The organism is Vreelandella maris (assembly GCF_013371085.1).
In the GTDB taxonomy this organism is placed as follows: domain Bacteria; phylum Pseudomonadota; class Gammaproteobacteria; order Pseudomonadales; family Halomonadaceae; genus Vreelandella; species Vreelandella maris.
On the sequence record NZ_JABWCV010000019.1, the window covers coordinates 1 to 57,671 of the forward strand.

General features: G+C 55.4%; 51 protein-coding genes and 2 tRNA genes (1 of these 53 running past the window's edge). 23 read left to right on the forward strand and 30 right to left on the reverse strand.

Features of this window, described 5'->3' with window-relative positions; all coding sequences use genetic code 11:
- Positions 1-306: 306 nt before the first annotated feature.
- Positions 307-1,506: a tyrosine--tRNA ligase gene (tyrS, locus tag HUO07_RS15320; RefSeq protein ID WP_176304280.1), complete on the reverse strand. Its 1,200-nt coding sequence runs from the start codon at positions 1,504-1,506 to the stop codon at positions 307-309.
- 117 nt (positions 1,507-1,623) lie between these two features.
- On the opposite strand from tyrS, the gene HUO07_RS15325 reads away from it, so the two are divergent.
- Positions 1,624-2,760, forward strand: coding sequence for an anhydro-N-acetylmuramic acid kinase (locus HUO07_RS15325; protein ID WP_176304281.1), 1,137 nt, complete (start codon positions 1,624-1,626; stop codon positions 2,758-2,760).
- Positions 2,761-2,810: 50 nt separating this feature from the next.
- Here HUO07_RS15325 and HUO07_RS15330 read toward each other — a convergent pair whose 3' ends face one another.
- Positions 2,811-3,971 carry a PilT/PilU family type 4a pilus ATPase gene (locus HUO07_RS15330; protein WP_176304282.1) on the reverse strand — a complete coding sequence of 387 codons (1,161 nt, stop codon included), beginning with the start codon at positions 3,969-3,971 and terminating at the stop codon, positions 2,811-2,813.
- A 7-nt stretch (positions 3,972-3,978) separates the two neighbouring features.
- Positions 3,979-5,022: a type IV pilus twitching motility protein PilT gene (locus HUO07_RS15335; protein ID WP_176304283.1), complete on the reverse strand. Its 1,044-nt coding sequence runs from the start codon at positions 5,020-5,022 to the stop codon at positions 3,979-3,981.
- 32 nt (positions 5,023-5,054) lie between these two features.
- Between HUO07_RS15335 and HUO07_RS15340 the strand changes: the two genes are divergently transcribed.
- From HUO07_RS15340 to HUO07_RS15365, 6 genes are all read left to right on the forward strand, one after another.
- On the forward strand, positions 5,055-5,771 hold the full coding sequence (locus tag HUO07_RS15340; protein WP_176304284.1) for a YggS family pyridoxal phosphate-dependent enzyme: 717 nt from the start codon (positions 5,055-5,057) through the stop codon (positions 5,769-5,771).
- Between the two features lie 54 nt (positions 5,772-5,825).
- Entirely contained in the window at positions 5,826-6,650 is an 825-nt protein-coding gene (gene proC / locus HUO07_RS15345) for a pyrroline-5-carboxylate reductase (protein WP_176304285.1), read from the forward strand.
- Positions 6,651-6,719: 69 nt separating this feature from the next.
- Positions 6,720-7,313, forward strand: a complete 594-nt coding sequence (locus HUO07_RS15350; protein ID WP_176304286.1) for a YggT family protein — start codon at positions 6,720-6,722, stop codon at positions 7,311-7,313.
- A gap of 66 nt (positions 7,314-7,379) precedes the next feature.
- Positions 7,380-8,576, forward strand: coding sequence for a homoserine O-succinyltransferase MetX (metX, locus tag HUO07_RS15355; protein ID WP_176304287.1), 1,197 nt, complete (start codon positions 7,380-7,382; stop codon positions 8,574-8,576).
- On the forward strand, positions 8,576-9,169 hold the full coding sequence (gene metW / locus HUO07_RS15360) for a methionine biosynthesis protein MetW (RefSeq protein WP_101145727.1): 594 nt from the start codon (positions 8,576-8,578) through the stop codon (positions 9,167-9,169). The genes metX and metW overlap by 1 nt, the downstream gene beginning before the upstream one ends.
- A gap of 51 nt (positions 9,170-9,220) precedes the next feature.
- Complete coding sequence (locus HUO07_RS15365) at positions 9,221-9,670, forward strand: DUF4426 domain-containing protein (RefSeq protein WP_176304288.1); 450 nt, start codon at positions 9,221-9,223, stop codon at positions 9,668-9,670.
- Between the two features lie 25 nt (positions 9,671-9,695).
- Here HUO07_RS15365 and sfsA read toward each other — a convergent pair whose 3' ends face one another.
- Together sfsA and HUO07_RS15375 are read right to left on the reverse strand one after the other, a co-directional pair.
- The gene (sfsA, locus tag HUO07_RS15370; protein ID WP_176304289.1) at positions 9,696-10,424 is read right to left on the reverse strand and encodes a DNA/RNA nuclease SfsA; all 729 of its coding nucleotides are present in this window, start codon (positions 10,422-10,424) and stop codon (positions 9,696-9,698) included.
- On the reverse strand, positions 10,424-11,584 hold the full coding sequence (locus HUO07_RS15375; protein WP_176304290.1) for an aminotransferase class I/II-fold pyridoxal phosphate-dependent enzyme: 1,161 nt from the start codon (positions 11,582-11,584) through the stop codon (positions 10,424-10,426). The genes sfsA and HUO07_RS15375 overlap by 1 nt, the downstream gene beginning before the upstream one ends.
- A gap of 215 nt (positions 11,585-11,799) precedes the next feature.
- Here HUO07_RS15375 and dksA point away from each other — a divergent pair, with 215 nt between their 5' ends.
- The 11 genes from dksA (at position 11,800) to HUO07_RS15430 (ending at position 24,173) form a co-directional block, all read left to right on the forward strand.
- Positions 11,800-12,237 (forward strand): RNA polymerase-binding protein DksA, encoded by a 438-nt coding sequence (gene dksA, locus HUO07_RS15380; RefSeq protein WP_008958813.1) that lies wholly within the window; start codon positions 11,800-11,802, stop codon positions 12,235-12,237.
- A 99-nt stretch (positions 12,238-12,336) separates the two neighbouring features.
- The gene (gene gluQRS / locus HUO07_RS15385) at positions 12,337-13,248 is read left to right on the forward strand and encodes a tRNA glutamyl-Q(34) synthetase GluQRS (RefSeq protein ID WP_176304291.1); all 912 of its coding nucleotides are present in this window, start codon (positions 12,337-12,339) and stop codon (positions 13,246-13,248) included.
- Between the two features lies 1 nt (position 13,249).
- Complete coding sequence (locus HUO07_RS15390; protein ID WP_175540387.1) at positions 13,250-13,426, forward strand: hypothetical protein; 177 nt, start codon at positions 13,250-13,252, stop codon at positions 13,424-13,426.
- 1 nt (position 13,427) lies between these two features.
- Entirely contained in the window at positions 13,428-16,376 is a 2,949-nt protein-coding gene (locus tag HUO07_RS15395; RefSeq protein ID WP_176304329.1) for an ATP-binding protein, read from the forward strand.
- Positions 16,354-17,742, forward strand: a complete 1,389-nt coding sequence (locus HUO07_RS15400) for a sigma-54-dependent transcriptional regulator (protein WP_176304292.1) — start codon at positions 16,354-16,356, stop codon at positions 17,740-17,742. The genes HUO07_RS15395 and HUO07_RS15400 overlap by 23 nt, the downstream gene beginning before the upstream one ends.
- 874 nt (positions 17,743-18,616) lie before the next feature.
- Positions 18,617-19,999, forward strand: a complete 1,383-nt coding sequence (pcnB, locus tag HUO07_RS15405) for a polynucleotide adenylyltransferase PcnB (RefSeq protein WP_176304293.1) — start codon at positions 18,617-18,619, stop codon at positions 19,997-19,999.
- Between the two features lie 11 nt (positions 20,000-20,010).
- Positions 20,011-20,505, forward strand: coding sequence for a 2-amino-4-hydroxy-6-hydroxymethyldihydropteridine diphosphokinase (gene folK / locus HUO07_RS15410; protein ID WP_176304294.1), 495 nt, complete (start codon positions 20,011-20,013; stop codon positions 20,503-20,505).
- 153 nt (positions 20,506-20,658) lie between these two features.
- Positions 20,659-21,450, forward strand: a complete 792-nt coding sequence (gene panB, locus HUO07_RS15415; RefSeq protein WP_176304295.1) for a 3-methyl-2-oxobutanoate hydroxymethyltransferase — start codon at positions 20,659-20,661, stop codon at positions 21,448-21,450.
- Between the two features lie 56 nt (positions 21,451-21,506).
- Complete coding sequence (panC, locus tag HUO07_RS15420) at positions 21,507-22,379, forward strand: pantoate--beta-alanine ligase (RefSeq protein WP_176304296.1); 873 nt, start codon at positions 21,507-21,509, stop codon at positions 22,377-22,379.
- Positions 22,380-22,407: 28 nt separating this feature from the next.
- Positions 22,408-22,788 carry an aspartate 1-decarboxylase gene (gene panD, locus HUO07_RS15425; protein ID WP_176304297.1) on the forward strand — a complete coding sequence of 127 codons (381 nt, stop codon included), beginning with the start codon at positions 22,408-22,410 and terminating at the stop codon, positions 22,786-22,788.
- Between the two features lie 206 nt (positions 22,789-22,994).
- Positions 22,995-24,173 carry an acetyl-CoA C-acetyltransferase gene (locus HUO07_RS15430; RefSeq protein WP_176304298.1) on the forward strand — a complete coding sequence of 393 codons (1,179 nt, stop codon included), beginning with the start codon at positions 22,995-22,997 and terminating at the stop codon, positions 24,171-24,173.
- A 77-nt stretch (positions 24,174-24,250) separates the two neighbouring features.
- On the opposite strand, the gene HUO07_RS15435 is transcribed toward HUO07_RS15430, so the two are convergent.
- The 16 genes from HUO07_RS15435 to rlmE form a co-directional block, all read right to left on the reverse strand.
- Complete coding sequence (locus HUO07_RS15435; RefSeq protein ID WP_176304299.1) at positions 24,251-25,420, reverse strand: MFS transporter; 1,170 nt, start codon at positions 25,418-25,420, stop codon at positions 24,251-24,253.
- Between the two features lie 187 nt (positions 25,421-25,607).
- A complete protein-coding gene (gene pnp / locus HUO07_RS15440; RefSeq protein ID WP_176304300.1) occupies positions 25,608-27,776 on the reverse strand; it encodes a polyribonucleotide nucleotidyltransferase in 2,169 nt (722 codons plus the stop codon).
- A 163-nt stretch (positions 27,777-27,939) separates the two neighbouring features.
- Entirely contained in the window at positions 27,940-28,209 is a 270-nt protein-coding gene (rpsO, locus tag HUO07_RS15445; RefSeq protein ID WP_007111823.1) for a 30S ribosomal protein S15, read from the reverse strand.
- 129 nt (positions 28,210-28,338) lie between these two features.
- Positions 28,339-29,259 carry a tRNA pseudouridine(55) synthase TruB gene (gene truB, locus HUO07_RS15450; RefSeq protein ID WP_176304301.1) on the reverse strand — a complete coding sequence of 307 codons (921 nt, stop codon included), beginning with the start codon at positions 29,257-29,259 and terminating at the stop codon, positions 28,339-28,341.
- On the reverse strand, positions 29,259-29,669 hold the full coding sequence (gene rbfA, locus HUO07_RS15455) for a 30S ribosome-binding factor RbfA (RefSeq protein WP_176304302.1): 411 nt from the start codon (positions 29,667-29,669) through the stop codon (positions 29,259-29,261). The genes truB and rbfA overlap by 1 nt, the downstream gene beginning before the upstream one ends.
- An 18-nt stretch (positions 29,670-29,687) precedes the next feature.
- Complete coding sequence (infB, locus tag HUO07_RS15460) at positions 29,688-32,267, reverse strand: translation initiation factor IF-2 (protein WP_176304303.1); 2,580 nt, start codon at positions 32,265-32,267, stop codon at positions 29,688-29,690.
- 27 nt (positions 32,268-32,294) lie between these two features.
- Entirely contained in the window at positions 32,295-33,809 is a 1,515-nt protein-coding gene (gene nusA, locus HUO07_RS15465) for a transcription termination factor NusA (RefSeq protein ID WP_176304304.1), read from the reverse strand.
- 72 nt (positions 33,810-33,881) lie between these two features.
- Positions 33,882-34,343 carry a ribosome maturation factor RimP gene (gene rimP / locus HUO07_RS15470; RefSeq protein ID WP_008958796.1) on the reverse strand — a complete coding sequence of 154 codons (462 nt, stop codon included), beginning with the start codon at positions 34,341-34,343 and terminating at the stop codon, positions 33,882-33,884.
- Between the two features lie 333 nt (positions 34,344-34,676).
- Positions 34,677-34,753: transfer RNA gene (locus HUO07_RS15475), tRNA-Met, on the reverse strand.
- Between the two features lie 168 nt (positions 34,754-34,921).
- A tRNA-Leu gene (locus HUO07_RS15480) sits at positions 34,922-35,008 on the reverse strand.
- Between the two features lie 48 nt (positions 35,009-35,056).
- The gene (gene secG / locus HUO07_RS15485; RefSeq protein WP_022520708.1) at positions 35,057-35,416 is read right to left on the reverse strand and encodes a preprotein translocase subunit SecG; all 360 of its coding nucleotides are present in this window, start codon (positions 35,414-35,416) and stop codon (positions 35,057-35,059) included.
- A 4-nt stretch (positions 35,417-35,420) separates the two neighbouring features.
- Positions 35,421-36,170 carry a triose-phosphate isomerase gene (gene tpiA / locus HUO07_RS15490; protein ID WP_176304305.1) on the reverse strand — a complete coding sequence of 250 codons (750 nt, stop codon included), beginning with the start codon at positions 36,168-36,170 and terminating at the stop codon, positions 35,421-35,423.
- A 155-nt stretch (positions 36,171-36,325) separates the two neighbouring features.
- Positions 36,326-37,675: a phosphoglucosamine mutase gene (gene glmM, locus HUO07_RS15495; RefSeq protein WP_176304306.1), complete on the reverse strand. Its 1,350-nt coding sequence runs from the start codon at positions 37,673-37,675 to the stop codon at positions 36,326-36,328.
- Positions 37,672-38,586: a dihydropteroate synthase gene (folP, locus tag HUO07_RS15500; protein ID WP_176304307.1), complete on the reverse strand. Its 915-nt coding sequence runs from the start codon at positions 38,584-38,586 to the stop codon at positions 37,672-37,674. The genes glmM and folP overlap by 4 nt, the downstream gene beginning before the upstream one ends.
- Before the next feature lie 114 nt (positions 38,587-38,700).
- Positions 38,701-40,704 (reverse strand): ATP-dependent zinc metalloprotease FtsH, encoded by a 2,004-nt coding sequence (ftsH, locus tag HUO07_RS15505; protein ID WP_176304308.1) that lies wholly within the window; start codon positions 40,702-40,704, stop codon positions 38,701-38,703.
- Positions 40,705-40,978: 274 nt separating this feature from the next.
- The gene (gene rlmE, locus HUO07_RS15510; protein ID WP_101145700.1) at positions 40,979-41,626 is read right to left on the reverse strand and encodes a 23S rRNA (uridine(2552)-2'-O)-methyltransferase RlmE; all 648 of its coding nucleotides are present in this window, start codon (positions 41,624-41,626) and stop codon (positions 40,979-40,981) included.
- Positions 41,627-41,740: 114 nt separating this feature from the next.
- Here rlmE and yhbY point away from each other — a divergent pair, with 114 nt between their 5' ends.
- Positions 41,741-42,067 (forward strand): ribosome assembly RNA-binding protein YhbY, encoded by a 327-nt coding sequence (gene yhbY / locus HUO07_RS15515; protein WP_008958789.1) that lies wholly within the window; start codon positions 41,741-41,743, stop codon positions 42,065-42,067.
- A gap of 94 nt (positions 42,068-42,161) precedes the next feature.
- Here yhbY and greA read toward each other — a convergent pair whose 3' ends face one another.
- The 5 genes from greA to HUO07_RS15540 form a co-directional block, all read right to left on the reverse strand.
- The gene (gene greA, locus HUO07_RS15520) at positions 42,162-42,638 is read right to left on the reverse strand and encodes a transcription elongation factor GreA (protein WP_101145701.1); all 477 of its coding nucleotides are present in this window, start codon (positions 42,636-42,638) and stop codon (positions 42,162-42,164) included.
- Positions 42,635-45,865 (reverse strand): carbamoyl-phosphate synthase large subunit, encoded by a 3,231-nt coding sequence (gene carB, locus HUO07_RS15525; protein ID WP_176304309.1) that lies wholly within the window; start codon positions 45,863-45,865, stop codon positions 42,635-42,637. Before carB ends, greA begins: the two co-directional genes overlap by 4 nt.
- Positions 45,866-45,933: 68 nt before the next feature.
- Positions 45,934-47,079 carry a glutamine-hydrolyzing carbamoyl-phosphate synthase small subunit gene (gene carA / locus HUO07_RS15530; protein ID WP_176304330.1) on the reverse strand — a complete coding sequence of 382 codons (1,146 nt, stop codon included), beginning with the start codon at positions 47,077-47,079 and terminating at the stop codon, positions 45,934-45,936.
- Between the two features lie 366 nt (positions 47,080-47,445).
- Complete coding sequence (gene dapB, locus HUO07_RS15535; RefSeq protein WP_176304310.1) at positions 47,446-48,252, reverse strand: 4-hydroxy-tetrahydrodipicolinate reductase; 807 nt, start codon at positions 48,250-48,252, stop codon at positions 47,446-47,448.
- Positions 48,253-48,369: 117 nt separating this feature from the next.
- On the reverse strand, positions 48,370-48,651 hold the full coding sequence (locus HUO07_RS15540; RefSeq protein ID WP_176304311.1) for a DUF2218 domain-containing protein: 282 nt from the start codon (positions 48,649-48,651) through the stop codon (positions 48,370-48,372).
- Between the two features lie 263 nt (positions 48,652-48,914).
- On the opposite strand from HUO07_RS15540, the gene HUO07_RS15545 reads away from it, so the two are divergent.
- From HUO07_RS15545 to HUO07_RS15555, 3 genes are read left to right on the forward strand one after another with little or no spacing between them, the layout of a single operon-like run.
- Positions 48,915-50,048: an ABC transporter substrate-binding protein gene (locus tag HUO07_RS15545; protein WP_176304312.1), complete on the forward strand. Its 1,134-nt coding sequence runs from the start codon at positions 48,915-48,917 to the stop codon at positions 50,046-50,048.
- Positions 50,038-51,123, forward strand: coding sequence for a FecCD family ABC transporter permease (locus tag HUO07_RS15550; protein WP_217908925.1), 1,086 nt, complete (start codon positions 50,038-50,040; stop codon positions 51,121-51,123). Before HUO07_RS15545 ends, HUO07_RS15550 begins: the two co-directional genes overlap by 11 nt.
- Positions 51,117-51,866 (forward strand): ABC transporter ATP-binding protein, encoded by a 750-nt coding sequence (locus tag HUO07_RS15555; RefSeq protein WP_176304313.1) that lies wholly within the window; start codon positions 51,117-51,119, stop codon positions 51,864-51,866. Before HUO07_RS15550 ends, HUO07_RS15555 begins: the two co-directional genes overlap by 7 nt.
- Here the strand turns inward: HUO07_RS15555 and HUO07_RS15560 are convergent.
- The gene (locus tag HUO07_RS15560) at positions 51,844-52,746 is read right to left on the reverse strand and encodes a DMT family transporter (protein WP_176304314.1); all 903 of its coding nucleotides are present in this window, start codon (positions 52,744-52,746) and stop codon (positions 51,844-51,846) included. The genes HUO07_RS15555 and HUO07_RS15560 overlap by 23 nt on opposite strands.
- A 190-nt stretch (positions 52,747-52,936) precedes the next feature.
- On the opposite strand from HUO07_RS15560, the gene HUO07_RS15565 reads away from it, so the two are divergent.
- The gene (locus HUO07_RS15565; RefSeq protein WP_176304315.1) at positions 52,937-53,884 is read left to right on the forward strand and encodes an HNH endonuclease; all 948 of its coding nucleotides are present in this window, start codon (positions 52,937-52,939) and stop codon (positions 53,882-53,884) included.
- 71 nt (positions 53,885-53,955) lie between these two features.
- On the opposite strand, the gene dnaJ is transcribed toward HUO07_RS15565, so the two are convergent.
- From dnaJ to grpE, 3 genes are all read right to left on the reverse strand, one after another.
- A complete protein-coding gene (gene dnaJ, locus HUO07_RS15570; RefSeq protein WP_176304316.1) occupies positions 53,956-55,098 on the reverse strand; it encodes a molecular chaperone DnaJ in 1,143 nt (380 codons plus the stop codon).
- Between the two features lie 149 nt (positions 55,099-55,247).
- On the reverse strand, positions 55,248-57,182 hold the full coding sequence (gene dnaK, locus HUO07_RS15575) for a molecular chaperone DnaK (RefSeq protein ID WP_176304317.1): 1,935 nt from the start codon (positions 57,180-57,182) through the stop codon (positions 55,248-55,250).
- A 158-nt stretch (positions 57,183-57,340) separates the two neighbouring features.
- Positions 57,341-57,671, reverse strand: partial view of a nucleotide exchange factor GrpE gene (gene grpE, locus HUO07_RS15580; protein ID WP_176304318.1) — the 3' portion only. 311 nt of this gene lie beyond the right edge of the window; 331 of the gene's 642 nt are visible here — the last part of the coding sequence; its start codon lies off the right edge, out of view; the stop codon is at positions 57,341-57,343.

Below are 57,671 nucleotides of genomic sequence, written 5' to 3' on the forward strand. Positions count from 1 at the left end.
GAATTACCTGATCAAATTGTTAAAGAGCTGTTTCGCTGTCCTGGTTACTGTGAAAGCAACCTGGCGAGCCGTTGACTTGGCTTGCCGCAGCGAGGAAGGCGTATTCTACGCATTTCCTGGTAGTTGTCAACCGCTGTATTTAGCGAGTGAAGCGAGCGATGAAACTTGCGCTAACTTCCTGACAAACCAAGGCTTTTACACCTTATGCACCGCTGGTAACGCTTGGCGTCCCCGGCAGCGGATGCGTACTATACGACCTCACTGACGGGTTGGCAATGGGGTTGTTGAAAAATAAGCACAGAAAGTTCAAATAAGTGTCACACGGGCGTAACGTTTCTTACCCGCCTGAATCACATAGGCGTTACCAGTGGCCAGCATGGCGTCTTGAGCAACGACCTCACCATCCACTTTGACACTGCCGTTTTTCAGCATGTCTTTCGCTTGCGCGCTGTTTTTGGTCAGCCCTGAGCGGTTGAGCACGGCTGCAATCGGCGCCTGCTCGTTGCCCTCGAAGTCGACGTCGACTTCCGGCAGGTCTTCCGGCAACTCACCATCGGCCAGCTGATTACCCGCAGACTTGTGCGCATTGGCCGCTGCTTCATCGCCGTGGTAACGAGCAATCAGCTCCCGCGCCAGCTCCATTTTTATATCCCGCGGGTTCGCGCCCTGCTCAACGCTCTGCTTAAGCGCGTCGATCTCTTCGTTCGATTTCAAAGAGAGCAACTCAAAGTAACGCCACATTAAGCTATCCGGCATGGAGACCAGTTTGTTGAACATCGAACCCGGCGCTTCATCGACACCAATGTAGTTGCCCAAGGACTTCGACATTTTCTGCACGCCGTCTAACCCTTCCAGCAGCGGCATGGTAATAACCACCTGGGGCTCCTGGCCGAAGTGCTTTTGAATCTCACGCCCCATTAGCAGGTTGAACTTCTGGTCGGTGCCGCCCAACTCCACGTCCGCCTCAAGCGCTACCGAGTCGTAGCCTTGTACCAGCGGGTAGAGAAATTCGTGGATTGCAATGGACTGATTGGCTTTATAACGCTTTTCAAAGTCGTCCCGTTCCAGCATACGGGCAACGGTGCTTTGAGCAGCCAGCTCAATCATTTTGGCGGCGGAGAGCTCGCTAAACCACTCGGCGTTAAAACGTACCTCGGTCTTTTCAGGGTCGAGGATTTTAAACACCTGCTCTTTATAGGTTTCGGCGTTGGCTTTCACATCCTCTTCGGTGAGCGGTTTGCGCGTCACGTTCTTACCGGTGGGGTCACCAATACGACCGGTGAAATCGCCGATCAAAAAGATAACCGTGTGCCCCAAGTCCTGGAACTGGCGCATTTTGGTTAATAACACGCTGTGCCCCAGGTGCAAGTCAGGGGCCGTGGGATCAAAACCCGCTTTAATACGCAGTTTGCGGCCTGAAGCCAGCTTCTTTTTTAACTCATCCTCTACCAGGATTTCATGCGTACCGCGCGATAACAGCGCTAAAGCCTGATCCACCTCACTCATTGCCTCTCTCCACTATAAAGAACCGCCCATACCGGGCTCAGGTGATAAATAACCGACGATGTTACCATGCTCGCTCGCCTTGGTTGAGCCTCAGCCCCGCTTTGTACGAGTTCATTTATGAAAACACCTAACGCTTCGCCGCTTTACTATATTGGCCTAATGTCCGGCACTAGTCTGGACGGTATTGATGCGGCACTTATCGCCATCGAAAATGACTCTCCGCCGCGCCTATTGGCCACTCATGCCGAACCCATGCCAGATGACCTGCATCGCCAGCTGCTCACACTGTGCCATGCAGAACAGGTGAGCTTTGCCCAACTCGCAGCAGCGGAGCACGCGTTTTGCCAATGCCAAGCCCGCGCCGTACAACGCCTATTAGCCCCCCTTTCAGTGGGCGTAGAACAGATCAGCGCCATCGGTAGCCACGGCCAAACCATTGAGCACGCCCCCACAGGCCACAACGGCGGCCCGGCGTATACGCTTCAGTTGGATAATCCAAGCCTGCTGGCAGAACTCACCGGCTGCACAGTAGTGGCCGACTTCCGTCGTCGCGACCTTGCTGCAGGCGGCCAGGCCGCCCCGCTGGCACCAGCGTTTCATCAGGCCCTGTTTGGGCGAGCGGACGCGCATCAGTTGGTGCTTAATTTAGGCGGCTTTGCCAATCTCACTTGGCTTTCTAGCCAGCCGACCGATCCAGTGATTGGTTTTGATACCGGGCCTGCGAATGTGTTGCTGGATGGCTGGTTTGCCTTGCACCAAGGCGGACGTTTTGACCAGAACGGCGATTGGGCCGCGAGCGGAGAAGTGGATCAGGCGCTGTTAGCTCGATTGTTATCCGAACCGTTTTTCCAGCAGCCACCGCCAAGAAGTACGGGACGAGAGCTATTCCATATGGATTGGCTACAAAAATACCTTAGCGGCCAGGAAGCCGCCGATGTGCAGGCAACGCTGGCCGAACTCACCGCCGTCAGTGTCGCCCAGGGGATTGACCAACTGCGGATCAACGACGGCCCGCTCACGCTGATCACCGCTGGCGGCGGCGCTCACAACGGCTACTTAATGCAGCGCCTTGCTCATCACCTGCCTGGCGCCACGCTGACTTCGCCAGCGGCTTACGGCTGGCCTGAAGACTGGATAGAAGCCGGCGCCTTTGCCTGGCTGGCTCACCAGCGATTGAATCATCTGCCTGGCAACTTGCCTTCGGTCACCGGTGCGCAGGGCCTAAGAGTGCTGGGCGGTATTTATGCTGCATAGCTTTTGCTGAATTGCTTATGCTGCATAGCTTTTTGCTGCGTTGCTAACGCTTAGTAATCATCGCCATCGCGCAGGCTTAAATGACTCGGCACCTGTTCATCTAGCGAGAGGTTACGTCCCTTGGCGTCACTAACGTTGAGCAGCATGCGCAGGTCGTTAGCCGAGTCGGCGTGTGCCATAGCCACCTCTCTGCTGATATGCCCCGCTTGATGCAGATCATGCAGCGCCTGATCGAAGGTCTGCATGCCGGCATCGTGAGACTTGGCCATCGCTGCTTTAATCTCGGCGACCTCCCCTTTACGGATCAAGTCGGCAATGCGCGGCGACTGCAGCATGATCTCAATAGCCGCACAGCGTCCACCCGCAAGCGTGGGCAGCAGTTGCTGGGCGATGACCGCACGCAGATTCAGCGACAAATCCATCCATATCTGCTCATGACGCTCATGAGGAAAGAAGTGAATGATACGCTCTAGCGCCTGATTGGCGTTATTGGCATGTAGCGTTGCCAAGCAGAGATGGCCGGTTTCAGCAAAGGTCAGCGCGTGTTCCATGGTTTCCCGGGTGCGGATTTCACCAATCAGAATCACATCCGGCGCCTGGCGCAGGGTATTTTTGAGCGCCACCTCAAATGATTCGGTATCGATCCCCACCTCACGCTGATTGACGATAGCGCGCTTGTGCGGGTGCAGGTACTCAATGGGGTCTTCGATGCTGATGATATGGCCGCCAACGGTTTCGTTGCGCTGCTGAATCATCGCCGCCAGTGTCGTCGACTTCCCCGTTCCGGTACCGCCCACCACTAGCACCAGCCCGCGCTTGGCCTGGGCCAATGCGGCCAATTGCGTGGGCACCCCCAGCGTTTCCAGCTTAGGGATGTCTATAGCAATACTGCGCACCACCATGGCCATTTGATTGCGCTGCTGAAACGCACTAACCCGAAAACGCCCTTTGCCCTCGCGACTCAGCGCAAAGTTAGCCTCATGCTCGCTGGCAAACCGCTCACGCAACCCTTCCGGCAAGGCATGGGTAACCAGTTCATTGACCTGATGAGCGGTTAAGCGCTGCTGACCCAACGGCACCAGCCCATCCGACATTTTCAGGCTGGGCGGCGCGCCCACTGAAATCAGCAGGTCAGAGGCGTTTTGCTCGACCATGATATCAAGCAGTTGATGCAACCATTGCGTGGGCGAAAGCTGGTCATCTTGGCTCATCGGCTGCTTACTCCTCCTTTAGCGCCAGCGTTCCCTTGGCACTCAACTGCGCCTCTTCCAAGCTGACCACGCCTTCTTTGACTAGACGCGAGAGCGCTGCGTCCAGCGTCTGCATGCCCAGGCTGCCACCGGTTTGAATGGACGAATACATCTGCGCCACCTTGTCTTCACGAATCAAGTTGCGTACTGCCGAAGTGGCGATGAGGATTTCATGCGCCGCCACACGTCCGCCTCCCTGACGTTTAAGCAGTGATTGCGACACCACCGCCTGGAGCGATTCGGACAGCATTGAACGCACCATGGCTTTCTCTTCGCCGGGAAAGACATCAATGATGCGGTCAACGGTTTTAGCGGCCGACGTGGTGTGTAGCGTGCCCAGTACCAAGTGCCCCGTCTCGGCGGCGGTCAGTGCCAGGCGGATAGTTTCAAGATCACGCAGCTCACCGACTAGAATGACATCCGGGTCTTCACGCAGCGCGCTACGCAGCGCATCGGCAAAGCTATGGGTATCGCGGTGCACTTCGCGCTGATTGATCAAACAACGCTTGCTGGCATGCACAAACTCCACGGGGTCTTCGATGGTCAGAATATGCTCGTAACGATGATCGTTTATATAATCGATCATCGCAGCCAGGGTGGTGCTTTTGCCCGAGCCCGTTGGCCCCGTCACCAGTACCAAGCCCCGCGGCAACATCGCCAAACGCTCAAATACTTCACCTAGCCCCAGGGTTTGCATGGAGAGTACTTGGTTGGGAATGGTGCGAAAGACCGCTCCCGCCCCGCGCGCTTGGGTAAAAACGTTGACGCGAAAACGCGCCACGCCTGGCAGCTCAAAGGAAAAATCAATTTCCAGGTGCTCTTCGTAGTCGCGTCGCTGGCGATCATTCATGATGTCGTAGATGAGTTTACGTACATCATTATTATCAATGGCGGGCACATTGAGCCGACGAATATCGCCATCAACACGTATCATGGGCGGCAAACCGGCCGAAAGGTGCAAGTCAGAGGCATTCTGCTTTGCCGAGAATGCTAGCAGTTCGGTAATATCCATCTCTCTTCCCAGCTGCGGTAAGGTGCTTGAGTATGACAGACATCGCGCTTAACGAGTCACTTGACTATTCATACGGTCAGGCACGTGAACGCCTGCGTAAAGCGCTAGAGAATGCAGGGCGCACTCAGGATGACGCCAAACTACTGGCAGTCAGCAAAACCAAACCAGCGGCAATGATTCGCCAAGTTTGGCAGTTAGGCCAGCGTGAATTTGGTGAAAACTATTTGCAAGAAGCGCTAGGGAAGCAGGCTGAGCTTGCTGATCTTGACGACATTGTATGGCATTTCATTGGGCCGCTGCAGTCCAACAAGACCCGCGCGGTCGCCGAGCACTTTGATTGGGTGCACAGCGTTGATCGTCTAAAAATTGCCAAGCGCCTCAGCGAACAGCGGCCCACGCACCTTGCACCGCTGAATATCTGCCTGCAGGTTAATATCAGCCGCGAAGAGAGCAAAGCCGGTGTGCTGCCGGAAGAACTAGAGGAGTTGGCCAAAGAAGTCGCCACACTGCCCAACCTGCACTTGCGCGGCTTAATGGCGATTCCCGCCCCGGCGCAAGGCGTAGATGCTCAGCGCCAGCCATTGGCAGCGCTGCGCGAGGCGTTAGCCTCCCTACAGAGCAGCTTGCCGAATGCCCCCCTTGATACACTTTCAATGGGCATGAGCGACGATTTAGAAGCGGCGGTACTGGAAGGTGCCACGCTGGTAAGGTTAGGCACCGCGATTTTCGGCGCCCGCCAATCGGCCTAGGCGTTCAGTCGCCTACCTTTACACTGAACATATTTTTACTTAAGGACACCTGGTATGGCGAATAAAATTACCTTCATTGGGGCTGGCAATATGGCCAGCGCCATTATCGGCGGCCTCATCGACAGCGGCGTCGCGCCTTCTACTATTACCGCCACCGCGCCGAATGACAGTGAACTGGCATCGATTAAACAACGCTTGGGCATCAATACCGACACCGACAACAATGCGGCGGTGGCTGAGGCCGATGTGGTGGTACTGGCGGTGAAGCCACAAATCATGCGCACCGTATGCGAAGCGCTGCGTGACAGCGTTCAGCGCCAGCGGCCATTGGTTATCTCGATTGCTGCTGGCCTGGATGCCAGCACTATTGACCAGTGGCTAGGTGGCAATAACGCTATGGTTCGCTGCATGCCCAATACGCCTTCGCTGGTTGGCTACGGCGCCAGCGGCCTCTACGCCAATGCGAAAGTAAGCGATGAGCAGCGCGATGTGGCCACCCAGCTAATGGAAGCGGTCGGCATTGTCGAATGGGTGGAAGAGGAAGCCCTGTTAGATGCGGTGACCGCCGTTTCCGGCAGTGCTCCGGCCTATTTCTTTCTGATGTTTGAAGCCATGGAAGAAGCCGCAGTTAAACTCGGCCTGCCTGCCGCCACCGCGCGTCGCCTCGCTATTCAAACCGCACTGGGTGCCGCTACGATGGCGCAACAGAGTGATAAAGACCCGGCCACGCTGAAACAGAATGTAATGTCGCCGGGCGGCACCACTGAACGTGCCATTCAACACATGGAAGAGGCACAATTGCGCACCACGATTGCCGACGCTATGCAGGCATGTTCCGATCGCGCCCAGGCAATGGCTAAGGAACTGAGCGGAGAGTGACATAACAGTACTGAAATAACGGTTCAGTAACGCCAACGCTTCGCAACGAATCATCAAGGAGACATAATAATGGGCAATGAATTGGGCAGTGCAGGGTTAATGCTGGTAAATACCCTCATCAATATTTACCTTTTTTTACTGATGCTGCGCTTTCTGCTGCAAGCGTCGCGGGCGGATTACTACAACCCGTTAAGCCAGTCGGTAGTCAAAATCACCCAGCCGGTAGTAGGTCTGTTTCAGGGCTTTTTAGGTCCCGTTGCTGGTCGTTTTGATCTCGCCACGTTGGCGGCAGGCTTTGTCTTGAAAGTCGTCAGCATTGTCGCCATTTTCATGGTCATAGGCGTTGGCATGCCGCCGATTCCTGGCCTGCTGATCGCGGGCGTGGCGGCCTTGGCGAATGCGATTTTAAAAATCTACTTCTTCGCCATGATTGTCATGATCATCTTGAGCTGGGTAGCGCCTAACGCCAGCCATCCAGGTGCGCTGCTGGTAATGCAACTGGTAGAGCCGATTATGGCCCCGGTGCGCAAAGTGGTTCCATCGCTGGGCATGATCGATCTTTCGCCTATCGTGGTGTTTATTGCCATTAACCTGATTGATGGTTTGGTGGTCGGCTCAATGATTCGTGCGGCGGGCATTTCCGGCGCGCTGGTTGGGTTGTGATGGCAGCCAGTGCCTATTTAGCAAGATTCATTCAGTCGCAAACCTTCAGCAGGACTAGCGCCTTCAATGCCTGATTCAGACACTCTTGCCTTTGCAGACCGGCCGACGACATCCGTCGGCCTCGTCACTCCACACGTAGCACGCTTCGACACGCCCCTCGCACTTGCGTGTGGCAAAGTACTGCCTGCCTATGAGCTGATTTACGAAACTTACGGCACGCTGAACGCTGAGCGAAGCAACGCCGTGCTGATTTGCCACGCACTTTCCGGCCACCACCACGCGGCGGGCTACCATAGCGAGGACGATCGCAAGCCCGGCTGGTGGGATGCCCATATTGGCCCCGGTAAAGCGATCGATACCAACCGCTTTTTTGTGGTCTCGCTGAATAACCTCGGTGGCTGCCACGGCAGCACCGGGCCGGTCAGCCACAATCCCGAGACCGGTCGCCAGTGGGGGCCGGAATTCCCCATGGTGACAGTGAGCGATTGGGTAGCCAGCCAAGCGCGGCTTGCCGATCAACTGGGCATTGAGCGCTGGGCTGCAGCCGTCGGTGGCAGCCTTGGCGGCATGCAAGTCATGCAGTGGGCTATGACCTATCCGGAGCGGGTCGCCAACGCGGTGGTGATTGCCGCAACGCCCAGGCTCTCAGCACAGAATATCGCCTTTAACGAAGTGGCTCGTCAGGCAATTCGCTCAGATCCAGAGTTTTTTGACGGCTGGTACGCTGAGCACGACACCGTACCTAAACGGGGACTGAAACTAGCGCGCATGGTGGGGCATATCACCTACCTGTCAGAAGACGCCATGGGCAGCAAGTTTGGCCGCGACCTGCGCAGCGACGACCTTAATTTTGGCTTCGATGTGGAGTTTCAAGTGGAGTCCTATCTGCGTTATCAGGGCGACACATTTTCCACCGCCTTCGATGCCAATACCTACCTGCTGATGACCAAGGCACTGGACTACTTTGACCCAGCGGCCACTCAGGGCGGCGACCTTGCCCAGGCGCTGGCGCCAGCCCAGTGTCCATTTTTAATTGTTAGCTTTACCACCGACTGGCGCTTTCCACCCTCACGCTCGCGAGAGCTGGTCGATGCCCTCACCCGTGCAGGCAAGTCGGTGAGCTACGCAAACATTGAGTCGCCCCACGGGCACGATGCTTTCTTACTCTCAGAGCCACGCTACGACGCTATCGTCAGCGCCTTTATGAACCGCGCAGCCCGCGAGCTCAATCTACCTGAAACGGGCCCAGAGGAGACGCCATGATGCGCGCCGATCTTGAACTGATTTATGACTGGGTGCCTAAAGGGGCGCACGTGCTCGATCTTGCCTGCGGCGATGGGGAGCTGCTGGAGTCCCTGGCACGCAATAAAGGCGTGACAGGCTATGGCCTGGAGATCGACCATGACGGTATTAATGCCTGCGTGGAACGTGGTGTGAGTGTGATTGAGCATAACCTGGACGACGGCTTAAGCAGCTTTTGCGACAACAGCTATGATCAAGTGATCATGACCCAGGCACTACAGGCGCTGCGCCGCCCCGATAAGATGCTGGATGAAATGCTACGGGTCGCCGAAGAGGGCATTATCACCTTCCCCAACTTCGCCTACTGGCGCCACCGTGTTCATTTAGGTCTGCGCGGCTATATGCCGGTCTCCAAGTCGCTGCCTCACGCCTGGTACGACACGCCCAACATTCATCTCTCGACCTTCAACGACTTTGAACATCTGTGCCGCGAGAAGGGTTTAATGATTGTTGATCGCGCCGTGGGCGTGGGAGATCATCAAGGCCACTGGAAATCGCGGCTATGGCCCAATCTATTTGGTGAAATTGCCATTTTCCGCGTTCGCCGGCGTTAGACGTCAACGTTGCCCCACGCTTATGACGATCCGATCAATGGAGATACGCCCATGTTACGCCGCTTAATGATTAGCGCTGCCCTTATCGGCACGCTCTTCACCACTGCGACGGCTTATGCCGAACAGTTCAGCCAAATTGGCGACTATGAGATTCACTATAGCGCAGTGAACAGCAGTTTTTTGACCCCCGAAGTGGCCCAGGCCAATAATATCCAGCGCAGCGTTAGCCGGGGCTTGGTCAATGTAAGTGTTCGCGAGCGGCAGGAGGATGGCAGCACCCGCCCTGTTAATGCCAGCGTTCAGGGTCACGTGAGCGGCTTGACGGGCACCCAGGAGTCGCTGAGCTTTCGTACCGTGCATGATGGGGATGCCACCTATCATCTAGCGCCGTTTACCATGCGCGAAGATGAAAGCATGCGCTTCGAGTTAAGCGTGCGCTACGACCGCAACGCCGCTCCTGAACCGGTGAACTTTATTCAGCGTTTTTATATTGATCGTTAAGCACTATCTACAGCCAGATAGGCAGCTACAACCGTACAGGCAAATGACGGGCTAACCGTACACCCGTAGGGGTTCCCTGCTCTCGCTCCACGTCAATGCCATAGGCCAGCACTTCCACACCGCTGGCCGCGGCCTCCGCCAGAGCCGCTGCGTACGTCGCATCAATATGCGCAGCGGCGGCGACGTCAGCAATGCCTTCATGGGCAACACAAAATAGCAATACCGCCCGTTCACCCTGCTCCGCCAGTAAACGCAGCGAATGCAAATGCTTGGTGCCGCGCACGCTTACCGAGTCCGGAAAGTAGCCGTGGCCATCCTCCTCTTTCAGGGTGACCTGCTTCACCTCAATATACGCCCGCCCCCGTTCTGGATCCTCTAGCATAAAATCGAGGCGGGCACCGGCTACTTTCACTTCCCGGCGCAAGGTGGCATAGCCTGCTAACGGCGCCAAAGCCCCCGCCTCCAGCGCCGCTTCAACAATGCGATTGGCCCGGCCGGTATGCACCGAGGCGAGCGCCACCTGCCCATCAGCTTGCGGGAGTTCGATAAACTCCCAGGTCCAGGCCAACTTACGCTTAGGGTTATCGCTAGGTGACAGCCACACTCGGCATCCTGGCACGTTCACTGCTTTCATCGAACCGGTATTGGGGCAGTGAGCGACCACCTCACGGCCATCATCTAACAGGATATCGGCAAGAAATCGTTTATAGCGCTTGAGCAGTATGCCCGGTACAAGCGCTGGATAGCCCAGCATCACAGCCTGCCCACAAAGCGGGCAATCCGCGCCACCGCCTCTTCCAGGCGGGCCACATCATTGGTGAAGGCAATGCGCACATGGTGTTCGCCGCCACGCACGGCAAAATCAATACCCGGGGTAATCGCCACGTTCTCTTCCAGCAGCAGGCGTTCACAGAAAGATTGGCTATCGCGGCTGTAGCGGGAGATATCCAGCCATAAATAGAACGCCCCTTGGGGAGGTAGATCCGGCGCCAGCCCTAAGCTAGCCAAGCCCCTCAATAGCACCTGACGGCGCTCTTTCAGAGTTTCACGGCGCTGTTCGAGAATCCCGCGGCATTCCGGTGTAAATGCTGCCAGCGCGGCATGCTGAGAAGGCGTTGGCGCGGCAAGGAACATATTCTGCGCCAGTCGGGTTAATGGCTCTACCGCATGCTCGGGCGCCACCAACCAGCCCAGGCGCCAACCGGTCATGCCGAAATATTTTGAGAAGCTATTCACCACAAAAGCACTGTCTGAGAGCGAAGTCGCCGAGAGCGGCGCATCGTCGTAGTTAAGGCCCTGATAAATCTCATCGACGATGACCTCGCCTTCGCGCTCGGCGACGGCCGCCAGAACTGCCGAAAGCTGTGGCGCGCTCAACGTATGGCCGGTGGGGTTAGAGGGCGATGCCAGCATCGCCAGGCTCGTCTTCTCACGCCAATGCTGCGCCACCAAGGCGGCATCCAATTGCCAGCCACTATCACGCCCCACGGATACCGCATAGATTTCAGCGCCAGCTAACGCCATAAAGTGACGGTTGCAGGGATAGTTAGGGTCGGCCATCAGCACCCGCGAGCCCGTTTCAACTAATAGCTGGCTCGCCAGCAGCAATGCGCCTGACGCACCGGGTGTTACCAAAATACGCGCTGGATCTACCGTGGCATTAAAGTGCTCAGCGTAGTGCCCGGCAATTGCTTCACGCAGTGCGGGTATCCCTGCCGCGGGGGTATAACGAGTATGACCACTGGCCAGCGCCTGCTGCCCGGCGGCTATAATCGGCTCTGGGGTAGCAAAATCCGGCTCACCGACTTCTAAATGAATCACATCGTGGCCGGCGGCTTCCCGCGCCTGGGCCATTTCCAGCAAATGCATGACCCGAAAAGGGGCAACGTGATCGACACGTGAATTCCAGGCCATAACGGCTCCTTCATGTAATCATTTTTGAAACTGAACAAATATTGAAAAGCTAACTAAAACATGGTGCTAGTCATATTCAAGGTCAAACAATCGCAGAAAGCTCACCATTATGCTTGCAAACCAGCCATTTTTCAGCTAAACAAGCATCCCTTTGGCGTGAGATCGTGACATACGCTCATGGTCGATCAGTAGTCACATATGTAAGGGGCAGTCCCATGCCAGTAGCAGAAAAGAAAACGGAAGCGTCCAAGTCCTTCACTCCGTATGAGCCAGCGCCGGGTGAAGAGTATATGAACGAGCAGCAGCTAGCGCACTTCCGTCAGCTGCTGCTGGATTGGAAACAGGATCTCATGGAAGAGGTGGATCGTACCGTACGCCACCTGCAGGAAGATGCGAATAATTACGCCGACCCCGCCGACCGCGCTACCCAGGAAGAGGGCTTTAGTCTGGAACTGCGTACCCGGGATCGCGAGCGTAAGCTGCTCAAGAAAATTAATGAGACGTTGGATAACATCGATGATGACGATTACGGTTTCTGCGAAGCCTGCGGCGTGGAAATCGGTATCCGTCGTTTAGAAGCTCGTCCCACCGCTACGCTCTGCGTGGATTGCAAAACCTTGGCAGAACTGAAAGAAAAACAGCTTGGCGGCTGAGCGCTAAAAGAACGTTCTATTCGAACGCGGGCACCTTAGGGTGCCCGTTTTTGTTAATGACTTTTTTGCATGACGAAAGCTTCCTACAACGACGCTACTATGAATAATTCTGCTCGCTATCGTGGCCGCTTTGCGCCTACGCCCTCTGGCCCGCTGCACTTTGGCTCACTGGTTGCCGCCCTAGGCAGCTATCTAGATGCCCGCGCGGCCGATGGGCAGTGGCTGGTGCGTATTGAAGATATTGACCCACCCCGCTGCCCTGAAGGTGCAGCGAGCACCATTTTGCGCCAGCTGGAAACCTTTGGTCTGGAGTGGGACGCGGAGGTCATGTGGCAGCACACCCGTGGCGATGTGTATCAACACGCTTTAGATCGGCTGATACAGCTAGATCTTGCCTACCCTTGCAGTTGTTCGCGTAAGCAGTGGCAGGCGTTTGATATCTACCCTGGCTGGTGCCGTAATGGCGTTTGCGATGTGAATAAACCGGTGGCCTGGCGGCTGCGCAGCGACCTTGGCGAGCGCCCTATCCGCTGGCAAGACCGGCTGTTCGGCGAACAGCAGTTTGACCCCGCTGAACTGGGCGATGTGGTATTAAAGCGCAAAGATGGCCTATGGGCGTATCAGCTTGCCGTCGTAGTGGATGACGCCGAGCAGCAGATTACCGATGTGGTACGCGGGCTCGATTTGCTCGATAACACCCCTTGGCAGCGCCAACTACAGAACGCGCTTCAACTGCCGCAGCCGCGCTACCTACACTTACCGCTCATCGTCACTGCTGAAGGACAAAAGCTCTCAAAGCAAAACCTGGCCCCGCCCCTGGCAGAAGACGAGCAGGAAGTGCGCCAGCAGCTCTTTCAAGCGTTGGAAGCACTTGATCAAACGCCACCCCAGGAACTTGCCTCAGAGCCCCCGGCGACTCAGTTACACTGGGCGGTAGCGAACTGGTCATTGGCACGGCTACGGCCTACGGCACACCGCTTAACTCCCTCTTTACGTTCAGCAGGAGATTGATATGTATGTCTATCGCATCATGCTGTTTTTGGTGTTTGGCGGCTACCTGCTCTCGCCACTGCTGATGAATGGCTGGAGCGACCCTGAGTCTGCCTGGTACCGGCCATTTGCGATATGGGGCGGCTTGATTGCCCTCACCCTCTGGCTGGAGCAGAAGAGGAAGCTTGATGAACGTTGAGATGCCCGTTGAGATAGTCGGCGTCTTATTGCTTGGGCTGGGCTATCTGGCGCTGCTGTTTGGCTGCGGTTTTGCGGTAGAGCGTGGCTGGGTGCCAGTGCATATTACTCGCCACCCGGTTGTTTACACCCTTGCTCTGGGCGTTTATGCCAGCGCCTGGGCAATCTATGGCAGCGTGGAGATGGCTGCCAACGCGGGGTTTGGCTACCTTGCCTACTACCTGGGCGCGGCGGGTGCTTTTTTGCTGGCGCCCGTACTGCTGGTGCCGATCCAGCGCATCACCCGTACCTATCAATTAACATCGCTGGCAGACCTGTTTGCCTTTCGCTTTCGCTCGCGGTGGGCGGGCACGCTGGTCACTCTTGTTAGTCTACTGGCGGTGCTGCCGCTACTGGGTATTCAAGTAAAAACCCTGAGCGAAGCCGTCAATATCATTACCGCTAGCCAAGCGGGCAGCAGCGTGGCCCTACTTTTTTGCGCGGTTATTGCTGCCTTTGCGGTCATTTTCGGTGCGCGCCGTAGCCAGTCTCATGGGCGCCACGACACGCTGCTTAGCGCCATTGCGTTTGAATCTATCGTCAAGCTGCTGACCATGCTAGGACTCGGAGCGGTGGCACTATGGGTGGTATTTGACGGCCCTGGTGATCTTCAGCTGTGGTTGGAAGGCCCCGGCGCAGCGCTGCAACAGCAAACCCCTAAGTTTGACCCCGCCCAATGGCGCACCCTTCTGCTACTGTTCTTCGCCGCTGCGTTTATGATGCCGCACCTGTTTCATATCAGCTTTGCGGAAAGCCTGTCGCGGCATACTTTGCTACAAGCGAGTTGGGCGCTGCCGCTTTTTTTACTGCTAATGGCGCTGCCCGTGCCAGTGATCTGGTGGGCCGCTCAGTCAGTTAATCCTGACATACCCATCGCTGCCTATGCCGCTTACCTGATGACCGAACACTGGTGGGTGGGCGCGCTGGCATTTATCGGCGGACTAGCCGCTGCCAGTGGCACCATGATTATGATTGCGCTGGCGCTCTCCGGCATGGTGTTGAATCACATTGTACTGGTAGCAAGACCGCCTGAAGCACGTAGTGACCTCTATGGTTGGCTACTATGGTTACGCCGAGGCTTGGTCGTTGCTGTGATTATCGGTGGCTGGCTGTTTTACCAAGGGGTGGGCCGTCACCACAGCTTAATCGGCCTGGGGTTAGCGGCCTTTGTAGGTATGGCCCAGTGTCTGCCCGGTATGCTGGCGCTGCTCTATTGGCCGGGCGCTAACCGTAAAGGCATGATTGTGGGCTTGAGCGCAGGCGTTAGCGTATGGCTGTGGGGGCTATGGCTCCCCCTTATGCTCTCACTCCCAGCCCCGGCGCTCCCCTTTACACCACTCACTGCCGCCGATGCACCACTGTGGTACAACGTCACGCTGCTGTCGTTAGCCGTCAACATCTTGCTCTTGATTGTGATCTCACTGTTTACGCGCATCTCTGAAGGGGAGCAATCCGCCGCGGAGGCGTGCTCGGTCGATGCGGTGATTCGCTCCAAACGCTTCCCCTTAGAAGCCGCGACAGCCAGTGATTTTTCCACCCACTTAGCCCAGGCACTTGGCGATGAAGCCGCCAGCCGTGAAGTCGCCCGCGCCTTGAAAGCGCTCAACTTAACGCCCCAAGAGCGCCGCCCCTACGCGCTGCGCCGCTTACGTGACCGTATTCAGGCCAATCTTTCTGGGTTGATGGGGCCTTCTGTGGCGCGGGATATCGTTGACCGTTATCTGCCCTACCGTCACGACGACACTCCAGAAACCGACGACATTCACTTTGTCGAGAGCCGCTTGGAAGCTTACCGCTCACGGCTAACAGGGTTAGCCCGTGAACTCGACGGCTTGCGCCGCCACCACCGCCAGACGCTGGCCTATTTACCGGTGGGGCTGTGCGTACTGGGCGATGATGATGAGCTGCTGATGTGGAATCAGGCGCTCTCGCAGCTTTCAGGTATTAGCGGTGAAAGCGTGATCGGCTCACGCCGTGACAGCCTACCCGCCCCGTGGCCAAGTTTGCTGGGCAGCGTGCTAGATGCCACGTCAACGCCACTCTACAAACAGGCTGTCACGTTACACGGCAAGGACTACTTTCTGACCCTGCACAAAGCCATTCTCAGCGGCCATGATAGCCGTGGTGGCAGCGTCATTTTGATTGAAGACCATACCGAGATGAAGTGGCTGGAAGATGAGCTGGTGCATGCGGCGCGGCTCGCCTCGATTGGTCAATTAGCCGCTGGGGTCGCCCATGAAATCGGCAACCCAATTACCGGTATCTCATCACTGGCGCAGAACCTTCGCTACGACACCAATGATCCAGCCCTGCTGGAGACTGCCGATCAGATTCAGCAGCTGACCCAGCGGGTGACCAAAATCGTCAACTCGTTGGTCGGTTTTGCCCACGGCGGGCGTCAATCGGTGCCGCTCCCTACCTCGCCGGTCGCGCTCGCATCGATCAGCGACGATGCGTTGCACTTGATCCACCTCGCCCGCTCGGGAGAGGATGTTATTTTAACCAATGATACGCCCGACGACTTGGTGGTTCGCGGCGATGCTCAGCGATTAACCCAGGTCATGGTCAATCTACTCAGCAACGCCCGGGATGCCTGTGGCCAAGGCGGGCAAGTGCACATTGACGCCGGGTGCGATGACCAGCTCGCCTGGTGGCGGATTACGGACAACGGCCAGGGGATTGATCCTCGGGTGCGCGACCACTTATTTGAGCCCTTTACTACCACTAAGCCAGCTGGCGAAGGCACCGGCCTGGGTCTTTCGTTGGCTTATCAAATTATCAATGAGCATCAGGGTAAAATAGACGTGGCCTCGCCACCGCCCGGACAGCCTCGCGGCACTGCCATTACGTTATGGCTGCCGCTTTACCAACAGGATAATCAGCCAGCTCATGCCAAGGATTCTGATTGTTGAAGATGAAGCGATTATTCGCAGCGCGCTAAAGCGACTACTGGAACGCAACGACTATACGGTCAGCGAAGCAGGCAGTGCTGAGGAGGCCTGCCAGCTTGAACTCACAGGGTTTGATCTCATAATCAGCGACTTGCGCTTGCCGGGCGAGCCAGGCACTTCCTTGATTGCTGTTGCGGCGCCCGTGCCAGTACTGATCATGACCAGCTACGCCAGCATGCGCTCTGCAGTGGAGGCGCTCAAACTGGGCGCCGTGGACTACGTTGCTAAGCCGTTTGACCATGCCGAGCTGCTGGAAACTGTTGAGCGGATCCTGCATAAGCAGTCAAACCAGCAGAGTCCGCCGCCGGATATCACTGACGCAGGTGGTGGACGTCAAACCATGATCGGCAACTGCGTTGCCATGCAGCAGGTTTACACCCGCATTCGTAAAACCGCACCAGCAGATGTCACCGTCTTGATCCTAGGCGAGTCGGGCACCGGCAAAGAGCTCGTGGCACGTGCTATTCACCAACAAAGCAAGCGGGCCAAAGCGCCGCTCATCAGCGTGAACTGTGCGGCAATCCCCGAAACGCTGATTGAATCCGAGCTTTTCGGGCACGAAAAAGGCGCCTTTACCGGCGCCAGCGCGGCGCGCACCGGCCTGGTGGAAGCTGCCGATGGCGGCACACTGTTCCTTGATGAGATTGGCGAGCTACCGCTAGATGCTCAGGCGCGTCTGTTACGCGTGCTGCAAGAGGGTGAAATCCGTAAAATTGGCTCGGTAGAAACCCGCCACGTTAACGTCCGCTTGATTGCCGCTACCCACAGGGACCTGCGTGCACTGTCAAAAACCGGCGAGTTCCGCCTCGACCTTTACTACCGCTTGAACGTGATGCAAATCGAGCTGCCGCCGCTACGCGAGCGTGAAGATGACGTGCTGGAGATCGCCGATATTCTGCTCGATAAGGCGTGTAAGCGTCACGAACGCACAGGGCTGCGCCTATCCCGTGCAGCCCGCCAAGACCTGCGTGATTACCCATGGCCGGGCAATGTACGTGAGCTGGAGAACGCCTTGGAACGTGGGGTGATTCTTGCGGAAGGACACTTGATACACCCGGATGACTTGGGCCTGGCGCCCATTACGGCTCGCCCTCATGCGCCATCCACTAACGCCTCGGCTACCGGTGGCAGCCCAGACAAAATCACTGAAGAGAATGAAGATGACCTCTCCTTAGAGGATTATTTTCAGCATTTTGTGCTCGAACATCAGGATCAAATGAGTGAAACCGAGCTGGCCCAAAAACTTGGTATCAGCCGGAAAAACCTTTGGGAACGGCGCCAGCGGCTTGGTATACCGCGTAAAAAAACCGCTCGTCGCCCAGGCTAAAGGCTTAGGTAACGGCTTCAAACACCCACCTAAGACTATCGTCTAATGCACTGATTTAAATAAGAAATCATCTATTCGCGGCGACGCCGGTACTGTTACCTTCCCACACAACAATATGCACAAACGACCGCAAAAGGGGTAACACTTATCGAGCTGCAAAGTTTCTCTTTATTATAAAAAAACGCCAACCTTTTGAAATTTATAATTTATCCATTAGATGGCACACCGCCTGCAGTATTACTAGGTAAGAAAAACAAACTGGGCATAGCGGTAGGTCACCAACAAAAACAACACGACCTCGCCCTAACCTGAGCCAAAACAAAAACAACAGGGCTAGGTAGAGATAAAGGTACTAACAAGAATAATAGGCTTGAATCTCATTACTTGCTGGCGCAAGCAACACAGGCGCTGACAACAACAATAATGTAGTAAGTAGCCCGAAAGGACGCGACGTACACAACAATTTGCATCCTAACAACAACAAAAGCAGTCAGTGTGTACACCCCGGCGCCAATAATAATTCCCCGGGGGAGAATAGTTCGCGGTTGGATTATTGTTTTGAATACGAGGCGGTCGGAACTATCGTGATCCTTACGCCTACCGACTGCGGTGCGTATTCAGGGCGATGTGCCATCATGAAGAAAAACAGCAGCATGGACGCTGATTAATTGCTTAATAGGGGAGGCTCTCTTAGCCTCCCTTTTCCGTGTCTGAGTCTTGAGTTTACACACGTTAGCGTCAAGTGCTTTGCAAGCCACTCTTTGCAAGCCATCAAGGGTCGGCTACACTCAGCCACTAATTGTTTATGTTCAGTACTCGCTTGAAGTACTTACTAATGGCTATCTTTTCGTACCCTGCGAGTTGAAATTATCGCATGTTTAAAGGATTTACCCGTTTACTACACAGCCCGGGGGAGCAATTGAAAACCTTGCTCGATCCCCAAGAGAGCACCACCACCGTCCTCTCTCCACGTAATATCCCACGCTCCGAGCACCCTGTTTCTCGCCAGCATATTAGTGATGCCGCGTTAAAAGTGCTCTACCGCCTTAGCGGCGCAGGGTTCGATGCCTATTTGGTGGGCGGCTGCATTCGTGACGCGCTGCTGGGCAAGATGCCCAAGGATTTCGACGTTGCGACAAATGCCACTCCCGAGCAGGTTCGCGATTTATTTCGCAACTCGCGTCTGATCGGTCGCCGTTTTCGGATTGTCCACGTGCGCTTTGGCCGTGAGGTTATTGAGGTCACCACCTTTCGTGGCAAACCCCAAGACGAGCATGGCGATCATATTGCCCACCAGTCCGATGAAGGGCTACTGCTGCGCGACAACGTATGGGGCAACATCGAAGAGGATGCGCTGCGGCGCGACTTCACCGTTAACGCGCTCTACTACAATATCGCTGACTTCAGCATTACCGATTTTGCCAATGGTGCCCGGGATATCGAAACCCGCACCCTGCGCTTGATTGGCGACCCGGCGACGCGTTACCGCGAAGACCCGGTACGGATGCTACGCGCGGTGCGCTTTGCGGCTAAGCTCGATTTCACGCTAGACCCCGCCACCGAAGCGCCAATGTACGATCAGGCGCCGCTGCTGCTGCAAATTCCCCCGGCGCGGCTATTCGATGAAGTGCTCAAGCTGTTTATGTCGGGTCATGGCTTAGTCACGTTTCGTCTACTCAGCCACTACGGTCTGTTTGGGATGCTGTTCCCCGAAGCCGAAGAAGCCATGGCTGATGCCGCCTGGGCTGAAGAATTGATTGAGCAAGCGCTGACCAACACCGATAAGCGCATTGCCGAAGAGCGCCCCGTCACCCCGGCCTTCCTGCTGGCAGCATTCTTGTGGGCACCGGTCAAACAGCGCCAGGAAGTGCTAGAGCAAGAGGGCATGCCGCCGATACCCGCGCTTCAAGCAGCCGCTCAACAGGTGGTGTCCCGCCAGTTAGAGTTCACGTCGATACCTAAGCGCTTTGGCATTCCCATGCGGGAAATCTGGGAGTTACAGCAGCGACTGCCCCAGCGACGCGGTAAAAAAGCCTTTCAAACCCGTGAGCACCCACGCTTCCGAGCGGGCTACGACCTGCTCCTGTTGCGCGAACAGGCGGGTGAAATTCCGCGCGGTTTAGGAGACTGGTGGACCGCGTTTCAGCGTGGTGATGAACACGAACAGCGTCGCTTGCTGCAAAAAGTCGGCGGCGACCCGGCTAGCCAAGGTGATGGTCGGCGCAAACGGCGGCGTAAGCCGCGGGCAACAGAGTAGCGAGACTGCGCGTGAGTACCTCTCCTCAACTCGCCTATGTTGGCCTCGGCAGCAATCTTGAGTCGCCCGTAGAGCAGCTTCGCGAGGCGCTTAAAGAGCTGGCCACGCTGCCACTCAGCCGTTTGTTGGCGGCGTCATCACTGTATGCCAGCCGCCCCGTGGGGCCACAAGACCAGCCGGACTTTATCAATGCCGTGGCAGCGCTGGAAACATGCCTTTCTCCATTGGCCTTGCTCGACCAGCTGCAGGCGCTGGAACAACAGCATCGCCGCCGTCGCCAGCGCCACTGGGGGCCCCGCACGCTTGATCTTGACCTGCTGCTCTACGCCAACAACGCTATCGACGTGCCACGCTTACAAGTCCCCCACCCGCAAATGACCGCCCGAGCCTTTGTACTGCTACCGCTCGCAGAGATCGCGCCCTCACTCAACCTCTTCCAACAGCCGCTATCAGCATGGCTTAAACGCGTTGAAGACCAAGGTTTGGAACGACTCCCCGACGCCTAGCGTGCACTCAATGCTACCATCTGACACATATCTCGACACCGACACCCCATTCAGGTAACAATTGCCGGTTACGCCACTTCGCGCATGCAGGGATGCAGCGTCAATAATGGCCGCTGCCTATGTCGCAGTGGCCTTGTATAAAGAGAGCACTCCATGAAAACCGTCACTCTAAGCACGCTGCAGGCCTACAAGCAGGCTGGCGAGACGTTCAGTTGCCTGACCGCTTACGATGCTTCCTTTGCCCACGCGGCAAGCCAAGCAGGCATTGATGTACTGCTGGTCGGTGATTCGCTAGGCATGGTATTACAAGGCCATAACAGCACCTTACCTGTCACTATTGAGGACATCGTTTACCACACTCGCTGTGCAGCGCGCGGTAAAGGCCACAGCCTGTTGATGGTTGATTTGCCGTTTATGAGCAACGCCACTACTGAGCGTCTGCTGGAAGATGCAGCCGCCGTCATGCGTGCGGGTGCGGAATTGGTCAAACTGGAAGGCGAAGCCTGGATGGCCGATGGAATTCGTGAACTGACTCGCCGCGGCGTACCGGTCTGCGCCCACCTTGGCTTAACCCCACAAACCGTGCACCAGCTAGGCGGTTACAAAGTGCAGGGCCGCGATGCCGCTCACGCTGAGCGGATCATTAATGATGCCAAAGTCCTCGTTGAGGCAGGCGCCTCGGTGATTCTGCTTGAGTGCGTTCCCGCGAGTCTGGGCAAAGCGGTAACCGAAGCGCTGGATGTTCCAGTCATCGGTATTGGTGCAGGGCCCGATGCCGACGGTCAGATCCTGGTGATGCACGATGTACTCGGTGTTACCCATGGCCGCACACCGCGCTTCGTGAAAAACTTTATGGTTGACGCTGACAGTATTCAAACAGCCTTCCAGCATTACCACGAAGCGGTCAAATCGCGCACGTTCCCGGCCCCAGAGCACTGTTTTTAAATACCGTTTTTGAAGACCGTTTTTAAAAATCGCTTTTAGAAGAAGACACCTCGATTATGCGCACTTTGCGAGACATTGATCAGCTACGCAGTACGCTGCAGGAATACCGTCTGCACGGCCAGCGTATTGCCCTGGTGCCCACGATGGGCAACCTGCATGCGGGGCATTTAGCGCTGGTGGCCTGCGCGCGCCAGCACGCCGATATCGTGGTCTCAAGCCTGTTTGTCAACCCGATGCAGTTCGGCCCAGGGGAAGATTTAGACGGCTATCCGCGTACCTTTAACGCCGACCAGGCGCAGTTGGTTGAGGCTGGCTGTGACGTGCTGTTTGCACCTGCGGTGAGCTCACTTTATCCAAACGGCTTGGATGCTCAAACCCGTGTTCATGTACCCGTCGTCGGCGAGGGGTTGTGCGGTGGCTCGCGTCCTGGCCACTTCGACGGGGTTTCTACCGTCGTCAGCATGCTGTTCAACCTCGTCCAGCCAGACATTGCCTGCTTCGGCGAAAAGGATTACCAACAGCTTGCTGTCATTCGCAAGCTGGTGCGGGATCTGCACATGCCCATCGAGATTATCGGTGTGCCGATCGTGCGTGCCGAGGATGGTCTCGCACTGTCCTCACGCAATGGCTATTTAAGTAGAGAGGAGCGTGCGAAAGCGCCCGCGCTATATCACACGCTGTGCACGCTACGCGATAGCCTTGAACACGGCGCGGCTATCGAAACAGCCCTTAAACAAGGCAAAACCACGCTCTATGAAGCGGGCTTTACGCCGGACTATCTGGAACTACGTGAGACCACGCTCGCGCCAGTAAGTCCCACCACTCGCCAAGCGATACTGCTGGCCGCCGCCAAGCTAGGCCCAGCGCGATTGATCGACAACGTGACGGTACAACTCCCAGGCAGCACTACCAGCTCTGCCAGCCAATAAACTAACAACCGGTCATAGAGGAACTCCCATGCATACCATTATGCTCAAAGCCAAACTGCACATGGCACGCGTTACTCATGCAGTGCTCAATTATGAAGGCTCCTGTGCCATCGATGGCGATCTGCTGGATATGGCGGGCATTCGCGAAAACGAGCAGATTCAGATTTATAACGTCGAAAATGGCGAGCGTTTTACCACATATGCTATCCGCGGTGAGGAAGGCTCTCGGCTGATCTCGATCAATGGCGCCGCTGCTCACCTCGCCGCCCCTGGTCATCGCATTATTATCTGCAGCTACGCCCACTACTCAGAAACCGAACTGGAAAAACACCAGCCCGCGCTGGTGTATCTCCAGGAAGGTAACCACGTCAGCCACACCAGTAATATTATTCCGGTGCAGTTAGCGTAGAGGAAGAACACTTCACACTTTTCTAAAACGGGCCATTCTGTGGCCCGTTTTAATTTGCTTATAAAAGCGTATTGCCGCAATGCACACCCTTCCCCTATGCTGAAGAGACGGCTGACAGAGCACGTCTAAAAGAGTACGGCTGACAGAGTACGCCAACCGGGCATCTGGAATCAGACTGCCTGCATTTAACTCCAGGAGTCAATCTTATGAAAGAAGTAGTCATTGTTGCGGCGCGCCGCACCGCTGTTGGTGCCTTTGGTGGTTCACTGGCTGGCATCCCGGCAAGTGACCTTGGCGCTTTAGTCATTAAAGATATCCTCTCATCAACCGGCGTAGCCCCCGACCAAGTTGATGAAGTACTGCTAGGCCAGGTGTTGACCGCAGGCGTCGGACAAAATCCAGCTCGCCAAGCATCGATCAAAGGCGGCCTACCGGCCTCGGTCCCCGCCATGACCATCAACAAAGTATGTGGCTCGGGTCTGAAAGCGATTCACCTCGCCACGCAGGCAATTCGCTGCGGCGATGCCGACCTGATTCTGGCTGGCGGCCAGGAAAATATGTCAGCGTCTCCCCACGTCCTACCCAATTCCCGCAATGGCCAGCGTATGGGCGATTGGAAAGCCATCGATACCATGGTGCATGACGGCCTGTGGGACGCGTTCAACGACTACCACATGGGCATTACCGCTGAGAACTTAGCCGAGAAGTACGGTATTACCCGCGAAGAGATGGATAAATTTGCTGCTCAATCTCAGCAGAACGCTGCGAACGCTATTAAAGAGGGCAAATTCAAAAGCCAAATCGTGCCGGTAGAGATTCCTCAGCGTAAAGGCGACCCAATCGTCTTTGATACCGACGAAAACCCGCGCGAAGTCACCGTCGAAAAACTGGCGAGCATGAAGCCAGCATTTAAAAAAGATGGCACCGTTACTGCAGGTAACGCCTCCTCTTTAAATGATGGTGCGGCCGTGGTGATGATTTGTTCCGCTGAGAAAGCCAAAGAGCTTGGCCTGGAGCCGCTAGCGCGTATTGCCGCTTACGCCAACGCCGCTGTTGACCCGGCTATTATGGGGATCGGTCCTGCACCCGCTACCCGCCGCTGCCTAGAAAAAGCGGGCTGGAGCTTGGATGATCTCGATTTAGCAGAAGCCAACGAGGCGTTCGCCGCTCAAGCATTATCCGTCAATAAAGAGCTTGGCTGGGATGTCAGCAAGGTGAACGTTAATGGCGGCGCCATCGCCCTGGGTCACCCAATCGGTGCTTCAGGCTGTCGCGTGCTGGTATCACTGCTGCACGAAATGATCGCCCGTGATGCTAAGAAAGGTCTCGCGACGCTGTGTATCGGCGGTGGTCAGGGTGTAGCGCTGGCCATTGAGCGCCCTTAAATGACTCGCTGGTAATCGCTAATCCCTAATGTCATGCCCCCACCGCTGCTGGGGGCATTTTTTTGGCGCTTATAGGGTCAGCGCGATTTCACACCGACCACCCTGGCTGGCGTACGAATCACCAATAGTGCCCCCAGCAGGAATAGCCCCGAAGCCGCCCACATGGCAATGGGTAAGCTAGTACCATCGACAATACGCCCACCCAGCATGGCCCCAAGGCCAATGGACATATTGAAAGTGAAAGCCATCAAAGCCGTGGCAGCTTCGGTATTGGGCGCGGTGCGTAAAATCCAGGTCTGGATGCTGACCGATACGCTGCCAAATACCGCCCCCCACGCCATCAACAACATAACACCACTGCTCGGCTGCACACCCAGCATGGGGAACGCAGCCACAACAAGCAGCAACAGGCTGGGAATCGCCAGCACGGCGCGATAAGGGTGACGATCGGCAAACATGCCTGCCGCAATATTGCCCACAATGCCTGCCGCCCCATAAAGCAATAGCAAGCTCCCCACATGCCGTTGGGAAATACCGCTGATCTCTTGCAGAATGGGGCTAATAAAGGTGTAGGCAGCAAAGTGACCAACCACCACAAAGCCCGTGGTTAATACCGCCACTCGCACACCGCGATTGCTGAATTGCTGCGCCAGTACCCGCAGGCGCACCGGCTCCCTTGGTGGTAATGGCGGCAGCCAGCACCACAGCGCAATCGCCGTTAGTAGGCTAAAAACGCCCAGCGCGCCAAAGGCGACGCGCCAGTTGCTGAGATCTCCCAGTAGCGTGCCTAGTGGCACCCCCAGCACGGAGGCTGCCGCCACGCCCCCAAAAATCATCGTCATCGCTTTGGGTACCTGAGCTTGCGGCACAAGCCGTGGGGCAATGCTGCCTGCCACCGCCCAAAAACCCCCAATGCTAAGGCCGACCAATACGCGGGCGGCCAGCAGCAGGGAAAAGCTGCTCGCCAGGGCCGACAGCACACTCCCGGCGACCATGACCAGCATCAATACCGTTAACATAATGCGCCTGTCCAAGCGCCCTACAGCGACCGGTAGCAGCGGGGCTGAAAATGCAGCCACCACGCCCGGCACGGTGACCATCAAACCCGCCATACCTGGCATAACACCCATTGAAGCGGCCACTTGAGAGAGCAGCCCAATCGGCAACTGTTCAGCGGTCACCAATAAAAAAATGCCGATCATTACGGCCACCACCGCCCACCAGCGTGGCGCTTGTTCCTGCTCCATTTACTGCTCCCTAACGCTCTCTAAGTAACCGCTTAAAAACCTCTACCGAACAAAACCTTATCGAGCAAAATAAATCCTAATAAAACAATCACTAATAAAACTAATCCTAACCAAAAAATATCGCCCCCGCAGCCAGAGGCTACGAGGGCGATATCAAAAACCTAATTAGCGATTTAAATTGAACTGATTAAATCGTGGCTTCGGCTTCTGTTGCTTCTGCGGCAAAAGCAGCTTTCTCTTCTTCAGTGATCTCTTTCATCGAGAGCTTCACGCGGTTGCGGTTGTCGATATCGAGCACCTTAACGATCACGTCGTCGCCTTCGTTCAAGAAGTCGCGCACGTTATTAACGCGCTCAGCAACGATCTGCGAGATGTGCACCAGGCCATCGGTTCCCGGCATGATGTTAACAAACGCCCCGAAGTCGGCAATACGGACTACCTTACCGTTGTACAGCTTGCCGATCTCCGCTTCGGCGGTAATTGCCAGTACGGTGTCGATGGCGCGTTTCGCAGCGGCTTTATCTTCCGCGTAGATACGGACGGTGCCATCGTCGTCGAGATCGATGGATGCACCAGTGTCTTCGCAAATTTTGCGAATCGTCGCGCCGCCTTTACCGATAACATCACGGATTTTGTCAGGATCGATTTTGATGGTGGCCATCGACGGCGCGTTATCGGAGACATCGCTACGGCTCTGGCTGATCACGACATTCATTTGCTCGAGAATACTAAGACGCGCGGTCAGTGCTTGTTGCAGCGCGAGCTCCATAATCTCTTCGTTGATGCCTTCGATCTTGATGTCCATCTGCAGGGCGGTGATGCCCTCTTCCGAACCGGCCACTTTAAAGTCCATATCACCCAGGTGGTCTTCATCACCTAGGATATCGGTCAGCACCGCGTAGCCGTCTTCGTCTTTGACGAGGCCCATGGCGATACCCGCCACCGGCGCTTTTAGCGGTACACCCGCATCCATCAGGGCCAGCGACGAACCACATACCGATGCCATGGAGCTAGAGCCGTTGGATTCAGTAATCTCCGACACCACACGAATGGTGTAGGGGAATACGTCTTCAGACGGCAGCATGGCTTGGATACCGCGACGCGCCAAGCGGCCGTGACCGATTTCACGACGCTTCGGGCCACCCATGAAGCCAGCTTCGCCTACTGAGTAAGGGGGGAAGTTGTAGTGCAGCATAAAGCGATCTTTGCGCTCACCTTCCAGCGACTCGATTAGCTGAGAGTCACGCAGCGTGCCCAGCGTCGCCACGGCAATCGCCTGGGTCTCACCACGCGTAAATATGGCAGAACCGTGCGCTTTTGGCAGCACACCAACTTCGATGGCCAAGGGGCGCACGGTTTGGTTATCACGACCGTCAATACGCGGCTCGCCTTTTACAACGCGTGAACGGACAACGCGTTTTTCCAAACCAGCAAAGGCACTTTTCACGTCATCTTTACTGAACTTGTCATTTACCGGTTCGCCTTCATCGGCTGCCAGCTGCTCAATGGCTTGAGCTTTCAGCTCAGCTAACGCATCTTGGCGCTGCATCTTGTCGGTGATGCGGTAGGCGTCGCCCACTTTAGCTTCAAAGGCATCGGCCATGGCGGCTTTGAGCGCCACATTTTCTTCAGCGGCCTGCCATTCCCAGCGCGGCTTGCCCGCTTCGGCGACCAGCTCGTTGATCGCACTGATAGCGACCTGCATCTCCTGGTGACCGAACAGTACGGCACCCAGCATCTCGTCCTCAAGCAGCTCTTTGGCTTCGGACTCAACCATCAGCACGGCTTTTTCAGTACCGGCGACGACCATGTCGAGCTCAGAGGTGGCCAGTTCTTCAACCGTCGGGTTGAGGAAGTAACCCTGTTCTTCGTTAAAGCCAACGCGGGCTGCGCCAATCGGGCCACTAAACGGTACGCCAGAGATACTCAGCGCGGCGGAGGTGCCAAGCAAAGCGGCAATATCCGGATCGTGGTTACGATCGGTAGAGAGAACGGTACAGACAACCTGCACTTCGTTCATAAAGCCTTTGGGGAACAGCGGGCGGATAGGGCGGTCAATCAGGCGCGAAGTGAGCGTCTCTTTTTCAGTGGGGCGCCCTTCACGCTTGAAGAAGCCGCCAGGAATTTTGCCCACTGCGTAGGTTTTCTCTTGGTAGTGTACCGAGAGGGGGAAAAAGGGCTGGCTCGGGTTAGCTTCTTTTCGAGCAACCACGGTACACAGTACGACGGTGTCATCCATTGTTACCATGACAGCGCCGGTAGCTTGGCGAGCAATACGCCCGGTTTCGAGCGTGACGGTGCTACGACCGTACTGGAACGTTTTCTTTACCGGATTCACAGCGACTTCCTTCAGCATTATCAATATCTACTTGTCTATTCGTTTAGGTCGTTTTGACTCGTTACCATTCTAGGCGCTGGAGCGCGTTAGGGCTACCTGTTCCCTCTCGTCGTCAACTCGAAACATAAAAAAACGGGCAGCTCCTTGGGAGCTGCCCGTTTCTAATCGTTGCCGTTAACGCTTAACGACGCAGACCTAAACGCTGAATCAGAGACTGATAGCGTTCGAAATCTTTACGCTTTAGGTAGTCCAGCAGCTTACGACGCTGGTTAACCATGCGGATCAGACCACGACGAGAGTGGTGATCCTGCTTGTTGGTCTTGAAGTGGTCCTGCAGGCCATTGATGTTGGCGCTCAGCAGTGCAACCTGCACTTCAGGGGAACCGGTATCGTTATCGCCGCGGCCGTATTCAGTGACGATCTCGGCCTTCTTCTCAGCGGTTAAAGCCATCTGTATCTCCAGTAAGCAATATGCCTAAAAATGAATGGGTGAGACCACGCATATTTGCAGTCTCAAGCTACTATGTGCGTCTTGCATCTTACTATTTTCACGTAGTCTGCGGCGTCCTTGCAACAGGCCTTACGAGATAGCGACAGTACTTAACAGCCGCTTAGGCGCCACTTCCTGGGTACCTTTCACTACACCAAGGCCGATAAACGTCTCAGCGTAATAAAGTCTGGCTACGTCGTCCGCGGCTAATGCGCCAGTTTCGAGAGCAGCGGGCTGGCCATGGGCCAAACGGGCATGAGCGGTGTCATCGACTGTCAGTAACGGTAAATGATCAACAAGCACATCCACGGGCATTAGCTCAGCTTCCAAGGCGGCTTGGTTGGCTAACGCTTCCAAGGCCTCTAACGTCCACATCGCGTCGGCTAAAAAGGGTCCTGTTTTGAGCCTTCTTAATTGACTGATGTGCGCGCCACAGCCAAGCGCCTGACCAATATCTTCGGCTAACGTGCGGATATAAGTGCCTTTACTGCAGCTCACTTCCAGCTCGAAAGCCGTGCCATCAAATGAAAGCAGGCGCGCATCATACACGCTTATGCGGCGTGCTGCACGCTCTACGTGTTTACCTTCACGGGCCAACTCGTAGAGTTTTTTGCCCTGATGCTTTAAAGCCGAATACATGGGCGGCACTTGGTCAATCTCACCGCGAAAGCGGGTGAGCACAGCTTCCACGTCATCGACGTTTAGACTGGGGACTTCATGCTGCTCCATCACCGAGCCTTCCGCATCGCCGGTATCGGTGATCACCCCCAGTTCTACCCGGGTGCGATACACCTTGTCGGCTTCAAGCAAGTGCGACGAGAACTTAGTGGCTTCCCCAAGGCAAATCGGCAATAAGCCGGTTGCCATCGGGTCTAGCGTGCCGGTATGCCCAGCTTTTTGAGCCTGGAACAGCCGACGAACACGCTGCAGCGCATGGTTGCTGGAAACGCCCTTAGGCTTATCCAGCAGCAGCACGCCATTAACCGGCAAACCACGGCGTTGACGTGCCACTAGCGAGTTTCCTCACTGGCAGCGGCGTCGTCCTCGTCGTCATGATGGCGGGCGCGATCAGTCGTCACTGCTTCATCAATCAATGAAGAGAGCTGCTGACCACGCACGACGCTCTCATCAAAATGAAAGCGTAGTTCTGGCACATGACGTAGCTTGATGCGCTTAGCAATCTGACTTCTTAGAAAACCAGCAGCACGCTTAAGCACCTGCAGGTTCTCTTTAATACGCTCGGGCTCTTGCTCACCCAGCAGAGTGACGTAAACGTCGGAGTAGCCAAGATCACGACTAACGGTAACACCGCTGACCGTGACCATGCCTAGACGCGGATCTTTCACTTCACGCTGGATCAGTACCGCCAGCTCCTTTTGGAGCTGGTCGGCTACCCGGTCGGTACGCTTAAATTCGCGCATTGTTAGCTCCTCGCAGCCTTACAGGCTACGCTCGACCTTCACTTGGTCGAAGACTTCGATCTTATCGCCGACTTGGACATCGTTGTAATTCTTCACGCCGATGCCACACTCCATGCCGTTGCGCACTTCCTGCACATCGTCTTTGAAGCGGCGCAGCGATTCGAGCTCGCCTTCGTAGATCACCACGTCATCACGCAATACGCGGATCTTCTTATTACGATGGACGTTGCCTTCGATGACCATACAGCCAGCGATAGCACCAATCTTCGGCGCACGGAAAACATCGCGCACTTCAGCAATACCGACGATCTCTTCTTTCCACTCAGGTGCGAGCATACCGCTCATCGCCTGCTTGACCTCGTCGATCAATTGGTAAATAACGCTGTAGTAACGCAGATCCAGGCCTTCGCGCTCAACGATCTCACGGGCAGCGGCATCGGCACGGACGTTAAAGCCGACCACGATGGCTTCTGACGCGAGCGCCAAGTTGGCATCGGTACCGGTGATACCGCCAACACCCGAGGAGACCACAGCCACTTCGACTTCGTCAGTGGAGAGCTCTTCCAGGGCGCCTTTGATCGCTTCTAGCGAGCCTTGTACGTCGGCTTTGAGGACGATGTTGACCTTGGCCACTTCGTCTTGGCCCATCTGGCTGAACATGTTCTCCAGCTTGGCCTTCTGCTGACGCGCCAGGCGCACTTCGCGGTATTTGCCTTGACGGAAGTTAGCCACTTCGCGGGCTTTCTTCTCGTCGGCCACGACCATGAAGTCGTCACCGGCATCCGGCGTGCCGCCCAAGCCTTGAATCTCGACCGGCATGGCCGGGCCAACTTCATCGACTTGTTGGGCGAGTTCGTTGGTCAGCGCACGTACGCGGCCGTAGTGCAGGCCAGCCAGGACGATATCGCCCTTTCTCAGCGTGCCGTTTTGAACCAACACGGTAGCGACCGGACCACGTCCTTTATCAAGGCGTGATTCAACCACAACACCTTTACCCGGTGCGGAAGGCACAGCTTTTAGCTCAAGTACTTCGGAGGCCAGCTGGATCGCTTCCAGCAGCTCTTCCATACCTTCACCGGTCTTAGCAGACACGTGAACGAACTGGGTATCACCGCCCCACTCTTCCGAAATAACGCCGTGCTGCGAAAGCTCGTTTTTGATGCGATCCAGATCGATGCCCTGCTTATCGATCTTGTTCACCGCCACCACCATGGGTACTTCAGCGGCTTTGGAGTGCTCAATCGCTTCAATCGTCTGCGGCATCACGCCGTCATCCGCTGCGACAACAAGAATGACCACGTCCGTTGCCTTGGCACCGCGGGCACGCATGGCGGTAAACGCCGCGTGACCTGGGGTATCCAGGAAGGTAACGCCACCGTGGTTATCTTCCACGTGGTACGCGCCAATGTGCTGAGTGATACCCCCGGCTTCCCCGGTGGCCACTTTCGCTTTACGGATGTAATCCAGCAGCGAGGTTTTACCGTGGTCGACGTGACCCATTACCGTAACAACGGGTGAACGAGTGATCTCTTCGCCTTCATAGGAGATGCCTTCGAGCATTTCCGTTTCCAGCGCGTCATCTTTCACCAGCTTCGGCGTGTGGCCCATCTCTTCCACCACGATCGCGGCTGTATCCTGATCGATGGTTTGGTTGATAGTGACCGCCGCGCCCATGTTAAACATGGCCTTGATGACTTCATTGGCCTTGATCGACATTTTGTCGGCCAATTCCGCCACGCTGATAGACTCAGGGATCGATACTTCACGCACGATCGGCTGGGTAGGTTTCTGGAAGGCGTGCTTGCCATTGCCAGTCTGGTTGCCACCACGGCGACCACCACGACGTTGCTCGGCACGTTTTACCTTCTTGCCACCGCCACCGCGTTTGCGCTCTTCGCGCTCACCACGATCTTCATCGTCACGACGACCTTTGGCCTTTGCTGCCGTTTTCTTCGGCGGCGCGGTACGGCGGTCAGAGCGGCCTTCTTTCGGCGGCGCTGGCGGCATATCGTCGCCCGACGGGGTGTCGTCGATTTGCAGATTAGGCACGTCGGGAGCAGGCGTTACAGGCGTCTTTTCAGCTTTCGGCTTGGCGTCAGCTGGCTTCTTAGCAGCGGCTTCTTTCTTGCTCGCTGCTTCTTCAGCCGCTTTAGCTGCCTGGGCCTTCTGCGCAGCTGCTTTTTCTTCAGCTACACGCGCATCATTTACTTTGCGTTCAGCTTCCGCTTCCGCCATATCGCCAACTAACTGGCGCGGGCCGGTGTAGCTAGGCTCTGGCGCTTTCGGCTTCTCGTCTTCAGCGCTTTTGACGTAAGTCTTTTTCTTACGTACCTGCACTTCGATAGTTTTGCCACGCTCGCCGGTATTAATACGGCTACGGGTTTTGCGCGTCAGCGTGATGCGGTTTTTGCCCGCTTCAGCGGTGTCGCTGCCACCGTGGCTTTTCTTCAAGAAACTCAGCAGCTTTTGCTTATCTTCTTCAGACACAGCATCACTTTCAGAAGCGTGCTCTAAACCTGCTTCTTTCATTTGCTCTAGTAGGCGGGGCACATCACGGCCCACCTTTCCTGCGAAATCTTTAACTGTCATATCTGACATATTGACCCTCCTCAGCCCGTGACCTGTTTACTGTGTGTTCGAATCCGATGCGTCATCGACTTCAAACCAGGGCGCACGGGCAGTCATGATCAGTGCCGCTGCGCGCGCTTCGTCCAACTCCTCGATATCGACCAGATCGTCGACAGACTGCTCGGCGAGATCTTCCATAGTGACAATGCCGCGACTGGCCAAAATGAAGGCCAGGTGGCGCTCCATGCCATCCATCTCCAGCAGATCAGCTGCTGGTTGGGCACCGTCTAGCGCTTCTTCCGAGGCAATTGCCATCGTCAGCAGCTCGTCTTTCGCACGTGCGCGTAGCTGCTCTACTAAATCTTCATCGAACTCTTCGATTTCGAGCATCTCTTCCATCGGCACGTAGGCGACTTCTTCCAGGGTAGTGAACCCCTCTTCCACTAACAGGCGAGCGACATCTTCATCCACTTCAAGGTGCTGGATGAAAGAGTCCACCAGGCTATCAATCTCTTGGTCGCGTTTAGACTCTGCTTCTTCTTCGGTCATGACGTTAATCCGCCAGCCGGTAAGTTCAGAGGCCAAACGCACGTTCTGGCCGCTACGGCCAATGGCCTGAGCCAGATTATCTTGCGCCACGGCCACGTCCATCGCGTGGGCATCTTCGTCAACAAGGATAGACCCAACATCGGCGGGCGCCATGGCATTAATTACCAACTGGGCGGGATTGTCGTCCCACAGCACGATATCGACGCGCTCGTTTTGCAGCTCCGAAGAGACGGCTTGAACGCGCGAACCGCGCATCCCCACACACGCACCCACGGGGTCGATACGGCGATCATTGGTTTTAACCGCAATTTTGGCGCGCGAACCTGGATCACGAGCAGCGCCCTTAATCTCAATCAACTGCTCAGCGATTTCAGGCACTTCAATTTTGAACAGCTCAATGATCAGCTCGGGACATGTCCGCGATAGCTGGAGTTGGGCGCCACGTGCGTCCGGGTCCACTTTGACCAACAGGGCACGCACCCGCTCATTCATGCGGTAACGCTCACCGTGGATCATTTCATTGCGGGGTAAAAACGCTTCAGCGTTTTCGCCCAAATCAATGATCAGGCCGTCGCGGGTGGTTTTCTTAACAATGCCGGCAACCAGTTCGCCTTCACGATCTGCGTATTGGCGTACGACTTCAGCCCGCTCAGCTTCACGTACTTTCTGTACGATAACCTGCTTAGCGGTTTGCGCAGCAATACGACCAAACGATGCGTTTTCGATGGTTTTTTCGACCACATCGCCCAATTTTAGCGGCGGATCACGCTGCTCGGCGATGGTCTCTTTAATTTCGTAATCTGGCGTTTCAAACTCGTCGTCTTCTACGACAGTCCAAAAGCGGAAGGTTTCGTATTCACCGGTGCGACGGTCAATATGCACGCGCACATTGGCTTCTTCTTTGTCAAAACGCTTACGTGACGCGCTCGCAAGAGCGGCTTCTACCGCTTCGAAGATGACGTCACGTGGGACGCCCTTCTCATTGGAGATCGCGTCAACGACCATTAAAATTTCTTTACTCATGCGTATGCCTCGCCAGAAAACCTATCCTTATGTGCATCACCCCGGCAGCCTGCCGGCAGCGCCGCCACTCGGTTAATCGTCGAACTGCGGTACAATGTGAGCAGAATCAATACTCTCAATAGGAAAGCAATACTCTTCGCCATCCAGTTGAATGAGTACTTCATCTCCCTCAACACCGACCAGAAGCCCTTGATACTTGCGCCGCCCGTCAAAGGCAGTGCGCAGCTTGAGCGCGACGTGATGACCTTGAAAGCGGGTAAACTGATCCAGGGAATACAAGGGACGTGCCATGCCTGGCGAGGAGACTTCCAACCGATACTCACCGGCAATGGGGTCTTCCACATCCATAACAGCACTGACTTGGCGGCTAATATCTGCGCAGTCTTCCACGCTAACGCCACTCTCGCGCTCGATGTAGATCACCAGCCGCGAATTTTTGCCCTGGGAAAGATGGTCGATGCCCCATAGTTCAAAGCCCATGGCAGCAACAACAGGTTCGATCAGCGCGTGAAGCGCAGCGTGTTTAGTGGCCACAGACAAAGCTCCTATAGCCGTTGCATCAGGCACCTGGCCAGGAGTTATTAGAAAAGCTAGGTGGCTGATTGGCGTTACTCGGGAATGTGTCTCCGAAAATCCGGACGACATCCGCTCTTAAGGCGCTCCTGTTTACAAAAGCGCTCGCTATCCAAAAGCTGCTAACAAAAAGCCCCTTCACTGGAAGGGGCTTTTTAAAAGAAACCTTAAGTACTAACTCTTCAGTACTATCTTCAAGTACCGTTTCAGCAACACGCCCCAGGATTTACCTGAAAAAGCCATTTTCAATCTATAGTAGTAGAGAAAACAACTTTCAAACATGCTACTAGAAAATGGTAGCGGGGACCGGATTTGAACCGATGACCTTCGGGTTATGAGCCCGACGAGCTACCAGACTGCTCCACCCCGCATCAATCTAGGTCGACGATAATAGACACTAAAGCTACTTATGTCAACAACTACTTGCTTCAAGAACATTTTACTTGAAGCTGTCTTTTCATTTTAGCTGCTAAATGCAACGTTCACACTTTAACAACCAAAAAAGACATTCTGGGAAGCTGGCGAACCAGCAAAACAGATGGTGCCGAAGGCGGGACTTGAACCCGCACGACCATACGGTCACTACCCCCTCAAGATAGCGTGTCTACCAATTCCACCACTTCGGCATCAGGGGAGGCTAAAGAAACGTTATCGAACTAAACAACGAGGATTAACTACTCGCTGCTTTCCTCTAGCACTGGCGCGGTATTATCCACGTCTGCAGGCCTGTCGTCAAGCGTCGGAACACTTTGCTGCTGCTCGATCAAACGCGAGTCTGGAATGCCTGCTTCTGGTGCCTGACCAGCCTGGGTGGCGAAGTAAGCCAGTGCCATAGAGGTAACGAAGAAACCCGCCGCCAAAATAGCCGTCGTACGTGATAAAAAGTTACCGCTGCCCCGCGAACCAAACACGGTTTGTGAGGCACCGCCTCCGAAAGCCGCACCGGCTTCGGCACCTTTACCCTGCTGAAGCAGAATGAGTACCACCAGGGCGACCGCAATCACCACATGGATCATAAGAATTGCAACTTGCATGGCGTTATCCTGCTGACTGACAAATGGCATAAAAATCATCGATCTTGAGTGAGGCTCCGCCCACTAGACCGCCGTCGATATCTGGCTGAGCAAGCAGCTCAGCCGCATTACTTGCGTTCATACTGCCGCCGTATAGCAAACGCAGCTTTTCAGCTAACCCCTCATCAAAGCCCGCCTGGTAAGCACGAATGCCTGCCATGACTTCCTGAGCTTGTTCAGGAGACGCCGTACGCCCCGTGCCAATTGCCCAAACGGGCTCGTAGGCAATAACCACTTGCTTGCGCTGATCTGGCTCCAAGCGAGACATTACATGCCCTACTTGGCGCAGCACTACGTCCATCGTGCGACCCGCGTCGCGCTCCTCTAGGGATTCCCCCACACAGAGAATTGGCGTGATATCCACGCTCAATGCCGCTAGCAGGCGCGCAAATATCTGATCGTCGCTCTCTTGATAAAGCTGACGTCGCTCCGAATGCCCTACCAAGACGTAAGAGACCGCAAACTCTTTGAGCATACGACCACTCACTTCACCGGTATGGGCACCAGAGTGAATGGGATTCAACGTTTGCGCGCCCAGTGACAGCCCCGTGCCTTCAAACGCAAGGCGCGCCGCATCCAAATAAGGGAACGGCGGAATGATAACGATATCCACGCCCTTTGGCGACACGGCGGCAGAGAAGGCCTGGCCGAATTCGTTGATCAACGCCACGGAACCGTTCATTTTCCAGTTACCGGCAATTAAAGGCGTACGCATCGACTCTCCTCACTCAAGGTGGAGCGAAATGGTATAGGAGCGGCCTTGTCAAGACAACCGCTGTTGCAAGCACAGGTTTGCTTTCCTGGGCCAGCTAACTATATCGACCCGCTAGTTAAATCGACCAGCTAGTTATATCAAATAGTGGGGCACGTTTATTTAAGCAATGCCTGAACTTGATCAGCCAAGCTTTGCGCCAATTGTTCGACATCCAAATGGGCACGGCCCTCCACCATCACACGAATCAGTGGTTCAGTACCTGACGGGCGCAACAATACGCGCCCTTCATCACCCAATTCATGCTCTAACGCAGCAACCGCCTGCTGCAGTGGTGCCGATGCCATCACCTCTTTAGCACTTGTATGGGCGGGCAAGCGCACATTAACCAGCACCTGCGGCACTTTTTCCAGCTCTTTTAGCAGCGCTGGCAGGCTCTTCTGCTCACGCATCATCAGCGCCAACACCTGCAGCGCCGAGACGATACCATCACCGGTAGTCTGCACATGACCGCACACAATATGACCCGAAGACTCACCACCCAATTCCCAACCGTTGGCGGCCATTCGCTCCATGACAAAACGGTCGCCTACCTTTGCACGCTCAAAAGGAATACCCAGCTTATCCAGCGCCATGGATAGACCAAAATTAGACATCAATGTGCCCACCACACCACCTTGCAGCAAACCACGCTCATGACGATCACGGGCAATTAAATATAGGATATCGTCGCCATCCACCTCGCGGCCATCGCCGTCAACTAACATTACGCGATCACCATCACCATCAAAGGCAATCCCCAAGTCAGCGCTTTGCTGAATAACGGCAGCACGCAATGCGGCGGGATGCGTCGAGCCTACCTGCTGGTTAATATTTAACCCGTCGGGCGCAGCGCCGATGGTGGTGACATAAGCCCCCAGCTCGCGAAACACATTAGGCGCGATATGGTAAGTGGCGCCGTGGGCGCAATCCAATACCACTTTAAGACCGTGCAAACTAAGCCGATCAGGCAGGGTTGATTTGCAAAATTCGATGTAACGGCCTGCGGCGTCGTCGATACGGGTAGCTTTACCCAACTGAGCGGCTTCTGCCGTGGTCAGTGGCGCTTCAAGCATGGCCTCAATACGATCTTCCGTTTCATCAGGAAGCTTTTTTCCCTCTGCGGAGAAGAATTTGATGCCATTGTCATCGAAGGGGTTATGCGATGCCGAAATGACAATACCCGCGTCAGCACGGAACGTACGCGTTAAGTAGGCGATGCCTGGTGTAGGCATTGGCCCCAGCAGCGACACATCCACACCGGCGGCAGAAAGCCCGGCCTCTAATGCGGATTCAAACATGTAGCCAGAGATACGCGTATCTTTGCCAATTAACACACGCGTTCGCCCTTTATCACGGCGCAAGACCTGCCCTGCCGCCCAGCCGAGCTTGAGCATAAAATCAGCTGTAATGGGCGATTTACCCACTGTGCCGCGAATACCATCGGTACCAAAATAGCGCCTTGTCATGCGTCAGACTCCTTGTTAAGCGGCGGCTCACAGCCCTCTTGTAGTACCGCCCACGCCATATTGACTGCATCTACCGTTGCAGCGACATCATGTACACGCAGAATATTCGCCCCACGCTCTACCGCCATGGACGCCAGTGCCAAACCACCGGAAAGACGCTCCTCTACCGGGCGGCCTAACACTTTGCCAATCATACTCTTGCGCGACATACCTACCAGCAATGGAAGCTCCAACGATTGCAGAGTCTCCATATATTTGAGTAAGCGTAGATTGTGTTCGACGGTTTTGCCGAAGCCAAAACCAGGATCAATTAAAAGCCGATTACGGCGCAGCCCGGCCGCCTCACACTCGGCCACACGGCGGGCCAAATAGTCAGCCACCTCTTCCTCAATGGGGCGCGAATAAGCAGGTGCCTGCTGCATATCTTGCGGCTCGCCCTGGCGATGCATCAAGCAAACGGGCAAGCCACTGCCCACCGCGGCCAACAGTGCCCCTTCGCGCTCTAATGCGCGCACGTCGTTAAGCATCCCTGCGCCCAACTCACTCGCCTCGCGGATAACAGCGGGACAACTGGTATCCACCGATACCAGCGCATCCAGTTCGCGCACCAGGATTTCCACCACGGGGGCAACCCGGTCAAGCTCTTCCTGGGGGCTGACAGGCGTAGCGCCAGGACGAGTCGACTCGCCGCCCACATCAATGATTGCCGCCCCTTCCGCCAACATTCGCTCGGCATGGCGCAATGCATCATCTAGCGCGACGTGCTGACCGCCATCAGAAAAAGAGTCGGGTGTGACATTAAGGATGCCCATAACGCGGGGAAAGGAGAGATCCAGCAGGTGGCGCCCACAACGCAGCTGGAAAGCATTTTCCGCTGCTTGCGTAGAGGACGTATCCATAAGTGATTTCATGCTGCAGCCTGATCAATAAAAGAAACTTTGCAGAGTTATATGTACAGCATAACAAAAAAGACGCCCCTTGACGGGGCGCCTTCGGCTTATACGCAGGGTTAACTATCTAATCACCTAGGGACCCGCCGGGCCGCCGAGAGGATCTGAAGGCCGACGGCGCGGCTCGTCATCATCCTCTTCGCCGTCGCCAGAAGCGTTGGTAGACGTATCATCATCGGCTTCTTGCGCTTTTGGCTTATCACCGCCGCCAACAGGCGTACCGCCGCCGGATGAATCACCGTCGTCCCAACCTTCCGGTGGGCGAGGGGTGCGACCTTCCATGATGTCTTTCAACTGCGTGGCATCAATCGTCTCATACTTCATCAACGCTTCGGCCATGGCATCGAGCTTATCGCGATTATCCGTCAGGATTTGGCGCGCCTGCTCATAACAATCGTCGATGATTTTGCGGACTTCTTTATCAAGGCGCGTGGTGGTATCACCCGACTTCATCTTACTGCCGCCCTGGCCTGGGCCGCCGAGGAACTGATGCGACTCGTCCTCATCGTACATGATCGGACCCATCTCGTCCGACAACCCCCACTTCGCCACCATGTTGTGAGCAAGCTCAGTGGCGCGTTTGATATCGTTGGAGGCGCCGGTAGTGACCCCGTTCGGCCCCAACGTCATCTCTTCAGCAATACGACCACCAAACAGCGAGCAGATCTGCCCCAGAATTTGCTGACGCGACAGGCTGTAGCGATCCTCTTCCGGCAGGAACATCGTCACGCCGAGGGCACGCCCACGGGGGATAATGGTTACCTTGTAGACCGGATCATGAGAAGGCACAACCAAACCGATAATGGCGTGACCTGATTCATGATAAGCGGTGTTGAGCTTCTCTTTATCGGTCATGACCATCGACTTGCGCTCAGCGCCCATCATGATCTTGTCTTTAGCCAGCTCCAACTCCTCCATGCTGACCAAGCGCTTATTGCGGCGCGCGGCAAACAAGGCAGCTTCGTTGACCAGGTTGGCCAAATCCGCGCCAGAGAAGCCAGGCGTACCACGGGCAATCAGCTGCGGTTTTACGTCATCACCCAGCGGCACTTTACGTAGGTGAACGCCAAGAATGTGCTCGCGACCACGAATATCCGGCAAGCCAACAGTAACCTGACGGTCAAAGCGGCCTGGACGCATAAGCGCAGGATCAAGCACGTCCGGACGGTTAGTCGCAGCGATAACGATGACGCCTTCGTTAGCCTCAAAGCCATCCATCTCGACCAGCAGCTGGTTCAACGTCTGTTCGCGCTCGTCGTTACCGCCACCCATGCCAGCACCGCGAGAGCGGCCCACGGCGTCAATCTCATCGATAAAGATGATGCAGGGCGCCTGCTTCTTAGCCTGTTCGAACATGTCACGCACACGTGATGCGCCGACACCGACAAACATTTCAACGAAGTCAGAGCCCGAGATAGAGAAGAACGGCACTTTCGCTTCGCCAGCAATGGATTTTGCCAGCAGCGTTTTACCGGTACCCGGAGGCCCTACCATTAACACACCACGGGGAATCGTACCGCCCAAACGCTGGAACTTGGTGGGGTCACGCAGGAAGTCGACTAACTCTTCGACTTCTTCTTTGGCTTCATCACAGCCAGCCACGTCGGCAAAGGTCGTTTTGATCTGATCTTGAGAGAGCAGCTTGGCCTTCGATTTACCAAAGCTCATCGGGCCGCCTTTACCACCGCCGGCGCCACCCTGCATTTGGCGCATAAAGAACATAAAGATGCCCAAAATCAGCAGAATCGGGAAGCTGGCAATAAGTAGCCGCGTCCAGATACTTTGCTGCTCTGGCTCTTTACCCACGACCGTCACATTATTGCTCAACAGGTCGTCCATCAGCTTCGGATCTTCTGCCGATGGGCGGATCGTCTGAAACTGAGAGCCATCCGTGCGCTCACCACTGATGGTGTAACCATCAATTGTGACGCTACGTACCTGCTGATTTTGCACCTGCTGCACAAACTGAGAATAGTTGGTGTTTTGCGGTGCGCTTTCGGTGCTGAAATTATTGAACACTGTCAGTAGGACGGCCGCGATGACCAACCACAGAATCAGGTTCTTCGCCATATCATTCAAGGGGCTACCCTCATTACAAGAATCCGTCAGTTAAACCCTGATGCTTAATAAAGCCTGCTACTAATAATCTTAGTACTATGACATTACATCAGCATCAAGCGTTCAACCATTGCCAAAGCGTCTTATGCCTCGGGCCATCTGTGTCACGCGCGTATTGCGGCTAATGTGACACACGTTGCGCTTGCCTGTCTGGCAATCGCGCTGATAAATCTTGGCTATGAACCACATACACCGTTATCCCATCACAGGTAACGTCATCGAACCATATGATGTGTTAACCGCGAAACCCTTCGGCCAGGAAATACACCTCACGGGAGCGTGCCCGCGATGCATCCGGCTTGCGAGTCACTACCTTGCTAAAGCTGCCGCGCAACTCTTTCAGGTAAGCGTCAAACCCTTCCCCCTGGAATACTTTAGCTAAAAATCGACCACCGGGTGACAGCGTTTCGCGAGCGAGTTCTAACGCTAACTCCACTAAGTACATCGCCTGAGGCTGATCAATTGCCGCCATACCACTCATATTGGGGGCCATATCCGACATCACAAGGTCTACGCGACGATTATCTAAACGTTTTAATATCGCCTCCAACACCGCCTCTTCCGTAAAATCCCCCTGGATAAAGTCCACGCCTGCGAGCGCATCCATCTCCAAAATATCAGAAGCGATAACCACACCTTCAGGCCCTACCCGCTCAGCAGCGATTTGGCTCCATCCGCCGGGCGCTGCCCCTAAATCAATGACCGTCATACCGGGTCGCAGCAGTTTATCCTTTTCATCCAGCTCAATCAGCTTATAGCTGGCACGGGAGCGATAGCCATCTTGCCAACTCTGCTTCACGTACTGGTCGTCAAAATGCTCCTTCTTCCAGTTATTGCTGGTTTTACTAACGGAATGTTTACGGCTTGGGGGCTTTTGCTGCATGTGGGAATCTAACACTGGAATAAGAGATGGGCGCATTCACGCGATCGCTTTCACTCGGTGACGTTTCACCGTAAGATGGAGCGTTAAGCGCTAACCGGGATACCGCAAGATACCATGAGCTTGTCACAGGCACAAAAGAAAGCATTTCGTAGCATTGGCCACCATCTTAACCCAGTGGTCACCGTTTCTGAGAACGGCGTCTCCGAAAATTTGCTCGCAGAACTTAACCGCGCACTCACTGATCACGAACTGATCAAAGTGAAACTCGCCATTCCTGAGCGTGATGATCGGGCTGCCATGATAGCCGAACTGATCGCCAACAGCCGTGCAGACCTTGTGCAAACCATTGGCAAAATGGCGCTGCTCTACCGTAGGAACCCGCAGGTAAATCCAAAGCTCTCTAATGTTACCCGCTTTGAGAACCACCACGGTCGGCATTAACCGTTAGATTGCACTCGCTCTAAAATAGATGCTGCTGCACTAAAACGCCCCTTCAACCGACCTAACCGAGGTCAATTGAAGGGGCGTTTTTTTATTACACGTGCTCGACACTACCTACTTCGTACTCCACATCACCGCCGGGTGTTTTGACCACCACGACATCACCTTCCTCTTTACCGATTAGAGCACGAGCGATGGGCGATGTCACCGAAATACGGCCGGATTTAATATCCGCTTCATCTTCACCGACGATGCGATATGTGACTTCTGCATCGGTATCCAGATTCATTAGCGACACGGTAACACCAAAAATCACTTTGCCGGTTTTCGGCAGTTTCGTGACATCAATTACCTGGCAGACGGAGAGCTTACTTTCGATCTCCTGAATACGCCCTTCGATAAACCCCTGCTGCTCACGAGCGGCGTGATACTCGGCGTTCTCTTTCAGATCACCGTGTTCACGCGCTTCCGCGATGGCCGCGATCACCTGCGGACGCGCTTCGCTTTTAAGGTGGTCGAGCTCTTCACGAAGGCTTCTTTCTCCCGCCACTGTCATCGGGACCTTGTTCATTGACTTGCTCCTGCATGCAGATCCTGAAGGCGCCGCACCGTAATCTCCCTACCGTACTCAAGCGCCATACAAACAGCATTAGCGCCCGCCAAGGTGGTCGCATAGGGCACCTTGCGCGAGAGAGCAGTACGGCGAATGACCGAAGAGTCGTTGATAGCCTGACGACCTTCAGTAGTGTTCACAATGTAGGCGATTTCGTCGTTCTTAAGCAGATCGACGATATGGGGGCGACCTTCGTAAACTTTATTGACGTGCTCCACGGCAAGCCCGGCAGCTTCCAAAGCAGCCGCTGTTCCCCGTGTTGCACATAGCGTAAAGCCTAATGCTAACAGAGAACGGCCCACTTCGATAATCCCTGCCTTGTCCGGTTCACGAACGGAAAGGAACGCTTTACGCTCGCCGGTCAGCGCCGGTATTGCTTCGCCTGCCCCAAGCTGCGCCTTGAAGAAGGCCTCTGCAAAGGTATCGCCAGAGCCCATCACTTCGCCGGTGGACTTCATTTCCGGTGAGAGAATAGGATCGACGCCCTGGAATTTATTAAACGGGAAGACAGCTTCTTTCACGCTATAGAAATGCGGCACGATTTCGTGCTCAAACCCTTGCTCGGCCAGCGTAGTTCCCGCCATGCAGCGCGCCGCGATCTGGGCAAGCGAGGTACCGATGCACTTGGACACAAAGGGCACAGTACGCGAAGCGCGAGGGTTAACCTCAATTACATAGATTTCGCCATCCTGCCAGGCGAGCTGCACGTTCATTAAGCCTTTAACGCCCAGCTCAACGGCCATCTGCTTCACCTGATGGCGCATCTCATCCTGCACATCGGCAGGCAGGGAGTATGGCGGCAGCGCGCAGGCGGAGTCACCGGAGTGAACGCCCGCTTGCTCTACGTGCTGCATGATGCCGCCAATCACCACCTGCTGACCATCCGACACGGCATCGATATCGATCTCGATTGCGGCACTCAGGAAGTGATCAAGCAGCACCGGTGAGTCGTTGGAAACCTTCACCGCGTGGGTCATGTAGTTTTCAAGCTCGGAGGCGTCGTAAACGATCTCCATAGCCCGGCCGCCTAGCACGTAACTGGGGCGTACTACCAGCGGGTAGCCAATCGCTTCGGCTTTATCAAACGCTTCGGCAAAGCTGCGCGCCGTGGCATTGGGCGGCTGCTTCAGGCCAAGCTTGTCGATCATCACCTGGAAACGCTCGCGGTCTTCGGCGCGGTCGATAGCGTCCGGCGTGGTGCCGATAATCGGCACGCCAGCGGCCTCTAGCTCTCGGGCCAGCTTCAGCGGCGTCTGGCCACCGAACTGAACGATCACGCCCACCGGCTTCTCTTTGTCGGCGATTTCGAGCACGTCTTCCAACGTTACCGGCTCAAAGTAGAGACGATCAGAGGTGTCGTAATCGGTAGAGACGGTTTCCGGGTTGCAGTTGACCATGATGGTTTCATAGCCGTCGTCGCGCATGGCAAAGGCGGCGTGAACACAGCAGTAGTCAAACTCGATACCCTGGCCAATACGGTTCGGGCCACCGCCCAACACCATAATTTTCTGACGATCAGACACATCCGCTTCGCACTCTTCTTCATAAGTGGAGTACATATAGGCGGTATCTGATACAAACTCCGCGGCACAGGTATCCACGCGCTTATAAACCGGGCGAATACCAGCAGCCTGGCGGGTTTGGCGGAACTCTTTTTCACTAATGCTGAGCAGCTTGGCCAGGCGCGCATCACCAAAGCCTTTGCGCTTGAGCTGATAGATCTCACGGGCAGAAAAGTCAGCCAGCGAGCGCTTAGCGACGGCGTTTTCAGTCAGCACTAGATCTTCAAGCTGCACCAGGAACCAAGGGTCGATATTGGTCAGGGCAAAGACCTCATCGACACTCATGCCTGAGCGCATGGCGTCCGCGATATAAAAAATACGCTCGGCACCGGCGGCCTGGAGCTCGCCCTGGATAATCGCCATGTTGTCCGGCGTAAAATCGGTAATGATCGGATCGAGGCCATCGTTACCGGTTTCCAGGCCGCGCAGCGCTTTCTGCAGCGACTCCTGGAAGGTGCGGCCAATCGCCATCACCTCGCCCACCGACTTCATCTGCGTCGTTAGGCGATCGTTAGCCTGGGGGAATTTCTCGAAGGTGAAGCGTGGGATCTTGGTAACCACGTAATCGATAGACGGCTCAAACGATGCCGGTGTACGACCGCCGGTAATATCGTTTTGCAGCTCATCCAGGGTGTAGCCGACCGCCAGTTTGGCGGCGATTTTAGCAATCGGGAAACCGGTTGCCTTGGAGGCCAGCGCCGAGGAGCGCGACACCCGCGGGTTCATCTCAATGACTACCAAACGGCCGGTCTTGGGATCCATACCGAACTGGACGTTAGAACCACCGGTCTCGACACCAATCTCGCGCAGGACCGCGAGGCTGGCGTCACGCATGATCTGATACTCTTTATCCGTCAGCGTTTGTGCCGGCGCGACAGTGATGGAGTCGCCGGTGTGCACGCCCATGGGGTCGAAGTTTTCAATCGCACAGACGATGATGCAGTTGTCGTTTTTATCACGCACAACTTCCATCTCGTACTCTTTCCAACCCAGCAGCGACTCATCAATCAGCAGCTCGTGGTTGTTGGAAAGCTCAAAACCCCGCGTACAGATCTCTTCGAACTCTTCCTTGTTATATGCCACGCCGCCGCCGGAGCCGCCCATGGTGTAGGAAGGACGAATAATCGTAGGGAAACCCAGCTCCGCCTGAATTTCCCAGGCTTCTTCCATGGTGTGGGCGACTTTCGCTTTCGGGCACTCCAAGCCAATACGCTTCATGGCCTGATCGAACAGATCGCGGTCTTCGGCCATGTTAATCGCATCGGCGTTGGCACCGATCATCTCGACGCCGAACTTCTCCAGCACGCCATGCTTTTCAAGCTCGAGGGCGCAGTTCAGCGCCGTCTGGCCGCCCATGGTCGGTAGAATTGCGTCGGGGCGCTCCGCCTCGATGATTTTCTCTACCGTCTGCCAAGTGATGGGCTCGATGTAAGTGGCATCGGCCATGGCCGGGTCGGTCATGATGGTGGCGGGGTTGGAGTTAACCAAAATAACCCGGTAACCCTCCTCACGCAGCGCTTTACACGCCTGGGCGCCGGAGTAGTCGAATTCGCAGGCCTGGCCGATCACAATCGGGCCAGCGCCAATGATCAAGATACTGTTGATGTCGGTACGCTTAGGCATAACGGTTCCCGCAAAAAATGGTGACGATGAGCGACAAAAGACGACGATACGGTGATGCGAGGGACGCGTTAACGGCGCGCCTGCATCATAGCCACGAAGCGATCAAACAGCGGCGCCACATCGCGCGGGCCGGGGCTCGCTTCCGGGTGGCCTTGAAAGCTGAACGCCGGTCGGTCGGTAAGCTCAATTCCCTGCAAGGTACCATCGAACAGCGAACGATGCGTGGCGCGTACATTGGCAGGCAGGGTCGCTTCATCCGCCGCAAAGCCGTGGTTTTGGCTGGTAATCATCACCGTGCCGGCATCCAAATCCTGCACTGGATGATTGGCACCGTGGTGGCCGAGGCTCATTTTGACGGTTTTCGCCCCGGCCGCGAGCGCCAGTAGCTGGTGACCCAGGCAAATACCAAATACTGGAGTATCGGTTTCCAGCACCTCCTGAATCGCTTTAATAGCGTAGTCACAGGGCTCTGGGTCGCCGGGGCCGTTAGCCAGAAAAACGCCATCAGGCTTCATCGCCAGCACGTCAGCAGCGGGGGTTTGCGCGGGCACCACCGTCAGGCGGCAGCCGCGGGCGGCCAGCATGCGCAGGATGTTAAATTTCACACCGTAATCGTACGCCACTACGTGGTAAGGGCGCTCGCTTTGTGTGGCATCAGCATAACCTTCACCCAGCGTCCACTCACCTTCGGACCATTCGTAAGCCTCTTTGCAAGAGACTTCTTTAGCCAAATCCATGCCCTTCAGCCCTGGGAACGCCTTGGCAGCTTCCAACGCCCGCGCCACTGCCTCTTCGCCCTCGGCATCCGCACCGGCCAAAATCGCTCCGCTCTGGGCGCCCTTATCGCGCAAAATGCGCGTCAGGCGGCGGGTATCGATATCGGCAATGCCCAGTATGTTCTGGCTTTTCAGGTAATCCGACAGCGACTGCTCTGAGCGGAAGCTGCTAGCCATTAATGGTAGATCACGAATCACCAACCCTGCCGCGGCAATAGAAGCCGACTCAATATCTTCAGCGTTAATGCCAGTATTGCCGATGTGGGGATAGGTGAGGGTAACGATCTGGCGAGTGTAGGAGGGGTCGGTGAGGATCTCTTGATAGCCGGTCATGGCCGTATTGAACACCACCTCACCGCTGGTTACTCCATCCGCGCCAATGGCGATACCGTGGAACACACTGCCATCTTCCAGGGCCAATATTGCGGGTTTGCTCAATGCGGGGTTATTCAAAACAAGATCCTCCCATGCTGGTGGGAGCCTGTAGGGCGCAGGCTCAGCAAATTCTTCATGAATCCACGACCTCATTATCAATAATGAGGTCGTAAAAAAGCGGGACGAAGCCGATAAAAAGAATCGGTTTCATCCCGCTTGTTGTTCTATGCCTTTTAGAGCCACGTCACTATCAATGCAATAGCCGTAAACTCAAGGGCAGGCTTTGGGCTGGCCAACGCAACAAGCGCGCCGTCTAAGGTCTGTCAGTCAGAGCTTCTAAGCCACCCGGCCAAAATTTTTGAAATGTTACAGGAATTCTTGGCCTAAAACTACCCCTGAGTGATAGACAGTTAAAGCATCTGTCATTTCTTAATCCAAACCCAGCACATCCTGCATATCGTAACGGCCGACCTCTTTACCAGCGACCCAGCGTGCCGCGCGAACTGCGCCTTTGGCAAAGGTCATCCGGCTGGAGGCTTTATGAGTGATTTCGATGCGCTCGCCTTCGGTGGCAAACATGACCGTGTGCTCGCCAACGATATCGCCAGCGCGCACGGTAGCAAAGCCAATCTCTTTATCCGTGCGTGGGCCGCACTGTCCTACCCGCTCGAACACGCCATGCTCTTTCAGGTTCCGCCCCAGGCTGTCGGCGATCACTTCACCCATTTTAATTGCCGTACCGGATGGCGCATCGACCTTATGGCGATGGTGAGACTCGATTATTTCAATATCGTAGCCTTCATCGCCGAGCGCTTTGGCAGCCGTTTCGAGCAGCTTCAGAGTCAGATTAACCCCAACGCTCATATTGGGCGCAAACACCATGGCCACTTTATCGCGGTAGCTATCTAACTGAGCCAGCTCATCATCGCTCATGCCGGTGGTGCCAATCACAATGCGCTTACCGTGTTCGGCGCAGAATGCCAGATTACCCAGGGTGACCTGAGGGGCCGTGAAGTCGATCAACACATCGAAATCATCAACTATCGACGCGAGTGAATCTACCGCGACGACACCGCACTTCCCTACCCCAGCGAGCTCGCCAATATCAGCGCCCGCTAAGGAACTGCCTGGCTCCACAATGCCGCCAGCCAGCGTTGCCTTAGCATCTTGCTCAATAGCATTTACCAACGTACGGCCCATGCGGCCAGCCACGCCTACAATGGCAATTCGGGTCATGCGAACTCCTGCGCTCTGCGTTCCGGTATGTAAAAAGTGCCGCCATTATAGCAGACGCACCAGCGCATTAGACGCTCTCCTTTACCGCCATGAAGATTGCTGCCATGAAGACTCAGTTTAGTTCTCCCACACAATCGCCAGCTCTTCATCTCCTGCCATACGAATTAAGTGACGCTCGACCACGCCTTCAAGCTCATCCAAATGCTCCTCTTCCAGGGTTTCGATGGCGACCACCAATTTATCGGGCTCAGCGAGCATTAAGCAGGTGCCGGTGGCAAACGTAATGGTGGCCTGCTGATCGCTTTGCTCGACCTCTAGCTTATGCGCCCAGTGTTTACAGAGCCGATTAATTAAACGCTCGGCGGAAGGCGTGGCAATTTCAACACGAGATAAAGGCATAGCGGTCCCTCCAAAAATGTAAGTACTTACAAACCAAATCATCCTTCAACAACGTATTGTCTTTAGAGCCAAACATGTGAAGCCATCGCCGTAGGATAAATGCTAATAGCAAAGCGTAGCATGTCGACCATTAAGCGCGGCACCCCAATAATGCCTTCCAAACGCTAATCAGTTACAATAGCAATTGCATCTATGTGCTATCACCGTTCAAGCGCATCAGCGATGCCAGCCCTGTTAACCAATATCGACCAACGAGTAAAAAAATGCTCAGTTCCCCGCGCTTAAAAATCCTGCTTGGTACGCTTATCACGTTTGCTTGCGGCGCCACTGCTATGGCTGACGCTATCACCGTCACCGATGTCGCTGGCCGCGAAATCACTTTGGATGCCCCTGCCGAGCGGGTTATTTTAGGCGAAGGGCGGCAAATTTATTTGCTCGGTTTACTCGAACCTGAAGCTCCTTTTGCCCACGTGGTCGGTTGGCGCGAAGATTTTTCCCAGGCGGATCCCGATAACTATGCCCGCTATCTGGAGCGTTTTCCCGAGATTGAGGAAATCCCCACCTTTGGCGGTTTTAAAGACGGTACTTTTGACGTCGAGCAGGCCGCCTCGCTTAATCCTGACGTGGTGCTGATGAACATCGAGGCGAAAGCCGCCACAGAAGATGCTGCCTACGACGACAAGCTGGCACAACTCGGCATTCCCATCATCTATGTGGATTTTCGCGAAGATCCCCTTGAGCACACCATCCCCTCCATGCGCATCATCGGCCAGATCATGGACGATGAAGAAGCGGCCGAAGAGTTCATCGAGTTTGCCGAGACGCAATTGGCACGGGTAACCGATGTCATCGCCGAGGCCAACCCAGAGCGCCCCAGCGTGTTTATTGACCGGGCTGGCGGCTACTCCGATGAGTGCTGCATGAGCTTTGGTCCTGCCAACTTTGGCGACTATGTCACCCTGGCTGGCGGTAGCAATATCGCTGAAGGCATCATTCCTAATAGTTTTGGCAACCTGAACCCTGAACAGATTATTGCTGCCAACCCTGACCATGTGGTTGTCACCGGCGGCAACTGGGACGCCTACGTGCCGGGTGGCAACTGGGTCGGCGTAGGCCCTGGGTCTGATATGCAAAACGCTCGCGCTAAGCTTGAAGCACTGACCGAGCGCACCGCAATGACCGGCATCAAGGCGGTAGAATCCGGTAATTTCCACGCCATTTGGCACCAGTTTTACAACAGCCCCTACTACTTTGTAGCCGTGCAGCAGCTAGCCAAATGGCTACATCCAGAGCTGTTTGAAGACCTGGATCCAAACGCCACGATGGAAGAGCTGCACGAGCGCTTCTTACCCATCGACTATGAAACCGGCTACTGGATATCACTCCATGACGACTGATACGAGGATGACGGAAACGGCGGTAACAGATCGCCTTTCACAGGGGCGCGCCTTCTACCATAGCCAGGTTTTCCGCCGCCAAATGATACTGGCGGCACTGGTGTTAGCACTGTTTTTTAGCCTCTGCATCGACCTGGCACTGGGGCCCGCCCGCTATAGCCTGGGCGAAGTGGTCGCAGCGCTATTCACGCCAGACAGCGTCAGCCAGCAGGCCCGGATTATTGTTTGGGAAATCCGCATGCCGGTCGCACTGATGGCGCTAGTGGTGGGCGCCAGCTTGTCGGTGGCCGGGGCACAGATGCAAACCATTCTGAGCAACCCGCTAGCCAGCCCGTTTACCTTGGGGATTTCCGCCGGGGCCAGTTTTGGTGCCGCGCTGGGTCTCGCCTTCGGCGTGGCGCTTGTGCCTGCCGCCATTGAGTTTGTGGTCCCCATCAATGCCTTCGTGATGGCCATGTTCACCGCATTTTTAATTCATGCCTTAAGCCTTAAGCGCGGCGTGACGGTAGAGACCATTGTGCTGCTCGGCATCGCCATGGTGTTTATCTTCAACTCGCTGATGGCGCTGATTCAGTTCTTTGCCAGCCAGGAGGCGGTTTCAGCGGTGGTGTTCTGGACGATGGGCAGTTTAACCAAAGCCACCTGGCCCAAGTTCTGGATCGCCCTTAGCATTCTTGCCTTATCCATGCCGCTGCTTGCCCGGCATGGCTGGGCGCTAACCGCCATGCGCCTGGGCGATGCCAAAGCCGAGAGCATGGGTGTCAATCCCCGCGCACTGCGTTTGGAAGTGCTGGTGCTGGTATCGCTGCTCGCTGCCATCGCGGTGGCGTTCGTGGGCACCATTGGGTTTATTGGCTTGGTGGGGCCGCACATCGCGCGCATTTTACTGGGCGAGGATCAGCGCTTCTTTTTGCCAGGTTCGGCCCTATGCGGCGCACTGATCCTCTCCGTTGGTTCGGTCATCTCTAAAATCATTATTCCTGGCACCATTATTCCCATTGGCATTATTACCTCGCTGGTGGGCATTCCCTTCTTCCTATTTCTGGTGCTTAGCCACAAGAAGGCCTCATGGTAACCCTACAACTGAACCGTGTATCCGCCCGCTACGGGCGTCGCCCTGTTCTGGAAGAGATCACCACACCCTGCTTTCAAGGCGGGCAAGTCGTCGCCCTGCTAGGACCCAATGCGGCGGGTAAATCAACGCTTTTTCGCCGCGTATTAGGGTTATTGAAAGGCGAAGGCAAAGTGATTATCAGCGGCACTAGCGCCGAGCACCCAGTGGGCTATATGCCCCAGGACACCGGCGCCAAGGCCGTGCTGACGGTCTATGAATCGGTGCTTTTGGCGCGTATGCAGGGGCGTGGATTAAAAGTGCAGGCTGAGGATTTAACGCAGGTTGATCGCGCGCTGGAGGAACTCAGCATTACGACCCTTGGCGAGCGTGATATTGGCGACCTTAGCGGCGGGCAGCGCCAGCTGGTCAGCGCCGCCCAGGCTCTGGTGCAAGAGCCCGAGATTTTGATGCTGGACGAGCCCACTTCGGCACTCGATTTGAACCGCCAGATTAGCCTTTTGACGGTACTGCGGCGGTTAGCCGATGAGCGTCAGATGCTTATTCTGGTGGCACTCCATGACCTGGGGCATGCGCTACGCTTCGCTGACGCGGCCATGATGCTCGAAAATGGCCGCTTGATTGCCTGCGGCCCCACCGCCGAAGTGATAACCCCTGCGCTGCTACGTCAGGTTTATCGGGTATCTGCGCGTATTGAGCCCTGCTCGAAAGGCCAACCACAGCTTATCGTCGAAGCAGCCATTTAAGCCGCCGCCCTTCCATTGCCGCTAGCGCCACCCCGGATAACATGAGCGGTAGCGCTAGCAGGAAGCCGCTGGAGACCGATATTCCAAACAGCACCCAATCGGCGAGCACGGGCCACACCAGGGCAATATATTCAAAAGGTGCCAAGCGCGACGCCTCGGCATAGCGCAGCGCTAACGTCATCGCAATGTGCGCTGCGCCGCCAAATAGGCCCGATAACACCAGCAGCGAAAACTCCAGCCGGTTAAGCGCCGCCCAGCCCAATGGCATCGTTGCCAGTCCGGCTAGCGCGGCCACTAAAATAAAGTAGAAGGCGATTGAAGCCGCTGTTTCGGTGCGCGAAATACGCCTGACGGTTAATAAAGCACCTGCCGTAAGCAGCGCACCCAATGCCCCTAGCGCGTACCCGGCCGCTTGGCCGTTACTGGAACTGGCATTGAGCCCAGGCAAAATCAGTACGGCCACCCCGGCAAGCGCCAGCACCACGCCACCCGCACGGTTAAGCGAGCAACGCTCCCCCAGCAGCAGCACACCACCAATCGCCATAAAGACTGGCGTTAGCTGTGCAAGCAGCGTCGCCTCGGCCACTGGCAACATCGCTACCGCCGCAAAAGAGGCAAACATGGCCGCCGCCCCCAACCCAGAACGCAGCGCATGCCCCAACGGGCGCCGCGTCGCCAGCCCGCGAGGAAACTCCCGACGCACCAGAAGAAACACGACGATAGGCAGCAGCGCAAACAGCGAACGGAAAAACACCGACTGCCCCACCGGCACTTCGTCACTGACTGCCTTAATACACACCAGCATGCCGGTAAACAGGGCGCCTGACAGTACTCGCAACCCAATGCCCAACCCTGGGCGGTCTTCTTCAGTTCCTATCATTTCTCTTTTCCTGGTATACGAATAACCCACTTTAAAGGAGCATTAAAGAGCTGGACCGGATCGCTAAAATAGCCAGCCTATCTTGTGATATGCCAGTGCAGGACGGCCATGTTACATCAGTCAGTTTCCCGCCTTACTTGAAAGCCGTGCTAACCTTCGCAGCAGTGAAATGCATCGCTAGAGACACCGTATGATAGATGAAAAACTAAGCTGCCTGAACGCTTTAAGAGTGGGTCACAGCCGTGGCCGTTTGGCTCCCAACAAGCCTTGCCTTTTATTGGCGATTATTTGTGAAATTCAGAGCGGACATATAACAACGCCGACTGTCGCTATTAATGACAGGCTTATTTCCCGCTACTTCGACCTCTATGAGGCCACCACTGGGCAGCGTCAGTCAGCCAATCCTCAGCTTCCGCTTTGGCATCTCAAAAGTGATCAAGGGCCGTCTGGCCCTCTATGGAAACCACTCTTTGCTACAAATATTGCCCCCCTTGCACCGCAGTTAGGCCAACCAAAAACCATCACCGCCCTAAGGGAGCTTTTCACCGAAGCCTTACTGGACCCCGAGCTCTTTAAAGTATTTCAGAACAGCCAGAAGGCCTACGACGCCAGCGCACTCCTGATAACCAACTATCTTTACGACGATCAATACAGCCAGCCAGACATTCACCGCTACCTGACGAGCGCGCTAGACAGCAGCGAATATGAGAAACACCCTGAAAAACTGATCGGTAATGTCAGAGATGAGCGCCAACAGCAGGCCCGCTCTGCCGCCTTTCGTGCCCTGGTACTTGAAGCCTACGACTATCGATGTGCGGCAAGTCGGCTCCGCTACATTACTCCCGACTATCGCTACCTTGTCGAAGCTGCCCACTTAATTCCTTTCTCAGAAAGCCAGGATGACCGTCCAACCAACGGTCTCGCCCTCACTCCAAATCTCCATTGGGCGATGGATAACCACCTTATCTCTCCTGGACCAGACCACAAATGGCATGTAAGCCCAAGCATTGATCGGCTTGTAACCGATAATAGCTGGCTTTTGGAGTTAGATGGCCAATCGTTAATACTCCCCAGATCGGTACGCTGGCAACCTGAGCGTGAGGCGTTAGCGTGGCGCATGGATCATTTGCAACGATAAGCTATAAACAAAAAAACGCCCCAGCACCTAAAGATACTGGGGCGTTAATTACACTTTGAACCGAATTGCCGTTACGACTTCATATCTTCAAAGAAGCTTTTCACACTGTCGAAGAAACCGGTTTTCTTCGGCGAGTGACTGTGGCTGTTGCTGCCGTCGAAGCTCTCTTGCAGCTTGCGCAATAGGTCGCGCTGCTCGTCGTTAAGCTTGACCGGTGTTTCCACTACCACCTTACACAGCAGGTCGCCTGGCATGCCACCGCGTACTGGCTTTACGCCTTTACCACGTAGGCGGAACAACTTGCCAGTTTGCGTTTCCGGCGGAATCTTCAGCTTCACTCGCCCATCTAGCGTAGGCACTTCAAGCTCGCCACCTAACGCTGCATCAACAAAGTTGATCGGCACATCGCACTGCAGATGCTTTCCGTCACGCTGGAAGATATGGTGCGGTTTAATGGCTACCTGCACGTAAAGATCACCGGGCGGGCCACCGTTAATACCGCTTTCGCCTTCGCCATTCAAACGAATACGATCACCGGTATCCACGCCCGGCGGAATCTTCACGGAAAGCGTGCGTGTCTCACGTACGCGCCCTTCGCCATTACACTTGTGGCACGGCACTTTAATGTGCTGACCAGAACCATGACAGGTGGGACACGTTTGCTGCACGGCGAAAAAGCCCTGCTGCATACGCACTTGACCGTGGCCATGACAGGTAGGGCACGTTTCTTTAGAAGAGCCGGGCTCCGCGCCACCGCCATCACAACGGTCACACTCGATATGCCGTGGCACACGGATATCGACCGTGGTGCCTGAAACGGCGTTCTCTAAATCCAGCTCTAGGTTATAGCGCAGGTCGGAACCGCGTGCCGGGGCATTGGGCCCACGACGCCGGCTACCACCTCCGCCAAAAATATCACCAAACACATCGCCGAAAATGTCGCTGAAATCACCAGCGCCTGCGCCGCCGAAACCACCGCCGCCTTGGCCATCAACGCCCGCATGGCCGAACTGGTCATAAGCTGCGCGTTTCTCGCCGTCGTTAAGCACTTCATACGCTTCGGACACTTCACGGAATTTTTCCGCTGAGGTGTTATCGTCCGGGTTTCGATCAGGGTGGAATTTTTGCGCCAGACGGCGATAGGCCTTCTTGATCTCTTTCTGATCGGCCCCTTTTTCGACACCCAGGACTTCGTAATAATCGCGTTTGGACATAGGCCCTACGCCTCCTGGTTAGCTACGCACTCAACTGCACTTTTAGCTAGGTAATGATCTATTCCGTTAGCTAGGTGCGTCTTGGCCGCGGAAACAGCAACGCGGGAGTAAGCTCCCGCGTCACCGCTTTCTTTGGCAGAAAGAGGTTGTTACTGCTTTTTCTGATCGTCGTTAACTTCTTCGTACTCAGCGTCAACCACGTCATCTTCCGGCTTGGAACCTGTGCTTTCGGCACCTTCGCCGCCCTCTTGCTGAGCCGCTTCTGCCTGCTCGGCGTACATCTTCTGGGCTAGCTGGCCAGAGGCTTCGGTCAATGCATCCAGCTTCTTCTGAATGTTATCGACGTCGTCACCTTTAACCGCTTCTTCCAACTCACTGATGGCCGTTTCAATCGCCTGCTTCTCGTCGTCAGTCGCTTTGTCGCCTGCTTCTTCCAACGTTTTGCGCGTGGCGTGAATCATGCCGTCAGCTTGGTTACGCAGTTGCACCAGCTCTTCGAACTTCTTATCTTCTTCAGCGTGCGCTTCGGCATCGCGCACCATCTGCTCGACTTCTTCCTCGGACAGACCGCTAGACGCCTTGATGACAATCGACTGCTCTTTGCCAGTGGCCTTGTCTTTGGCCGATACGTTTAGAATGCCGTTGGCATCCAAATCGAAGGCAACTTCGATTTGCGGAACGCCGCGCGGTGCAGGCGGAATGTCAGCAAGATCAAAACGACCCAGCGACTTATTCTGCGACACTTGCTTGCGCTCACCCTGTACGACGTGAATGGTCACCGCCGTTTGGTTATCATCCGCCGTTGAGAAGGTTTGTGTCTTCTTGGTCGGAATAGTGGTGTTCTTTTCGATCAGCGGCGTCATCACGCCACCCAGGGTTTCGATACCCAGGGTTAGCGGAGTAACGTCAAGCAGTAGCACGTCTTTCACGTCGCCACCGAGTACGCCGCCCTGAATCGCTGCACCAACGGCAACCGCTTCATCCGGGTTAACGTCTTTGCGTGCTTCTTTACCGAAGAAGTCAGCGGCTTTCTTCTGCACCATCGGCATACGTGTCTGGCCACCGACCAGGATCACTTCGTCGATTTCAGACGCGGACAAGCCAGCATCTTTCAGTGCCATTTTGCACGGCTCGAGTGAACGCTGAACCAGATCTTCTACCAGCGACTCCAGCTTGGCGCGTGTCACCTTAACGTTAAGGTGTTTCGGGCCAGTGTTGTCGGCGGTGATGTAAGGCAGGTTCACATCGGTCTGTTGAGCGCTGGAAAGCTCAATTTTGGCTTTTTCAGCGGCTTCTTTCAGACGCTGCATGGCTAAATTGTCGCCAGACAGATCAATGCCGCTGTCAGCCTTGAACTGGTCAACCAGGTAGTTGATCAGCGCCAAGTCGAAATCTTCGCCGCCCAGGAAGGTGTCACCGTTGGTGGCCAACACTTCAAACTGGGTTTCGCCGTCGACATCGGCAATTTCGATGATTGAGATATCGAAAGTACCGCCACCCAGGTCGTAGACCGCGATGGTTTTGTCGCCGCGCGATTTGTCCATACCGTAGGCCAGTGCAGCAGCGGTCGGCTCGTTAATAATCCGCTTAACGTCTAGACCGGCGATGCGGCCAGCATCTTTTGTCGCCTGACGCTGGCTGTCGTTGAAGTAGGCCGGCACGGTAATAACCGCTTCAGTGACCGTTTCGCCCAAGTAGTCTTCGGCGGTCTTTTTCATTTTCTTCAGCACTTCCGCGCTAACCTGCGGCGGTGCCATTTTTTTGCCTTTTACTTCAACCCAGGCATCACCGTTATCTGCTTCGGTGATTTTGTACGGCACCATTTTGATATCTTTTTGGACAACGTCGTCTTTAAAGCGACGGCCAATAAGGCGCTTGATGGCGTACAGCGTGTTTTCTGGGTTAGTCACCGCTTGGCGTTTTGCCGCCTGACCGACCAGCGTTTCGCCATCATCGGTATAAGCGATGATAGAAGGCGTTGTACGGCCGCCTTCGGCATTTTCAATTACTTTAGCGCTGTCACCATCAAGCACGGCCACACAAGAGTTAGTGGTGCCCAGGTCGATACCAATTATACGTCCCATAGCAATACCTCGAATTCGGTTGTTACAAAACTGAAAATTTAGCTTTTAAAGCTTGTCTGCGGGTTTCCCCGCGGGGTTGCCCTTTATTTGGGGGCCGCCGCTGACTTTTCAAGGGCTTTTTTTCACACCCTGCTTTCTTACCCTATGCAGCCATTTGCTTAATTGGCTTTTTGGCTCACTACCACCATGGCCGGGCGCACCAAGCGTCCATTGAGTAAATAGCCTTTTTGCATAACGTCCATCACAGTATTGGGATCAAGATCCGGGTTGGGCACCATAGTCATGGCTTCATGCACTTGGGGGTCGAAAGGCTCGCCGTGGGGCTCAATGCTTTCCACGCCGAACTTGTTGAGTACATCCAACTGCATTTTCAAGGTCATGGAAACGCCTTCGCGATGGACCTCCGAGGCTCCCTCTTCCATGGTCTCAAGCGCTTTTTCCAAGCTATCAACGACCGGCAGCAGCTCTTTAACGAACTTCTCTAGGGCA

What these genes read in the sequence shown, in the direction of transcription:
- HUO07_RS15365 (WP_176304288.1), top strand. Translation starts at nt 9,221, where the DNA reads ATGTTACGCCGCTTAATGATTAGCGCTGCCCTTATCGGCACGCTCTTC.
- HUO07_RS15335 (WP_176304283.1), bottom strand. Translation starts at nt 5,022, where the DNA reads ATGGATATTACCGAACTGCTAGCATTCTCGGCAAAGCAGAATGCCTCT.
- pnp (WP_176304300.1), bottom strand. Translation starts at nt 27,776, where the DNA reads ATGCTGAAGGAAGTCGCTGTGAATCCGGTAAAGAAAACGTTCCAGTAC.
- dnaJ (WP_176304316.1), bottom strand. Translation starts at nt 55,098, where the DNA reads ATGTCCAAACGCGATTATTACGAAGTCCTGGGTGTCGAAAAAGGGGCC.
- nusA (WP_176304304.1), bottom strand. Translation starts at nt 33,809, where the DNA reads ATGAGTAAAGAAATTTTAATGGTCGTTGACGCGATCTCCAATGAGAAG.
- carB (WP_176304309.1), bottom strand. Translation starts at nt 45,865, where the DNA reads ATGCCTAAGCGTACCGACATCAACAGTATCTTGATCATTGGCGCTGGC.
- rpsO (WP_007111823.1), bottom strand. Translation starts at nt 28,209, where the DNA reads ATGGCTTTAACCGCTGAGAAGAAGGCCGAGATCGTCACTGAATACGGC.
- dnaK (WP_176304317.1), bottom strand. Translation starts at nt 57,182, where the DNA reads ATGGGACGTATAATTGGTATCGACCTGGGCACCACTAACTCTTGTGTG.
- HUO07_RS15565 (WP_176304315.1), top strand. Translation starts at nt 52,937, where the DNA reads ATGATAGATGAAAAACTAAGCTGCCTGAACGCTTTAAGAGTGGGTCAC.
- HUO07_RS15395 (WP_176304329.1), top strand. Translation starts at nt 13,428, where the DNA reads ATGCCCGTTGAGATAGTCGGCGTCTTATTGCTTGGGCTGGGCTATCTG.
- HUO07_RS15400 (WP_176304292.1), top strand. Translation starts at nt 16,354, where the DNA reads ATGCCAAGGATTCTGATTGTTGAAGATGAAGCGATTATTCGCAGCGCG.
- sfsA (WP_176304289.1), bottom strand. Translation starts at nt 10,424, where the DNA reads ATGCTGGGCTATCCAGCGCTTGTACCGGGCATACTGCTCAAGCGCTAT.
- HUO07_RS15540 (WP_176304311.1), bottom strand. Translation starts at nt 48,651, where the DNA reads ATGCCTTTATCTCGTGTTGAAATTGCCACGCCTTCCGCCGAGCGTTTA.
- HUO07_RS15555 (WP_176304313.1), top strand. Translation starts at nt 51,117, where the DNA reads ATGGTAACCCTACAACTGAACCGTGTATCCGCCCGCTACGGGCGTCGC.
- HUO07_RS15545 (WP_176304312.1), top strand. Translation starts at nt 48,915, where the DNA reads ATGCTCAGTTCCCCGCGCTTAAAAATCCTGCTTGGTACGCTTATCACG.
- metW (WP_101145727.1), top strand. Translation starts at nt 8,576, where the DNA reads ATGCGCGCCGATCTTGAACTGATTTATGACTGGGTGCCTAAAGGGGCG.
- HUO07_RS15340 (WP_176304284.1), top strand. Translation starts at nt 5,055, where the DNA reads ATGACAGACATCGCGCTTAACGAGTCACTTGACTATTCATACGGTCAG.
- dapB (WP_176304310.1), bottom strand. Translation starts at nt 48,252, where the DNA reads ATGACCCGAATTGCCATTGTAGGCGTGGCTGGCCGCATGGGCCGTACG.
- panB (WP_176304295.1), top strand. Translation starts at nt 20,659, where the DNA reads ATGAAAACCGTCACTCTAAGCACGCTGCAGGCCTACAAGCAGGCTGGC.
- HUO07_RS15330 (WP_176304282.1), bottom strand. Translation starts at nt 3,971, where the DNA reads ATGAGCCAAGATGACCAGCTTTCGCCCACGCAATGGTTGCATCAACTG.
- HUO07_RS15375 (WP_176304290.1), bottom strand. Translation starts at nt 11,584, where the DNA reads ATGGCCTGGAATTCACGTGTCGATCACGTTGCCCCTTTTCGGGTCATG.
- folP (WP_176304307.1), bottom strand. Translation starts at nt 38,586, where the DNA reads ATGAAATCACTTATGGATACGTCCTCTACGCAAGCAGCGGAAAATGCT.
- proC (WP_176304285.1), top strand. Translation starts at nt 5,826, where the DNA reads ATGGCGAATAAAATTACCTTCATTGGGGCTGGCAATATGGCCAGCGCC.
- tpiA (WP_176304305.1), bottom strand. Translation starts at nt 36,170, where the DNA reads ATGCGTACGCCTTTAATTGCCGGTAACTGGAAAATGAACGGTTCCGTG.
- panC (WP_176304296.1), top strand. Translation starts at nt 21,507, where the DNA reads ATGCGCACTTTGCGAGACATTGATCAGCTACGCAGTACGCTGCAGGAA.
- pcnB (WP_176304293.1), top strand. Translation starts at nt 18,617, where the DNA reads ATGTTTAAAGGATTTACCCGTTTACTACACAGCCCGGGGGAGCAATTG.
- rlmE (WP_101145700.1), bottom strand. Translation starts at nt 41,626, where the DNA reads ATGCAGCAAAAGCCCCCAAGCCGTAAACATTCCGTTAGTAAAACCAGC.
- rbfA (WP_176304302.1), bottom strand. Translation starts at nt 29,669, where the DNA reads ATGCGCGAATTTAAGCGTACCGACCGGGTAGCCGACCAGCTCCAAAAG.
- greA (WP_101145701.1), bottom strand. Translation starts at nt 42,638, where the DNA reads ATGAACAAGGTCCCGATGACAGTGGCGGGAGAAAGAAGCCTTCGTGAA.
- secG (WP_022520708.1), bottom strand. Translation starts at nt 35,416, where the DNA reads ATGCAAGTTGCAATTCTTATGATCCATGTGGTGATTGCGGTCGCCCTG.
- tyrS (WP_176304280.1), bottom strand. Translation starts at nt 1,506, where the DNA reads ATGAGTGAGGTGGATCAGGCTTTAGCGCTGTTATCGCGCGGTACGCAT.
- panD (WP_176304297.1), top strand. Translation starts at nt 22,408, where the DNA reads ATGCATACCATTATGCTCAAAGCCAAACTGCACATGGCACGCGTTACT.
- HUO07_RS15430 (WP_176304298.1), top strand. Translation starts at nt 22,995, where the DNA reads ATGAAAGAAGTAGTCATTGTTGCGGCGCGCCGCACCGCTGTTGGTGCC.
- glmM (WP_176304306.1), bottom strand. Translation starts at nt 37,675, where the DNA reads ATGACAAGGCGCTATTTTGGTACCGATGGTATTCGCGGCACAGTGGGT.
- HUO07_RS15560 (WP_176304314.1), bottom strand. Translation starts at nt 52,746, where the DNA reads ATGATAGGAACTGAAGAAGACCGCCCAGGGTTGGGCATTGGGTTGCGA.
- HUO07_RS15325 (WP_176304281.1), top strand. Translation starts at nt 1,624, where the DNA reads ATGAAAACACCTAACGCTTCGCCGCTTTACTATATTGGCCTAATGTCC.
- metX (WP_176304287.1), top strand. Translation starts at nt 7,380, where the DNA reads ATGCCTGATTCAGACACTCTTGCCTTTGCAGACCGGCCGACGACATCC.
- HUO07_RS15550 (WP_217908925.1), top strand. Translation starts at nt 50,038, where the DNA reads ATGACGACTGATACGAGGATGACGGAAACGGCGGTAACAGATCGCCTT.
- HUO07_RS15350 (WP_176304286.1), top strand. Translation starts at nt 6,720, where the DNA reads ATGGGCAATGAATTGGGCAGTGCAGGGTTAATGCTGGTAAATACCCTC.
- dksA (WP_008958813.1), top strand. Translation starts at nt 11,800, where the DNA reads ATGCCAGTAGCAGAAAAGAAAACGGAAGCGTCCAAGTCCTTCACTCCG.
- gluQRS (WP_176304291.1), top strand. Translation starts at nt 12,337, where the DNA reads ATGAATAATTCTGCTCGCTATCGTGGCCGCTTTGCGCCTACGCCCTCT.
- HUO07_RS15390 (WP_175540387.1), top strand. Translation starts at nt 13,250, where the DNA reads ATGTATGTCTATCGCATCATGCTGTTTTTGGTGTTTGGCGGCTACCTG.
- HUO07_RS15435 (WP_176304299.1), bottom strand. Translation starts at nt 25,420, where the DNA reads ATGGAGCAGGAACAAGCGCCACGCTGGTGGGCGGTGGTGGCCGTAATG.
- yhbY (WP_008958789.1), top strand. Translation starts at nt 41,741, where the DNA reads ATGAGCTTGTCACAGGCACAAAAGAAAGCATTTCGTAGCATTGGCCAC.
- infB (WP_176304303.1), bottom strand. Translation starts at nt 32,267, where the DNA reads ATGTCAGATATGACAGTTAAAGATTTCGCAGGAAAGGTGGGCCGTGAT.